At 65.1% G+C, this 46,578-nt stretch carries 38 protein-coding genes, 1 tRNA gene and 2 pseudogenes; 9 read left to right on the forward strand and 32 right to left on the reverse strand.

Annotated elements, in window-relative coordinates; translation table 11 throughout:
* Window positions 1-201: 201 nt before the first annotated feature.
* The 13 genes from D2E22_RS08965 to D2E22_RS09025 all read right to left on the reverse strand — a co-directional run bounded on the left by D2E22_RS08965 (window position 202) and on the right by D2E22_RS09025 (window position 15,534).
* Window positions 202-2,199 carry a tubuliform spidroin gene (locus D2E22_RS08965; RefSeq protein WP_126032771.1) on the reverse strand — a complete coding sequence of 666 codons (1,998 nt, stop codon included), beginning with the start codon at window positions 2,197-2,199 and terminating at the stop codon, window positions 202-204.
* 127 nt (window positions 2,200-2,326) lie between these two features.
* Window positions 2,327-2,734: a chorismate mutase gene (locus D2E22_RS08970; RefSeq protein ID WP_126032772.1), complete on the reverse strand. Its 408-nt coding sequence runs from the start codon at window positions 2,732-2,734 to the stop codon at window positions 2,327-2,329.
* 135 nt (window positions 2,735-2,869) lie between these two features.
* Window positions 2,870-4,714 (reverse strand): transcription termination factor Rho, encoded by a 1,845-nt coding sequence (rho, locus tag D2E22_RS08975; RefSeq protein ID WP_241218360.1) that lies wholly within the window; start codon window positions 4,712-4,714, stop codon window positions 2,870-2,872.
* Between the two features lie 323 nt (window positions 4,715-5,037).
* The gene (locus tag D2E22_RS08980) at window positions 5,038-6,627 is read right to left on the reverse strand and encodes an NAD(P)/FAD-dependent oxidoreductase (RefSeq protein WP_126032774.1); all 1,590 of its coding nucleotides are present in this window, start codon (window positions 6,625-6,627) and stop codon (window positions 5,038-5,040) included.
* Window positions 6,628-6,826: 199 nt separating this feature from the next.
* A complete protein-coding gene (locus D2E22_RS08985) occupies window positions 6,827-7,138 on the reverse strand; it encodes a DUF2469 domain-containing protein (protein ID WP_026645432.1) in 312 nt (103 codons plus the stop codon).
* Window positions 7,139-7,182: 44 nt separating this feature from the next.
* Window positions 7,183-8,247: a GNAT family N-acetyltransferase gene (locus D2E22_RS08990; RefSeq protein WP_126032775.1), complete on the reverse strand. Its 1,065-nt coding sequence runs from the start codon at window positions 8,245-8,247 to the stop codon at window positions 7,183-7,185.
* Between the two features lie 170 nt (window positions 8,248-8,417).
* On the reverse strand, window positions 8,418-9,917 hold the full coding sequence (gene gatB, locus D2E22_RS08995) for an Asp-tRNA(Asn)/Glu-tRNA(Gln) amidotransferase subunit GatB (protein ID WP_126032776.1): 1,500 nt from the start codon (window positions 9,915-9,917) through the stop codon (window positions 8,418-8,420).
* Window positions 9,918-9,938: 21 nt separating this feature from the next.
* Window positions 9,939-11,480, reverse strand: coding sequence for an Asp-tRNA(Asn)/Glu-tRNA(Gln) amidotransferase subunit GatA (gatA, locus tag D2E22_RS09000; protein WP_126032777.1), 1,542 nt, complete (start codon window positions 11,478-11,480; stop codon window positions 9,939-9,941).
* A 1-nt stretch (window position 11,481) separates the two neighbouring features.
* Window positions 11,482-11,778: an Asp-tRNA(Asn)/Glu-tRNA(Gln) amidotransferase subunit GatC gene (gene gatC, locus D2E22_RS09005; RefSeq protein WP_126032778.1), complete on the reverse strand. Its 297-nt coding sequence runs from the start codon at window positions 11,776-11,778 to the stop codon at window positions 11,482-11,484.
* Window positions 11,779-11,918: 140 nt separating this feature from the next.
* Entirely contained in the window at window positions 11,919-12,809 is an 891-nt protein-coding gene (locus D2E22_RS09010) for an ABC transporter permease (protein ID WP_241218362.1), read from the reverse strand.
* Window positions 12,806-13,858 carry an ABC transporter ATP-binding protein gene (locus D2E22_RS09015; protein ID WP_126032779.1) on the reverse strand — a complete coding sequence of 351 codons (1,053 nt, stop codon included), beginning with the start codon at window positions 13,856-13,858 and terminating at the stop codon, window positions 12,806-12,808. The genes D2E22_RS09010 and D2E22_RS09015 overlap by 4 nt, the downstream gene beginning before the upstream one ends.
* A gap of 186 nt (window positions 13,859-14,044) precedes the next feature.
* The gene (locus D2E22_RS09020) at window positions 14,045-14,851 is read right to left on the reverse strand and encodes a TrmH family RNA methyltransferase (RefSeq protein ID WP_126032780.1); all 807 of its coding nucleotides are present in this window, start codon (window positions 14,849-14,851) and stop codon (window positions 14,045-14,047) included.
* A gap of 38 nt (window positions 14,852-14,889) precedes the next feature.
* Complete coding sequence (locus D2E22_RS09025) at window positions 14,890-15,534, reverse strand: type I phosphoribosyltransferase (protein WP_420897256.1); 645 nt, start codon at window positions 15,532-15,534, stop codon at window positions 14,890-14,892.
* Window positions 15,535-15,718: 184 nt separating this feature from the next.
* Between D2E22_RS09025 and D2E22_RS09030 the strand changes: the two genes are divergently transcribed.
* Window positions 15,719-17,119 (forward strand): HAD family hydrolase, encoded by a 1,401-nt coding sequence (locus D2E22_RS09030; protein ID WP_126032782.1) that lies wholly within the window; start codon window positions 15,719-15,721, stop codon window positions 17,117-17,119.
* A gap of 145 nt (window positions 17,120-17,264) precedes the next feature.
* Here the strand turns inward: D2E22_RS09030 and clpB are convergent, their stop codons facing one another.
* The 6 genes from clpB to D2E22_RS09060 form a co-directional block, all read right to left on the reverse strand.
* Window positions 17,265-19,949 (reverse strand): ATP-dependent chaperone ClpB, encoded by a 2,685-nt coding sequence (gene clpB / locus D2E22_RS09035; protein WP_126032783.1) that lies wholly within the window; start codon window positions 19,947-19,949, stop codon window positions 17,265-17,267.
* Window positions 19,950-20,290: 341 nt separating this feature from the next.
* Window positions 20,291-21,109 (reverse strand): fumarylacetoacetate hydrolase family protein, encoded by an 819-nt coding sequence (locus tag D2E22_RS09040; protein ID WP_126032784.1) that lies wholly within the window; start codon window positions 21,107-21,109, stop codon window positions 20,291-20,293.
* 43 nt (window positions 21,110-21,152) lie between these two features.
* Entirely contained in the window at window positions 21,153-21,998 is an 846-nt protein-coding gene (locus D2E22_RS09045) for a YggS family pyridoxal phosphate-dependent enzyme (RefSeq protein WP_126032785.1), read from the reverse strand.
* 145 nt (window positions 21,999-22,143) lie between these two features.
* The gene (gluQRS, locus tag D2E22_RS09050; protein WP_126032786.1) at window positions 22,144-23,151 is read right to left on the reverse strand and encodes a tRNA glutamyl-Q(34) synthetase GluQRS; all 1,008 of its coding nucleotides are present in this window, start codon (window positions 23,149-23,151) and stop codon (window positions 22,144-22,146) included.
* Window positions 23,152-23,208: 57 nt separating this feature from the next.
* Window positions 23,209-24,102 (reverse strand): DUF3152 domain-containing protein, encoded by an 894-nt coding sequence (locus D2E22_RS09055; protein WP_126032787.1) that lies wholly within the window; start codon window positions 24,100-24,102, stop codon window positions 23,209-23,211.
* A 197-nt stretch (window positions 24,103-24,299) separates the two neighbouring features.
* Window positions 24,300-25,034 (reverse strand): MIP/aquaporin family protein, encoded by a 735-nt coding sequence (locus D2E22_RS09060; RefSeq protein WP_126032788.1) that lies wholly within the window; start codon window positions 25,032-25,034, stop codon window positions 24,300-24,302.
* A 1,290-nt stretch (window positions 25,035-26,324) separates the two neighbouring features.
* On the opposite strand from D2E22_RS09060, the gene D2E22_RS09065 reads away from it, so the two are divergent.
* Window positions 26,325-26,630 carry a hypothetical protein gene (locus D2E22_RS09065; RefSeq protein ID WP_126032789.1) on the forward strand — a complete coding sequence of 102 codons (306 nt, stop codon included), beginning with the start codon at window positions 26,325-26,327 and terminating at the stop codon, window positions 26,628-26,630.
* Window positions 26,631-27,228: 598 nt separating this feature from the next.
* Here D2E22_RS09065 and D2E22_RS10925 read toward each other — a convergent pair.
* Together D2E22_RS10925 and D2E22_RS09075 are read right to left on the reverse strand one after the other, a co-directional pair.
* Window positions 27,229-27,476 (reverse strand): annotated as a pseudogene (locus D2E22_RS10925) (Fic family protein); the annotation flags it as partial.
* Window positions 27,477-27,641: 165 nt separating this feature from the next.
* On the reverse strand, window positions 27,642-28,580 hold the full coding sequence (locus D2E22_RS09075) for a Fic family protein (RefSeq protein ID WP_126032790.1): 939 nt from the start codon (window positions 28,578-28,580) through the stop codon (window positions 27,642-27,644).
* A 506-nt stretch (window positions 28,581-29,086) separates the two neighbouring features.
* Here D2E22_RS09075 and D2E22_RS09080 point away from each other — a divergent pair.
* Both D2E22_RS09080 and D2E22_RS09085 read left to right on the forward strand, forming a co-directional pair.
* On the forward strand, window positions 29,087-29,620 hold the full coding sequence (locus D2E22_RS09080; protein ID WP_126032791.1) for a hypothetical protein: 534 nt from the start codon (window positions 29,087-29,089) through the stop codon (window positions 29,618-29,620).
* A complete protein-coding gene (locus tag D2E22_RS09085) occupies window positions 29,617-29,838 on the forward strand; it encodes a hypothetical protein (protein WP_126032792.1) in 222 nt (73 codons plus the stop codon). The genes D2E22_RS09080 and D2E22_RS09085 overlap by 4 nt, the downstream gene beginning before the upstream one ends.
* A 316-nt stretch (window positions 29,839-30,154) precedes the next feature.
* On the opposite strand, the gene D2E22_RS10610 is transcribed toward D2E22_RS09085, so the two are convergent.
* Window positions 30,155-30,571, reverse strand: a complete 417-nt coding sequence (locus D2E22_RS10610; RefSeq protein ID WP_164518493.1) for a hypothetical protein — start codon at window positions 30,569-30,571, stop codon at window positions 30,155-30,157.
* 484 nt (window positions 30,572-31,055) lie between these two features.
* Between D2E22_RS10610 and D2E22_RS09095 the strand changes: the two genes are divergently transcribed.
* Together D2E22_RS09095 and D2E22_RS09100 are read left to right on the forward strand one after the other, a co-directional pair.
* Window positions 31,056-31,637, forward strand: a complete 582-nt coding sequence (locus D2E22_RS09095; RefSeq protein WP_126032794.1) for an NAD(P)H-dependent oxidoreductase — start codon at window positions 31,056-31,058, stop codon at window positions 31,635-31,637.
* A gap of 528 nt (window positions 31,638-32,165) precedes the next feature.
* Entirely contained in the window at window positions 32,166-33,449 is a 1,284-nt protein-coding gene (locus tag D2E22_RS09100) for an IS1249 family transposase (protein ID WP_241218368.1), read from the forward strand.
* Here the strand turns inward: D2E22_RS09100 and D2E22_RS09105 are convergent.
* Window positions 33,415-33,488, reverse strand: a tRNA-Lys gene (locus D2E22_RS09105). The genes D2E22_RS09100 and D2E22_RS09105 overlap by 35 nt on opposite strands.
* A 474-nt stretch (window positions 33,489-33,962) precedes the next feature.
* Complete coding sequence (locus D2E22_RS10810; RefSeq protein ID WP_126032795.1) at window positions 33,963-34,967, reverse strand: flagellar basal body-associated FliL family protein; 1,005 nt, start codon at window positions 34,965-34,967, stop codon at window positions 33,963-33,965.
* A 522-nt stretch (window positions 34,968-35,489) separates the two neighbouring features.
* Between D2E22_RS10810 and D2E22_RS11020 the strand changes: the two are divergent.
* Both D2E22_RS11020 and D2E22_RS09115 read left to right on the forward strand, forming a co-directional pair.
* Window positions 35,490-35,555, forward strand: a pseudogene (locus tag D2E22_RS11020) (zinc-ribbon domain-containing protein); the annotation flags it as partial.
* Window positions 35,556-35,783: 228 nt separating this feature from the next.
* Window positions 35,784-38,258, forward strand: coding sequence for a hypothetical protein (locus D2E22_RS09115; protein WP_241218364.1), 2,475 nt, complete (start codon window positions 35,784-35,786; stop codon window positions 38,256-38,258).
* A 135-nt stretch (window positions 38,259-38,393) separates the two neighbouring features.
* Here the strand turns inward: D2E22_RS09115 and rplI are convergent, their stop codons facing one another.
* From rplI to rpsF, 4 genes are all read right to left on the reverse strand, one after another.
* Window positions 38,394-38,840, reverse strand: a complete 447-nt coding sequence (rplI, locus tag D2E22_RS09120) for a 50S ribosomal protein L9 (RefSeq protein WP_126032797.1) — start codon at window positions 38,838-38,840, stop codon at window positions 38,394-38,396.
* 18 nt (window positions 38,841-38,858) lie between these two features.
* Window positions 38,859-39,107, reverse strand: a complete 249-nt coding sequence (rpsR, locus tag D2E22_RS09125) for a 30S ribosomal protein S18 (protein WP_024540215.1) — start codon at window positions 39,105-39,107, stop codon at window positions 38,859-38,861.
* 76 nt (window positions 39,108-39,183) lie between these two features.
* Window positions 39,184-39,801 (reverse strand): single-stranded DNA-binding protein, encoded by a 618-nt coding sequence (locus D2E22_RS09130; RefSeq protein ID WP_126032798.1) that lies wholly within the window; start codon window positions 39,799-39,801, stop codon window positions 39,184-39,186.
* Between the two features lie 41 nt (window positions 39,802-39,842).
* On the reverse strand, window positions 39,843-40,130 hold the full coding sequence (gene rpsF, locus D2E22_RS09135; protein WP_024540213.1) for a 30S ribosomal protein S6: 288 nt from the start codon (window positions 40,128-40,130) through the stop codon (window positions 39,843-39,845).
* A 305-nt stretch (window positions 40,131-40,435) separates the two neighbouring features.
* On the opposite strand from rpsF, the gene D2E22_RS09140 reads away from it, so the two are divergent.
* Window positions 40,436-41,449 (forward strand): ribose-phosphate diphosphokinase, encoded by a 1,014-nt coding sequence (locus D2E22_RS09140; RefSeq protein ID WP_126032799.1) that lies wholly within the window; start codon window positions 40,436-40,438, stop codon window positions 41,447-41,449.
* 72 nt (window positions 41,450-41,521) lie between these two features.
* On the opposite strand, the gene D2E22_RS09145 is transcribed toward D2E22_RS09140, so the two are convergent.
* The 4 genes from D2E22_RS09145 to D2E22_RS09160 all read right to left on the reverse strand — a co-directional run bounded on the left by D2E22_RS09145 (window position 41,522) and on the right by D2E22_RS09160 (window position 46,320).
* The gene (locus tag D2E22_RS09145) at window positions 41,522-42,505 is read right to left on the reverse strand and encodes a ribokinase (protein WP_126032800.1); all 984 of its coding nucleotides are present in this window, start codon (window positions 42,503-42,505) and stop codon (window positions 41,522-41,524) included.
* A 107-nt stretch (window positions 42,506-42,612) separates the two neighbouring features.
* Window positions 42,613-44,088: an MFS transporter gene (locus tag D2E22_RS09150; RefSeq protein ID WP_126032801.1), complete on the reverse strand. Its 1,476-nt coding sequence runs from the start codon at window positions 44,086-44,088 to the stop codon at window positions 42,613-42,615.
* 49 nt (window positions 44,089-44,137) lie between these two features.
* Window positions 44,138-45,094 carry a nucleoside hydrolase gene (locus D2E22_RS09155; protein WP_126032802.1) on the reverse strand — a complete coding sequence of 319 codons (957 nt, stop codon included), beginning with the start codon at window positions 45,092-45,094 and terminating at the stop codon, window positions 44,138-44,140.
* A gap of 194 nt (window positions 45,095-45,288) precedes the next feature.
* Window positions 45,289-46,320, reverse strand: a complete 1,032-nt coding sequence (locus D2E22_RS09160) for a LacI family DNA-binding transcriptional regulator (RefSeq protein ID WP_241218366.1) — start codon at window positions 46,318-46,320, stop codon at window positions 45,289-45,291.
* Window positions 46,321-46,578 lie beyond the last annotated feature (258 nt).

The raw sequence follows: 46,578 nt of genomic DNA on the forward strand, positions 1-46,578 counted from the left end.
AGCGATCATATGCGCCACGATGTACGACCTGGATGATCGCGGACGGTGCGGTTAGCGATCAGATCCGCCACCGAACGCACCGCAGATGATCGCGACACCGTCCCCTAGCGATCACGTCAGGCACCAACCGCACCGCGGATGTTCGCGGAACCATCCACTGGCGATCAAATCCATCACCGAACGCACCGGAAACATTCGCAATCAGCGCGCCGCGTGGACGATCAGGAAGCGTGTGCCGAGCACATCGCCGGTGCCGGCGCGCATCGGCGCCTTCGCGACCCCGTCGGCGAGCGCGCCGTCGTCCGTGAGCTCACCGGCCGTCACATCAAGCGCCTGCCTGACCGACGCGATGCGCACCGTCTCGTCGATGGACGGCTGCGCATCGGGCGCGATGAACGTGCGTTCCCACGGGTTCGCGTCGACGAGCGCCATCCACTGGTCCTCGGAGATCGTCTTCGACGCCTGCCGCTGCCGACCGCCGTCGCCCGACTTCCCGGCCGCGCCGGCGCCGTCATCGCCGCCCCCGATCGAGGCGGTCACCGATCCGGCGTATTTCGAGATCTCGGCCGCCGCGTCGTCGGACGAAGGCGTCACGAGCGTCGACATGTCCTTCACGCCGTGCGCCGCCTGCTGCCGTTTCTCGGCGTCGGCGATGCGCGCCGCACGCCGCACACGCGCCTGACCGCCGAGCGGGTCGCGCAGCCACTGGTCGTACGCTGCGCGCATCAGCGGCGAATCGCGCAGGACCGGCTGCAGCTGCATGCGCACGTCCCCATCACCACCGGCCGCGCCGCCGTCGGCGAGCTCGTCGGGGAAACGCTGCAGGATCTGCTCGGCCGCGTTCGCCGCGCCGGTGTGCTCGCGCGCCGAGGCGAGCGTCGCCATCGCCGCGTCGACGCCGGCCATGTCGTCGCCGAGCGTCCCGGTGCCATTGCGCGCGTTCGTCGCCTCGATCGCCTCGGCCGAGGCCGCGCCGGCGCGTGCGACGTCGCCGCCGGTCAGGTCGTTGAGCTCGGAGGTGTAGACGTCGGTGTACGCCATCGAATACGGGATCATCGCGCGCGACAGCTGCCCCTGGCCGTCCGAGTACATCTGCGTGCCGATGCGCGCCTGCTCGCCGGCCGTCTGTTTGAGGTCGTCGGCCAGTCCGCCCGTGCCCTGCTGGCGGACGCGTGTGATGATCCGGTCGACCTCGTCGGCGGCTCCGATGTGCTGGTAGGCGTCGGAGACGTCGTTGACGGCCGTCGCCAACGCGGTGACGGCGTGCGCGAGCGGCGTGTCGCCGTTGAGTTCGCCGGCGGTGCCCATCAGTGCCGTCATCTGCGTCTTCGTGCCGATGGAGCCGGACAGATGGGTCGTGTAGGAGCCGACGTAGGCGGCCATGTAGTCGTGGAAGGCCTGCTGATGCGCCTTCTTGAGTTCGGCGATCCGCTGCTCGGCGAGCGCGCGTTCCTGGTCGCGCAGCTGCGTCAGCGTCGCGAGGAACTCGGCGTTCGCGCCGTCGTCCCCCGACCCGCCGCCTTGCTTGTTGACCGCTTGGGTGAGCGTCGCCGATTGCGCGCCGAGCGTGCGCAGCGCATCGCCGTAGGCGGCCGTCGAGTCCGCGGACAATGCGGCCACGGCGATGTCGCCCATCGAGAACTTCGTCGCCTCGACGAAGACGCGCATGTCGAGCGCCTCGCCGGGCGCGGCCGTCGACGAGACGACGATCGCGTCGCCGTGCCTTGCGATTGCGACGCCGTCGCCGGCGCTCACGTCCTTGACGCCCTGCGTCGGCAACGTGAAGGTCGCGAACAGCCGCAGCTGTTGCGCGTAGCGGCGCATGGCCTCGTCGGCGCGCATGTCCGGCGCGACATGCACATGGATCTGCACGGTGCCGCCGGCGTCCCACAGCGCGTCGGCGTCGACGTTCGGGCCGTCGAGCGCGTAGTCGACGCCGATCGTCCACGGTAGCCGTCCGCGCACCGTCACCGACGTCACATCGCCGCCTTCCGGCGTCTCGAGGTAGTAGCGACGGTCGCCGCCGTCGGCGGCCGTCGTGAACACGTCATGCCGTGCGAAGCGCGATGCGGCCGCATCGGCCGAGACGACGGCCGCCGCGGCCTGTCCGCAGGCGCGGGCGACGGCGACGGCGCACGGCGCGGCCGCGCATGCCGCCACCGTCGCCGCCGCGCACAACCGTATCCACGCCCGTCGCATCCCGTGCTCCCTCCGCCGTCCCTGCCATCGCAACGTCAATCGAAGGCGGCCTTTCGGGCCGCCGCCGTCTCCACCCTAGTCGCAGCCGGCGAGGCCTCCTCCTCCGTCGGCGAAGCGGCGCGCGCCGTCAGGCGAAGACGTCGAGGACGCCGGCGTCGCCTCCCGCCTCGGCGATGCGGCGATGCCGGCGCTTCGTCTCGGTCACGACGAATTCACGGTACTGTTCGGCGATCTCGACGTCGAGGCCGGCGCCCTGCGCGACGCGGCGCAGACGCTGCATCTGCTGTTCCTCGCGCGCGTAGTCGGCGGCGGCGAATCCCGCGCGCGCCTTGAGCGCCCCCACCTGCGCGGTCGCCTTGAACCGTTCGGCGAGCAACGCGACGATCGCCGTGTCGATGTTGTCGATCGATGCGCGCAACGTGTCGATATGCTCGACGATGCGCTGCATCTGGGGGTCGTCCGATTGTGCGAAGGCGTCGATGTCGGTCGCCTCCTCGCGCGCGTCGGCGCGCCAGCCATCCTCCGTGGTAGTCATGGGTTCCACCTTAGCGCGCGGTGTGGCTAGCGCGGCGCGCATCGACGGCCGATATACGGACACGGGGACGGATGGCGCATCGCCGTCCGTCCCCGTGTCCGTATATCGGCCGTCCGTATCCGCGAGGATCGCGGATCAGTTGTTGCCGCCGAGCGTGTTGCCGCCCTGCTGCACGAGCGCCGCGAAGAAGTCGTGGTTCGTCATCGTCTTCTTCAGACGCGGCACGAGCGTCTGATAGGCCTGCTCCGGCTCGAGTCCGCCGAGCAGACGGCGCAGACGGTAGATGATCGGCAGCGTCTGCGGATCGGTGATGAGCTCCTCGCGGCGCGTGCCGGACGCGTTGACGTCGACGGCCGGGAACATGCGCTTGTCGGCGAGTTCGCGGCTCAGGCGCAGCTCCATGTTGCCGGTGCCCTTGAACTCCTCGAAGATGACCTCGTCCATCTTCGATCCGGTCTCGACGAGAGCCGACGAGATGATCGTCAGCGAGCCGCCGTTCTCGATGTTGCGCGCCGCGCCGAAGAACTTCTTCGGCGGGTAGAGCGCCTGCGCGTCGACGCCGCCGGACAGGATGCGCCCCGACGCCGGGGCGGCGATGTTGTAGGCGCGCGCCAGGCGCGTCATCGAGTCGAGCAGCACGACGACGTCCTGGCCGAGTTCGACGAGGCGCTTCGCGCGTTCGATCGCGAGTTCGGCGACGGTCGTGTGGTCCGAGGCGGGGCGGTCGAAGGTCGACGAGATGACCTCGCCCTGTACGGTGCGCTCCATGTCGGTGACCTCTTCCGGACGCTCGTCGACGAGCACGACCATCAGATAGACCTCGGGGTTGTTCGTCGCGATCGCGTTCGCGATGTTCTGCAGCGTGATCGTCTTGCCGGCCTTCGGCGGCGAGACGATCAGGCCGCGCTGGCCCTTGCCGATCGGCGAGACGATGTCGATGAGGCGGCCGGTCAGGCGGTTCGCCGTCGTCTCCATCTTGAGCCGTTCGTTCGGGTAGAGCGGCGTGAGCTTGCTGAACTGGGGGCGGCGTGCGGCCTCCTCGACGCTCATGCCGTTGATCGAATCGATCGACTGCAGCGGCACGAACTTCTGGCGCTGGTTGCGGCGGTCGCCCTCGTGCGGCGTGCGGATCGACCCCTTGACGGCGTCGCCCTTGCGCAGGCCGTACTTCTTGACCTGCCCCATGCTCACGTAGACGTCGTTCGGCCCCGGCAGATAGCCGGAAGTGCGGATGAAGGCGTAGGAGTCGAGCACGTCGACGATGCCGGCGACCGGCACGAGGTCGTCGCGCTGCGCGTTGGCGTCGTCGTGGCGGTTCTCGTTGTCGCGGCCGCGGCCGCGGCGGTTGTTGCCGCGATCGTTGCGGTTGTTGTTGCGCTCGTTGCGATCGCCGCGGCCTCGGCGCATCTCGCGCTGGTCGTCGTGGCCGTGCGCCGGCACGCCGGGCAGCGCGTCGAGGATCTCGTCGAGGTTGACGTTCTCGCCGGCGGCCTGCGCCGGCATACGTCGGTGGGCGCCTCGCGCGTCGTCGTGGCCGCGGCGCGGACGGCGCTTCGGCTGGTCGTCGAACTCGAAGGAGGACTGCCGCGGCTCGGACTGTCCGGCGGACGCCTCGTCGCGGCGCTTGCGCACGCGGCGGGCGGTGACATGCATCTCCATGTTGCTTTCTGGCTTCGGTTCGTCGATGACGATCTTCGTCGACGAGGCCGGCTCCTTCGACGTGGCCTGTGCATGCGCGGCGCGCGTCGGCGCCTTCGCGCGCTCATCGGCGCCCGGAACGGCGACGGCGGCCGTCGCCTCCGACGCCGCCGTCTTCCGCTCCTGCCTGACCGGCCTCGGCGCGCGCACGGTGACCCCCGCCGGCGCGGCCTCGCCGTTGCGCGCGGCCTGCAACGTTGCAAGCAATTCTCCCTTGCGCATCGTCGAGACGCCGCGCAGGCCCATCTGCTTGGCGAGCTCCTTGAGCTCGGGAAGCTTCATGTCTTCTAGTTTCGAGGTTGTAACCACTTGGTTGTGCCTTTCTTCGACCATCCGCCCAGATACGGCGCGACGGCTTCACACAGGGTTTGCGAATATATGAACATATACGGAAAGCACATATGTCATACGTCATATGTTCGCGAAAGGAAACGCCCGAATTCATATCGGACAGGACACACCTTAGCCGGAACGCACGACGAAGACGCGCATGCCGCCGTGTCTGCACGGCCGCGGGACGTCCGCCGGCCCCCGCCGGCGCGCATATGCGCTTCCGGGCGGCCCCGCGCGCGTTGGCGCGGGAAACCGCCCGGAAATCGTCGCCGTCACTTGGATTCGTGATAGGACTTGTCGGTGTTGACCGACCAGATGTTCTCCTTCGTCGGCTTGCCGGACCTGATGTTGCCGACGGCCTCGATCGCTGTCGCCATCGAATGGTCCATGTTGTTGTAGCGGTGCTGGCCGTTGCGGCCGACGCAGTACAGGTTGCCGAAGGAGTCGAGGTAGTCGACGACGTCCGGCATCTCGTCATAGGTGTCGAAGTACGCCGGATATGCCTTCTTGACGCGTTCGCGATGGGCGTCGAGCACCTCGTGGGAGCCGTTGATGACGCCCATGCGCGTCAGCTCGCTGATCGCGAAGCGCGTCGCCTCCTCGTCGCTCATGTTCCAGAAGTCGTCGCCCTCCTCGCAGAAGTACTCGAGGCCGATCCAGACGGTGTCGTCGACGTCCTTGACGAGGTAGGGGCTCCAGTTGTTGAAGATCTGTAGACGGCCGACCTTGTAGCCAGGGTCCTGCACGTAGATCCAGCAGTCCGGCACGATCGGCGGGTTGCCGAGCGTCGGGATGTCGGTCGTGTTCCTGAGCTTGAGATGCTTGACGAGCAGTCCGACGGTGACGAAGTCACGGTACGGCAGGCCGTCGGCGATGCGCACGATGTCCTTAGGCGCATGTTCGCCGCCGTCGTCGATCGCGTCGACGAGGTCCTTGATCGGCATCGACGAGATGAACTCGTCGGCCGTCAGCGTCGTGCGCACGCCGTGTTCGTCCTCGTAGACGAGCGACGCGATCCTGCCGTCATGCTGGTCGAGTTCGACGACCTTCGCGCCCTTGACGATCGTGACGCCGGCGTCCTCGGCGTTCTGCGCGACGGTCTCCCACAGCTGGCCCGGACCGAGCTTGGGGTACCAGAATTCCTCGATGAGCGAAGTCTCGACCTCTTCGGAGCCGCGCTTCTTCGGCAGCAGCTTGCGGAACGCGTTCTTGAGCACGCCCATGATGCTCAGGCCCTTGACGCGCTGCGAGCCCCAATCGGCCGAGATGACCGACGGATGACGCCCCCAGAGCTTCTCGGTGTAGCCTTCGAAGAACATCGAGTACAGCTTGCGGCCGAATCGGTTGATGTAGAAGTTCTCGAGATTGTCCTCGGGCAGCTTGTGGAACACCGACTTGAGGTACGAGCAGCCGGCCACGACGGTGAGCTTCGGCCCCATCGCCTTCAACGTGTTCATCGACAGCGAAATCGGGTAGTCGAAGAAATGCTTATTCCAGAAGATGCGCGAGACGCGGTGGCGCTTGAGCATGACCTTGTCGGTCTTCTCCGGATCGGGGCCGCCCGGTTCGAGCTCATGCACGCGGCCGAGCTTCCTGTCGTCATAGGACGGGGCGCCCTGCAGCGGCAGCGTCTCCTCCCACCAGCGCATGATGCGCTCGTCCTTCGAGAAGAAGCGGTGACCGCCGATGTCCATGCGGTTGCCGTCGTGCTTGACGGTGCGGGCGATGCCGCCGAATTCCCGCGATTCCTCGAGGAGGGTGACATCGTACTTGTCCGCGCCGCCGTCCTTGACGAGCTCCCAAGCGGCCGTGAGGCCGGCGGGGCCGCCGCCGATGATCACTACGGTTTCCTTGTCAGACACGTTCACGTTCTCCTTCAACACTGGTTCTTCCGATCGATCGCTGCTGAAAACATTCGCATCGCGCATCCTCGCGCCGGTACCGCGCAAGTTCGCAGATTATGGGATTGTCATGCGCATGGGTAATCGCGCTTCGCAGCAGTCTAATGCCTCCCATGGCCATAGAAGGCCATGGGAGGCACGGATTCGCGGTCTCGGACGCTCAGATGCCGTCGGGGATGTCGATGTCGCTTTTCTGCACCTCTTCGACGTTGACGTCCTTGAAGGTCACGATGCGCACGTTCTTGACGAAGCGGTTCGAACGGTAGACGTCCCACACCCATGCGTCGGAGAGCTGCACGTCGAAGTAGACGTCCTGCCCGGCCGAACGGACGTTGAAGTCCACCTTGTTCGCCAGATAGAACCGGCGCTCCGTCTCGACGACGTAGGTGAACAGTTTGATGACGTCGCGGTATTCCTTGTACAACGCCAGTTCGGCGTCGGTCTCATAGTTGTCGAGGTCTTCGGCGCTCATGGTTGCTCGCTCGTGCTCCTGTCCTTCGTGTCCGTGGTCTTCGTTCACTCGTCGTCGTGCGCGGCCGCGCCGTGGCGGTTGCGGTCGCGCCCCAGCGTGCGCCACCACGCCTTCCTCGACGTGTTGCGTTCCGCGTTGTTGTACGGCCATGCGTTCTCGGCGTCGACGTCGTCGCCGGCGATGCGTTCGGCGTCGCGGTGCAGCGTCTCGCCGAGCGTCGGCGCGTGCTCGGCGTCATGCGCCGTCTGCCGCGCGGCGTCGGCGACGCGCTGGCGTTCGTCGTCGAGGTCCTTGAGCAGCCCGGCCTCGCGCAGCTCCTGCTTCTTGATCGCCATCGAATGCTGGTGGAGCGACAACGCCTTCTCCATCCCCGGGTTCGTGGTGATGACGTGCATGCCGAAGGCGTCCATCGCGCGCACCGGGTCGTATTCGTCGGCGAGCGTGTCGAGCACGTTGAGGTTCTGGTATTTGCCGAGGCGGTTGTCCCACAACGCGTCGCGCGACGTGCCCGACGGCACGAAGCCGAGCGACTGGTAGACGGAGAGCGTGCGCGTGTTCTTCTCGGGCACGGCCACCCAGATGCGGTGCAGCCCGAGGCCTTCCGGCTGCTCGGCGAAGCCGTAGGTCATGACGCGCGGCATCGCGTCGCGTGAATAGCCGCGGCCGCGGAAGTCCTTGCCGAGCACGACCTGGATGCGCGCCGAACGCGCCCAGCCGTCGATGTCGATCAGGAAGATCATGCCGAGGAACTCGGTCGCGTTGTCCGCGTTGACGGCCTCGTCGTTGTCGTCCGGCGTCGTCATCAGCGCCCATGCGATCGTGCGGCGGTGCTCGGGGTCGTCGACGCCGCCGCCGACGCCGGCGCCCTGCGTCCATGCCTCCGAACGGCGCACCCAGGCGTGCACGGCCGCACGCTCCGCCACGCGGTCCTTGCCGGTGATGCCCGAAGCGTTCACATAGGCGTCAAGTCCGTCCATGCGCGGCAGGTCCTGCGATGTGGCCGGCCGCAGATACACCATCTCCCCCAGGATGCCGGGAATCGTGATGCGCGTCGGCAGCGCGCGCGTGCGTTCCCGTTCCTCCTCGCGACGTTCGTCACTGTGCGTCATGTTGATCCTTTTGTTTGGCGACTGGAGCGTTCTCCCTGTTCTCTCCAGTCTTGCCATTGTAGTGTACGCCCACGTCCTTGGCGTCGGCGCGTCCACATACGCATCGGGGCGGCGGATGCGCCTGATGCGCGTCCGCCGCCCCGATGCCCGATATGCAGCCGCGGTCCCGGTCAGCCCTTGATCTTCTCGATGACGATCTTCGTGACGGCCTTCGCGTCGGCCTGGCCCTTCGTCGCGCGCATGACGGCGCCGATGATCGCGCCCATCGGCTTCATGTTGCCGCCCTTGAGCTTTTCGACGACGTCCGGGTTGGCGTCGAGGGCCTCCTGGACGGCCGCCTGCAGCGCGCCGTCGTCGGAGACGACCTTGAAGCCGTGCTTCTCGACGATCTCGGCCGGCGTGCCTTCGCCGGCGAGCACGAGGCTCACCGTCTGCTTGGCGAGCTTGTCGTTGAGCTTGCCGTCGGCGATGAGCTGCTCGACGTCGGCGACCGCCTGCGCGTCGATCGGCAGCTCCTCGAGGCTGACGCCCTTGGCGTTCGCCTCGCGCGAGAGCTCACCGAGCCACCACTTCTTCGCGCCCGACGGCGTCGCGCCGAGCTTGACGGTCTCCTCGATCAGGTCGAGCGCGTCGGCGTTGATGACGTCGCGCATCTCGGTGTCGGAGAACTTCCATTCGCCCTTGAGGCGGTTGCGGCGTTCGCGCGGCATCTCCGGCATGACCTTGCGGATCTCCTCGACGTGCTCCGGCGTGATGTGGAGCATGACGAGGTCCGGGTCCGGGAAGTAGCGGTAATCGTCGGCGTCGGACTTGACGCGGCCGCCGGCCGTCGACTGCGAGGCCTCGTCCCAGTGGCGCGTCTCCTGCAGGATCTCGCCGCCGTCCTCGAGGATCGCGGCCTGACGGCGGATCTCGTACTGGATCGTGCGTTCGATGCCGCGGAACGAATTGACGTTCTTCGTCTCGGATCGCGTGCCGAAGGGGTCGGACGGGTCGCGGCGCAGCGAGACGTTGACGTCGGCGCGCATGTTGCCCTGCTCCATGCGGGCGTGCGAGATGTTGAGCGCGCGCACGATGTCGCGGATCGCGCGCATGTAGGCGCCGGCGATCTCCGGGGCGCGGTCGCCCGCGCCCTCGATCGGCTTCGTCACGATCTCGATGAGCGGCACCCCCGCGCGGTTGTAGTCGACGAGCGAATGGTCGGCGCCCTCGATGCGGCCGTCGGAGCCGCCGACATGCGTGTTCTTCCCGGCGTCGTCCTCGATGTGCGCGCGTTCGATCGGCACGCGGAACACGGTGCCGTCCTCGAGCTCGACGTCGAGGTAGCCTTCACCGTTCGTCGGCTTGTCGTACTGCGAGATCTGGTAGTCGCGCGGCATGTCCGGGTAGAAGTAGTTCTTGCGGGCGAACTGGCTCCACTCGTTGATCTGGCAGTGCAGCGCGAGGCCGAGCTTGATCGCGTAGTCGACGGCGGCCGCGTTGACGACCGGCAGCGAACCCGGCAGGCCGAGGCTCACCGGCGTCAGCTCGGTGTTCGGCTCGGCGCCGAAGGAGATCGGGGCCGGGCAGAACAGCTTCGTGTTCGTGGACAGCTCGACGTGCGTCTCCAGACCGATGACCGGATCGAACTTCTTGACGGCTTCGGAATACTTCATCAATTTTTCAGCCATAATATTCTCTTCCTGTCACCCTTACTTGTTGAGTCCATCGAGCCACGGCGTCCTGAGCGACTGCCAGATCGGACCGTTCCAGCACTCCTCGAGCGCGGCCTCGAGCGCGGCGGCCGGCTTGTACATGACCTCGTCGCGCTGCTGCGGCGCGATGAACTGGAAGCCGACCGGCAGGCCGTCGTCGGACAGGCCGGCCGGGATGCTCATCGCCGGGACGCCGGCGAGGTTCGCCGGGATCGTCGCGATGTCGTTCATGTACATCGCGAGCGGATCGTCCATCTTCTCGCCGAACTTGAACGCCGTCGACGGGCTCGTCGGGGAGACGAGGACGTCGGCCTGCTCGAAGGCCTTGCGGAAGTCGTCGATGATGAGCGTGCGCACCTTCTGCGCCGAGCCGTACCAGGCGTCGTAGTAGCCGGCGGACAGCGCGTAGGTGCCGAGGATGATGCGGCGCTTGACCTCGTCGCCGAAGCCGGCCTCACGGGTGTAGGCCATCATGTTCGCGGCCGTCTGCGGCACGTCCTCGGGCGGCATGACGCGCAGGCCGTAGCGCATGCCGTCGTAGCGGGCGAGGTTCGAGCTGACCTCGGAAGGCATGATGATGTAGTAGGCGCCGAGCGCGTACTTGAAGTGCGGGCACGAGACCTCGACGACTTCGGCGCCCATCGACTCGAGCTTCTTGACGGCCTCATGGAAGCGCGCCTCGACGCCCGGCTGGAAGCCGTCGCCGTTGAGCTCCTTGACGAGGCCGACCTTCATGCCCTTGAGGTCGCGGTTGTTCAGGCCGTCGCGCGCGGCGGCGACCATCGGGCGCGGGCCTTCGGGGATCGACGTCGAATCGCGGCGGTCATGGCCGCCGATGATCTCCTGCAGCAGCGCCGAGTCGAGGACGGTGCGCGAGACCGGGCCGATCTGGTCGAGCGACGACGCCATCGCGATCGCGCCGAAGCGGGAGACGCCGCCGTAGGTCGGCTTGACGCCGACGGTGCCGGTGAGCGCGCCGGGCTGGCGGATCGAGCCGCCGGTGTCGGTGCCGAGCGCGAGAGGCGCCTCGAAGGCGCCGACGGCCGCGGCGGAGCCGCCGCCGGAGCCGCCGGGCACGCGCTCGACGTCCCACGGGTTCGACGTGCGCTGGAAGGCCGAATGCTCGGTCGACGAGCCCTGCGCGAACTCGTCGAGGTTCGTCTTGCCGAGGATCGGCATATGCGCGGCCTTGAGCTTCTCGATGACGGTCGCGTCGTACGGCGGGATCCAGCCTTCGAGGATGCGGGAGGCGGCGGTCGTCTCGATGCCCTTCGTCACGATCATGTCCTTGATCGCGATCGGGACGCCGGCGAGCTCGGGCAGTTCGGCCTTATCGTCGTCGGACAGGTCGTCGAAGGCGTCGGCCTGCTCGAGCGCGGCCTCGCCGGCGACCTTGAGGAAGGCCTTGATGCTCGGCTCGGCGGCGTCGATGACGTCGAGTTCGGCGGCGACGAGGTCGCGGCTCGAGATCTCCTTGGCGCGCAGCTTGGCCGCCATCTCGTATGCGGACAGCTTGACGAGTTCGTTCTGGTCGGTCATCTCACTCCTCCCCCAGGATCTGCGGCGCGACGAACATGCCGTCCTCGGTCGCCGGCGCCGCGGCGAGCACTTCGGACTGGTCGAGCGGCTTGACCGGCACGTCGGGGCGCAGATAGGCCTCGAGCGGCACCGGGTTGGCGGTCGGCGGCACGTCGGCGGTCGCGACCTCCTGCACCGAATTGATCGATTCGGCGATGACGTTGAGCTCGCTCTGCATGCGGGTGATTTCCTCGTCGGTGAGCGCGATTCGGGCGAGATCGCCCAAATGCATGATTTCTTCACGTGTGAATGTAGGCATGCCCCCACTATACGAACCAAATGTGACGAGGCGCATTCGAAGGGCGCGGGACGGGGACGCGACGCCGCGATACGGGGAACGGCGATTCCCGGCCGCCGCCGTCCAGGGAATCGCCGTTCGCCGCTACGCCTGCCGCGCCGTCACTTCACGTCTCGACGGCGCACCATCAGCACGCCGACGGCGTACAGGACGACGCTCCAGGCGACGAAGATCGCACCGGCCGCGCCCCACGACGGCTGGAACGGATGCGCGCCGTCGACGAGCATGATCGACGACGCATCGTTCGCGAAGGAGCTCGCGCCTGTGCTGAGGAAGGCCGACAATGCGTTCGCCGGCAGGCAGTTGTTGACCGACGTGATCCACACGTAGCGGAGTCCGAGCAGCTGCGTCATCTGCAGCACCGAAGGCACGATCGTGCACAGCACGATGACGCACAGCACGCCGCCCACCGTCGAGCGGCAGATCGCGCCGAGCCCCATCGCGAGCACGGCCGCGAAGGCCATCATCACCGGCAGTCCGAGCAATGTGACGACCGGCATCGCCGCCGGCGTCCAGAGCGCGCCGGTCGTCACATGGGAGCCGACCATCGCCGCGGCCACGCCCCACGCGAGCAGCACGCCGACGAGGGACGCCAGGAAGGTGACGGCGGCGACGACGAGCGCCTTCGCATGCATGAACATCGCGCGACGCGGGTTCACGGTGAGTGACGAGACGATCGATGACGAGCTGAACTCGCCCGTCAGCGCCATGACGCCGAGGATGCCGACGATGATGAGCACGTTGCCGGCGCCGGAACTCGCCGTCGACCAGATGTCCTCATGCCCGACCGGAATGTCGTTTGCACCGGCGAGCAGCGAGACCATCCAGCCGAGCATCAGGCTGTTGATCAGCAGGAAGGCGATCGTGAGCACGCCGAGCACATAGGTCGACGTCGCGCTCCAGATCTTGCACCATTCGGCGCGCAGCGCGCCGCCGAAGGTCAGCCGCGCCGTACGCGGCGCGCGCGGCTGGGTCGTTGCGGTCTCGCTCATCGCGCACCTCCGTTCGTCGTCGGGTTGGTCGGATTCGGCATCGCCGGCATGGCGGACGGCGCGGGCGGCGTCATCTGCACGGCCGGGGACGCTGGCATCGCCGGCGGCTGTGCACCGATCGGCGCCGCGACATACTGCGCGTGCGCGTGCGTGAGCTCCATGTACGCCTGCTCGAGCGAGACCTGTTCGCGCGCGAAGCGGTAGGCGACGATCCGGTTGGCGGCGAAGCCCCGGGCGACGGCCTTGAGGTCGGCGCCCTCGATCGTGAACGCGCGCGCGTCATGCGGATAGCCGTCCGCGAGCGCCGTCTCGGCGACATGCACGCCGGGCGAATGCGCGAACATCGCATGCAGCTTGTCGGCGTCCGGCGTGACGACCGAGATCATCGGCCGTGAATGCTCGGCGACGAAATCGGCGACCGTCGTGCATTGCAGGACCCTGCCGTGGCCGATGATGACGAGCGTATCCGCAGTGAGCGCCACCTCGCTCATCAGATGCGAGCTGAGCAGCACGGCGCGCCCGGCGGCGGCGCTGTTGCGGCACAGGTCGCGCACCCATTTGACGCCTTCGGCGTCGAGGCCGTTCACCGGTTCGTCGAGCACGAGGTTCTTCGGGTCGCCGAGCATCGCGGCGGCGATCGCCAGCCGCTGGCCCATGCCCAGCGAGAAGCGGCCGGCCTTCGTCATGCGCGCGCTCGCCAGTCCGGTCAGGTCGAGCACCTCGTCGACGCGCGATTTCGGGATGTTGTTCGTGTATGCGAGCGATTTGAGATACGCGTAGGCCGAGCGGTTCTTCGGCGCGCAGCGCGCGTCGAGCACGGCGCCGACGCTCGCCATGGGCGCGGAGCAGCGCGCGTACGGGACGCCGTCGACGAGCGCGGCGCCCCCGTCGGGCGCGATCAGGCCGAGCAGGATGCGCATCGTCGTCGATTTGCCGGCGCCGTTGGGCCCGACGAAGCCGGTGACGACGCCGTCCGGCGCCGTGAAGCTGACATGGTCGAGTACCGGTTTGGCGCCGAATGATTTGCAGACGCCATCGAGTTCCATCATGTGGCCGCATCATAGCAAGCGCGCGTCCGCCGATGCGGCATGCGACCACGATACGGTCCAGCGGGCACGCGCATCGGGCGCTCGACGACGCGGCGCGCGCCGTTGCACCGCATGCTCACCGATTACGCAGCCGCGTGCCGTGTCCGTCTGATTACACAGCCGCATGCCGTGCGCTGCGCCCACCGATCACACAGCCGCATGCTGTGTGATCCAGGCATGCATCGTCACGGCGGCGGCGGCGCCGGCGTTGATCGAACGCACCGAGCCGAACTGGCTGATATAGACGACGTCGTCGGCGAGTTCGAGCGCCTTGTCGGACAGTCCCGGGCCTTCGGCGCCGAACAGCAGCAGGCACCGTTCGGGGAAACGGTAGGTCTCGATCGGCACGGCGCCGTCGATGATGTCCATCGCGATGACCTTCGCGCCTTCGGCGACACGCAGGTCGCGCCGCGCATACAGCAGTGCGCGCTCCGCGTCCGGTTCGGCGAGGACGCCGGCGTCGCGCGCCTCCACGATCGCGTCGACGCGCGTATGTGCCTCGTCGCGTTCTTCCGCGATGCGACGACGCCAGTCGTCGACGCAGGCCTGGATCGACGGATGGTTGACGACGTGCTGGTACAGCTCGGTCATCAACGCGCCCTTGCGGTTCCATTTGTGCGGGCCGACGATGTGCACGCGGTTCGCCGTGAACGCGTTCGCCGTGCGCACCATCGAACCGATGTTGAAATCGTGCGTCCAGTTCTCGATCGCCACTTCGAACGGATGACGGCCGCGGCGGTCGAGGTCGGCGCGGATCGCCTCGACGCTCCAGTAGCGGTAGCGGTCGAGGACGTTGCGCCGGTCGCCGTCGTCGAGCAGCGCCACGTCGTAGCGCGCATCGTCGGGACGCGGCTCGCCCGGATGCTCCTGCTCCCACGGGCCCACGCCCACCTCGCGGAACGAAGGCTCGCCCGAGGCCTTCGCCGCCACGTCGATCGGATTCGGTTCGTGCATCTACGCCACGCTCACCTTCGCGTCATGCCGCCGGCCGCTCAGTGCAGCTCGGATTCGTGAAAGGCCTCGACGAACGGCACTTCGGTCGCCTCGCCGCTGACCGGGTCGACGACGCGCACCGTCGGGCGCTCCATGTCGACGCCGCCGATCAGCGACGTGATCGCGACGACTTCGGCGCCCTGCGCATCGACGACGCCGAAGTCGAGGCTCAGTTCGTTGCCGTTGCGCAATGTGACGAGCGACGACGTCTGCACATAGGATTTCTCGGACAGCCACGAGTCGACGAGGATGACGCGCCTGCCGCTGATCGACGGGCCCTTCGTGGCCGGATAGACGAAATCCATGACGAAGCCGTCGAGCGCCTCGCCGCGCGAGGCCGCGGCGTGCATCATCGAGCAGACGATCGGCACGGCGGCCGCCGTCAGCGCGCCGACCGCGTCGAAATCGTCGATCGCATAACCCTGTTCCTCGAGCGTGTCGAGCATGATGTGGCCGATCAGCGACGCGCCGCGATGGTCGAAGGTGACCGGCGACAGCTCGGAGAACGGACGGTCGGCCATATGGGCGCGCAGCAACGTCCTGAGCTGGTCGCGCGGCTCCATCAGCGCGAAGGCGGCCTCGTCGGCGGCGGCCGGCGCGGCGCCCTCGCCGTGTCGGGAGGCGGATGCGGTCTTGCGGAACATCGAAGCTTCTTCACTCATGTACGCCAGCGTAGCCGTGCGCCCCGTCAAACCGGGCGTCCGGCGCCGTCGCGCGGGCGGCCGTCGCCATGATGCCGTCGCACATACCATCGCGTACAGTGGTGATGTCGAAACGAGTTGGTGTTGCCGGTCATCGGCAGGGTCACGCAAAGCCCAGGGGGCGATTATGGGATTGAATCTGTTCATCGCGGTGGTATGCGTCGTCGTGGCGCTGCTGCTCACGTTCCTGACGATCCGGTTCTTCTTCGGCGCCGCCGCGCGCGCCGCCGACGCCGCATCCGACGCCTTCCGCGACCAGCCGGAGCAGGAGCCGGTGCATGCCGGCGACACGTTGCGCACACGCCGCTCCGACAACGCCGCGAGCGTGCGTCTGCTCACCGCGCAGGTGATCGTCGCCGACGTGCTGACGCTGCTCGTCGTCGTCCCCGACCTGCTGCACATGATGCGCCCGTCGCTGATCCCCGATTGGCTGATCGCGCCGTGGCTGCAGGCGATCATCATCACGCCGGTCATGTTCTACAGCGGCTACCCGATCCACATCGACGGCTGGTCGGCGATCCGCCGGCGCGTGCCGAACATGAACTCGCTCGCCGCGGTCGGCGCGACCGCCGCCTACGTCTACAGCCTGCTCGTGTGCTTCGCCGAGGACGTGCTGCCCGACTCGATGCATGCCGTCTACTTCCAGGTGACCGGCGTCCTGATCACGCTCGTGCTGTTCGCGCGCCTGATGAGCGACCGCTGGCTGCCGCGCCGCGCCGCGTTCCCGCTGCAGACGAAGGTCGACCGCCTGTCGCGCGTCCTCGTGCCGATCGTCTTCCTGATCGCCGTATGGACCTTCGTCGTCTGGCTGATCTTCGGCCGGCAACCGGCCTTCACGCGCGCGTTGTTGATGGCGATCGGCGTCCTGATCATCGCCTGCCCGGCCGCGCTCGGGTGGGCGGCGCCGCTCGCCGCGACCTTCGCGACCGACCGCGCGCGCCGCGCCGGCATGCGCGTCCTGACGACAAGCGCGCTGCAGCAGGCGAAGGATGTGCGCGCCGTCGTCGTTTCGTCGGCGCTCGCCGACGCTTCACGTGAAACCATCGAAGCGCTGCTCGACCGAGGCATGGGCGTCGACACCGTCGACACCGACGACGCCGACGCCGCGGTGCGCCGCATCGACGAGCGCCGCTCGAAGCTCGACATCGACGGCGGGACGGCCGCACTGATGTTCGTCGGCGACGGCTCCGAGGATGTCGCGATCCGCAACGCCGCCGACATCGCCGTCGTCGTCACGGGGGACGCCGGAGCGACGTTCCGGCATGCCGACGTCGTCACCGACATGGCCGGCTGCTCCTGCGTCCTGCCGCTGATTCGGCTGTCGAAGGCGATGGTGCGCAACATTCAGGAGAACCTGGGCTGGGCCTTCGTCTTCAACCTCATCGGCATCCCGATCGCCGCCGGCGTCCTCTACCCCTTCACCGGCTGGATGCTCGATCCGAGCCTCGCCGGGTTGGCGATGTTCCTCTCGTCGCTCGCCGTGCTGCTCAACGCGCTGCGGCTGCGGCGCGCGCATATCGACCGCTGACGCGCGCCTATCTCGCTTCCGATGCGACGATGCCCCGGTCGGGCGCCTGTTCAGGCGCCCGACCGGGGCATCGCTCATGCATGCGCCGCCACGTTCATCCTACGCGGGAAGGCGCGGGGCCGCGCGCATGCGCGGCCCTTCGCGATCACTTCGACATGTCGTCGGACCGCGCATCGCCGCCGATCTTCACTTCGGTGTCGAGCGGGTTGTCGTCGCCCGCCATCGGGTCGTGCTGATGCACGGACAGCTCGAGATGGTCGCCGCCGGTGTGGTCGACGAGCACCGTCTCGCCGTCGTGGACCTTGCCCGCGAGCAGCATGCGCGCCAGCTGGTCGCCGACCTCGGTCTGCACGAGGCGGCGCAGCGGACGGGCGCCGTAGGCCGGGTCGTAGCCGGTGTCGGCGAGCCATTCGCGGGCCGCCTCGGTCACGTCGAGCGTGATGCGGCGGTCGGTCAGGCGCGACGCGACCTGCTTGACCTGCAGGTCGACGATCTTGCCGAGCTCCTGACGCGTCAGCGGCTGGAAGATCACGAGGTCGTCGAGACGGTTGACGAACTCCGGGCGGAACTGCGCGTGCACGGCGTTCATCACCGCGTCCTTCTTCTCCTGCTCGTTCAGGTCGGGGTTGACGAGGAACTGGGAGCCGAGGTTGGACGTCATGATCAGGATCGTGTTCTTGAAATCGACGGTGCGGCCCTGGCCATCGGTCAGACGACCGTCGTCGAGCACCTGCAGCAGGATGTCGAAGACCTCACGGTTCGCCTTCTCGACCTCGTCGAACAGCACGACCGAGTACGGACGGCGACGCACGGCCTCGGTGAGCTGGCCGCCCTCCTCGTAGCCGACGTAGCCGGGGGCCGCGCCGATGAGGCGGGACACCGACGACTTGTCCATGTACTCGCTCATGTCGATGCGGACCATCGCCTTCTCGTCGTCGAACAGGAACTCGGCGAGCGCCTTCGCGAGCTCGGTCTTGCCGACGCCGGTCGGTCCCATGAACAGGAACGAACCGGTCGGACGGTTCGGGTCCGAGATGCCGGCGCGCGAGCGGCGCACCGCGTCGGAGACCGCCTCGACGGCTTCCGGCTGGCCGATGACGCGCTCGTTGAGGTACTCCTCCATATGCAACAGCTTCTCGTTCTCGCCCTGCATCAGGCGGCCGACCGGGATGCCGGTCCACTCCGAGATGATGCCGGCGATCGAGTCGGCGTCCACATGGTCGGGAACCATCGGGTCGTCCTTGTGCGCGTACTCCGAGGCCTGCTCGTCGGCCGTCTCCGCCGCGGCGAGCTCCTTCTGGATCTGTGGGATCTCGCCGTAGAGAATGCGGCTCGCCTGCGCGAGGTCGCCGGCGCGCGTCGCCTTGTCGGCCTCGACGCGCTTCTCGTCGAGCTTGGCGCGCAGGTCGCCGACCTTGTTGCGGTCCGCCTTCTCGGTGTCCCAACGGGCCTGGAGTCCGTGCAGCCGCTCGCGGCTGTCGGCGAGTTCGGACTGCAGCTTCATCAGCCGTTCCTTCGACGCCGGGTCCTCCGCCTTCTTGAGCTGCATCTCCTCCATCTCGAGGCGCGTGACCTTGCGCTGCAGCTCGTCGATCTCCTCCGGCTGCGAGTCGAGTTCCATGCGCAGGTGCGCCGCGGCCTCGTCGACGAGGTCAATCGCCTTGTCCGGCAGCTGACGGCCGGTGATGTAGCGGTTCGACAGCGTCGCGGCGGCCACGAGCGCGTCGTCGCCGATCGTCACCTTGTGGTGCGCCTCGTAGCGCTGCTTGAGGCCACGCAGGATCGCGATCGTGTCCTCGACCGACGGCTCGCCGACGAAGACCTGCTGGAAGCGGCGTTCGAGCGCCGGGTCCTTCTCGATGTTCTCGCGGTACTCGTCGAGCGTCGTCGCGCCGATCAGGCGCAGTTCGCCGCGCGCGAGCATCGGCTTGAGCATGTTGCCGGCGTCCATCGAGCCTTCGGCCGAACCGGCGCCGACGACGGTGTGGATCTCGTCGATGAACGTGATGATCTGCCCGTCGGACTGCTTGATCTCGTCGAGCACGCTCTTGAGGCGTTCCTCGAATTCGCCGCGGTACTTCGAGCCGGCGACCATCGAGCCCAGATCGAGGCTGATCAGGCGCTTGTTCTGCAGCGTGCTCGGCACGTCGCCCGCCACGATGCGCTCCGCGAGGCCTTCGACGACGGCGGTCTTGCCGACGCCCGGCTCGCCGATGAGCACCGGGTTGTTCTTCGTGCGGCGGCTGAGGATCTGGATGACGCGGCGGATCTCCTGATCGCGGCCGATGACCGGATCGAGCTTGCCTTCCTTCGCGCGCGCCGTCAGATCCGTCGAATACTTCTCGAGCGCCTTGTACGAGGCCTCGGCGTCCGGGCTCGTCACCTTCGCGCCGCCGCGGATGCCGGGGATCTGCTCGCGGATCTTCGCGGCGGTCACGCCGTTGTCGTCCAGAATCTTCGCGGCGTCGTTCGGCGTCGCCTCGGCGATGCCGAGCAGCAGATGCTCGGTGGAGACGTATTCGTCGCCCATCTCCTTCATCGCGGTCTCGGCCTTCGCGATTGCGGCCGTCAGCTGGCGGCTCGCCTGCGCCTGCGTCGTCGACGATCCCGACGCGCTCGGCAGCGCGACGAGCGCGTTGCGCACGGCGGCGCCGATCGTCTGCACGTTGCCGCCGCAGGCCTCGATCAGGCCACGGACGACGCCGTGCTCCTGGCGCAGCAGCGCGTCGAGCAGGTGCAGCGGCTCGACCTGCGGGTTTCCGGCCGCCGAAGCGCTCTGGATCGCGTCGCCGAGCGCCTCCTGGGCCATTGTCGTAAACTTCTGTTCCATATCATCCTCCATTGCTGCACATGGGCGCGCCGGGCCCTCGTGCCGCGCGCCATGCACGGCCGGGGAGCGTGGGCGCGCCCACGGCTTCATTGTCTGATATTGTCAACCGACGCTGCAGATCACTTATTCCCAAAACTTGAGTGAATCTCGCTCAAGTTTTGGAGATTCGATGAAGGCTACCGCTTCGACGGACCATCCTCTGCAATTCTGACGCAGAACATGAAGAAGGCCGCCCGCTTTCAGCGGACAGCCTTCTTCATGTTCCCTTCAGTTTCCTCTCAGCGTGACGCGCTAGGCGACGCCGCGGGGAACGCGCACCAGCACGGGAGCGTGCGCGACGTTCACGCGCGCACGACGACGTTGCGCAGGTCGCCGATGCCCTCGACGTGCACAACCGCCTCGTCGCCCGGCTTGAGGCTGCCGGAGGCGTCCGGCGTGCCGGTGAGGATGACGTCGCCAGGCAGCAGCGTCGAGAAGCTCGAGATGAACGCGATCTGCTCGGGAATCGAATGGATCAGCTTCGCCGTCGTGCCGCTCGCCTTCTCCACGTCCTCGCCGTTGAGCGTGAACGAGATCGCCGCGTCCCGCCAATGGAAGTCGTCACGCGTCACGATCCACGGCCCGAGCGGGCACGACGTGTCGAAGCCCTTTGCGCGCGTCCACATCGGATCGGAGCCCTGCAGGTCGCGCAACGTCACGTCGTTGACGCAGGTGAAGCCGAGGACGTGGTCCATCGCGTCCTCGACGCTCACGTTCTTCGTGATGCGGCCGATGACGACGGCCACCTCGGGCTCGAAGTTCATGTCGTCGGAGCACGCCGGGAACACAATCGGATCGTCCGGCCCGATGACCGACGTCGACGGCTTCATGAAGACGACCATCTCCTCGGGCGCATGCCGCACCGTCGACTGGCCCTGCTCGAACATGTAGTTCGCATGCGCCTCGTAGTTCTTCGCCAAGCCGTACACCTTCGACGGGATGACCGGGGACAGCAGCCGCACGCCGTCCGCGTCGAGCGGGATGCGCTCGCCGGTCGGCCTCACCTGGCCGCCGAACGGGTATCCTTCGAGTACGACGAGATAGTCCTTGTCATCCGCCTCGTCGGTCTGCACGAAGGCATACCGGGGCGTGTCATCCTTGGAAAAACGTGCAAGTCTCATACGGCACAGTGTACAACGGCCGCATCACGGCGCACGCCGCCGCCTATTTGAACGCGCGCTCGCCGAAGATCGCCGTGCCGATGCGCACGATCGTCGCGCCTTCGGCGATCGCGTGCTCCATGTCGCCGCTCATGCCCATCGACAGCTCGACGCAGCGCGCCGTGCCCTCGGCATGCGAATCGCGCACCCGGTCGCGCAGCTCGCGCAGATGCGCGAAGCCGCGGCGTACGACCGCCTCGTCGTCCACATGCGCGCCGACCGTCATCAGCCCCTGCAGTTCGAGCCCGTCGATCTCGGCGATCCGCAGCGCCAGCTCGAAGGCCTCGTCGGGGTCGCAGCCCGACTTCGTCGCCTCGCCCGATTCGTTGACCTCGAGCAGCACGCCGACGTCGGCGCCGCGCGCGGCCGCACGCCGCCCGATCCTGCGCGCCAGCTCGAGCGAATCGACCGACTCGATGACGTCGGCGTCCGGCAGCACCTTGTTGATCTTGTTGCTCTGCAGCTGCCCGATAAGATGCAGCGGCAGACGGTCGAGCGCCTCCGGGTCATCGGTGAGGTCGAGGTTTTCGACCGTCTCCACGTCGCTCGCACCGAGCACGACGCCGCGCTGGGCGCACGCGTACCGCAGTCCGTCGATCTTGACGGCGATCTCCTGCGGCCTGTTCTCGCCGATCATATGCACGCCCGCGTCGATCGCGGCCATGATCTCGCCGACGTCGCGCGTCTTCGTCGCCGCGAGCAGCGTGACCGAACCCTCCTCGCGCCCGCTCAGCATCTCCGCGCGCGCGATGCGGTCGAGCACGCGGTGCACGCCGTCGGCGATCTGTCCGGCGCGGGCGGCGTCGACCGTCTCGTTCGCAAGGTCCTTGTAATCCATATACGCTGTCATGGCGTTCCCATCACTTCACTCATGTCCCGAAGGTCATGCGAAACGCGTTCCTCTCCGTCCCGCACGATTTACCTTACCTCAACTCGCCAGCGGGCGCGTCCCGCATTCGCGGATGCGCGCAACTCATCCTCACGGCACGCGCCGCTCACATCACCTGCAGCCGCTCGCCGACGTCGTCGGGCACCTTGAGGTCGCGGCCGCGCACCGCGCGCACGCGCCGCCAATCGAAGCACGCGAGCGCCTCGCCCGCGTCCATCGCCTCCGGCCGCTCGATGAGCCCGAGCGCCCACGCGCAATAGCCGACGACGGCCTGCGGACGCACGCCCTGCGCACGCAGATGGCCGAGGTCGAGCGAGCGCACGCGTTTCGCGAGCCGCACGCCGGCGGCGTTGTCGAGCAGCGGCAGATGCGCATAGCCGGGCGTTCGCGCCGGCGTCCACCGCGCGTCCACGCCGCAGGCGCCGCAGTCGAGCAATCGTTGGCGCAGCCAGATCTGCAGCGCTGTCGAACGCAGCAGGTCGCGGCCGCGCACGACGTCATCTATGCCCATCAGCAGGTCGTCGAGCGTCACGACGAACTGGTACGCGTACAGGCCGTCCGATCGGCGCAGCACGACGTCGCCGAGCGCGGCGCCGAGGTCGTAGTCCTGCGCGCCGTAGACATGGTCGTCGAAAAGGATGCGGCCGTCGAGCGCGCCGGCATGCGGCGCCGCGAGCCGCCATGCATGGCGCTCTCCTGCGCGTACGCGCGCGGCCGCCTCGTCGGGACGCTCGTCGTGCAATCGTCGGCAGGTGCCCGGGTAGACGATGAACCGGTCGCCCTCCTGCGGGGCCGACGCGGCACGGATCTCAGCGCGCGAGCAGAAGCACGGGTAGAGCAGCCCGGCGTCGCGCAGCGTCGCGAAGGCCTCGTCGTAGAGCGCGGTGCGCCGCGACTGGTGGACGACGTCACCCGACCAGTCCAGTCCGAGCCACATGAGGTCGTCGCGGATCCACTCGTCGGCCCCCGGCATGACGCGCGGCACGTCGATGTCCTCGATGCGCAGCCGCATGTCCTCGCCGCGGGCGTGCGCCGACAGCCACGCCGCGAGCATCGCGTACGCGTTGCCCAGATGCATGCGCCCCGACGGCGTCGGCGCGAATCTACCGCTCATCCGCTTCCCGCCTTTCGATTCCCGTTGCCGTGCATATGCTTCGTGCGCGCCATGGCGTCACGCCGGCGATCCGACGAAGGTCGTCCACAGTTCGCTGTCGAGCGGCCACTGGTTCACCGTGCAGCCGTTGAGGAACATCGACTGCTCCTGCATCAGCGGCGCCTTCTGGCCGTCGCCGCCGCACGTCTGTTCGTTGTCGATGTGCCCGAGCGCGTGGCCGACCTCATGGTTGACGACCATCGTACGGTAGCCCGCGAGCGTGCCGCCCTCCTGGAGCCAATGGTCGACGGCGCCGTCCCAGCGCTTCTTGTTGATGATGACGTCGGCGCCGACGCGGCAGCTGTATTCGCTCGAGCAATACGTCGAATACGTCGGCATCTTCTCCGGTGCGGCGAGCGTCACCGTCACATCGCAGCCGTCGTCCACCTGCTGGAACACGACGCCGGCGCGCGGCCAGCCGCGCGGATCGTTGAGCGCCCGGTCGACGCTGTTCGCGAAGGCCGACTTGTCCCCGACATCGCCGTTCGTCGCGACGCAGTACGTCATCTTCATGACCTGCGCGCCGCTTTGTTCGGCCGTCTGCTTCGCTTTGTCGTAGATCTGCCGTCGCTGTTCGTCGGACATCGGCGCGGCGAGCGCCTCGAGCTCCTGCTGCGCGGCATCCTTGTCGCGGTCCTCGTCGCTTTTCGGCTGCAGCGGTTCCGCTTCCTCGACCTGCCCGTTCGCGAAGGCCATGCGCAGCGCCTTCGTGAAATCGATGCTCGCCGTCGCGTCGCCGCCCTCGTCCGGCGCCGCCGTGACATGTGCCACCGACGCGCGGGCGCTTGCGACGACGCCGACGACAAGCAGCACGAGCGCGACCGCCGCGATGATGCGGCGCAGGATGTAGCGTCGGCGCAGATGCCTGCGGCGGCACCGGCGAGAGGCCCTGTTCATGTTCGCACTACCCATGACTCATCCGTTCCCGTTTGCCTGCACTGCCTTTTGCGTATGACCGTCGCCCGCGTTGCCGCCCGCCTCGCGGACGTGGCCGCGAATCGCTGCCCCCACTATAGCAACGACGGCGAAGCAGGGACGCCACGGCATCACGAAGCGGCCCGCGGGATGCCCCACGGGCCGCTTCACAGGACGGATATCGGGAACGCGAATCAGATCGCGAACAGCACGTTGAACAGCCAGCAGCCGAGCATGCCGCCCAGGATCGGCGCGACGACCGGGATCCACGCTTCGTTCCAACGCGAAGAACCCTTGTGCGGGATCGGCAGGATCTGGTGCAGCAAACGCGGCATCAGGTCGCGGGCCGGGTTGAGGCCCGGGCCCGTCGGGCCGCCGAGCGAGCAGACGAGGCCCCAGACGATGAAGCCGACGACGATCGACGCGGCCGCGTAGTTCGTCTTGCCCCACTGCAGTTCAAGGCAGCACAGCGCGCCGAGGACGAGGATCATCGTGCCGACGAACTCGTTGATGAAGTAGTTGCGGCGCGTCGCGTAGGCGTCGGTCGTGCAGAAGGTGCCGAGGATCGACTCGGCGCTCTCGGTCTCCTTGTAATGCGGGTAATAGCAGATGTAGACGATGAGCTGGCCGACGGCGGCGCCGAGGACCTGCGCGCAGATGTACGGCAGGACCTGGTTCCACGGGAACATGCCGTTGACGGCCTGCGCGAGCGTCATCGCCGGATTGATATGCGCGCCGGAGACGCCGCCGAACATCAGCACCGGGAACATGACGCCGAAGCCGTAGCCCATCGCGATGTTGAGCCAGCCGGCGTTATGCCCCTTCGTGTTCTTCAGTTCGACATTGGCCACTGCGCCATTGCCGAAGATCATCAGCACCGCGGTACCGACGAACTCCGCCGCCAGCCGCGTAAACAACGAGTATTCCACTGCTCCTCAGCCTTCTCTATGCGTATGCAAGATGGTTTGAATAATCTTCTCTGATGGATGGATTGCATGGCTCGCCCCGTATGGGAATGCGTGGGAACCGGTATGAGTGTAGCGCCCGCCATGGGCAACACGGGTATTACGCCACGCAGGGCGAGCCTCGGACATCCTCTGACGACAGCCCGTCCCCCACGCCGGCGCCCTTCCGGCGGTGAGGGCGGAGGAGCGGACCGCGCCTCACGCGACACATGCACGCCCATTCGCCGTCCCGCAAGCGCCGCCTGTCGCCGGCATCGATGCTTCAGCAGACACGGGCGCCATGGCGGCGGACAACGGCATCGCGGATCCCACAAGAATCGGCGTTGCCGTCTCCGACCAGTTGCATGGGCCGGCGGCCGGCGTCTCGTTGGATCTGGGACAGGCGGCTCCGGGCATCGATCCGGCCCGCATCTCCATCAAACCCAAACAGCGGACGGGACATCCCGGTCCCCGTCCCGGCCGCACACGGCGCTGTGCGCGGCGCATAAAAAAACTCGCCGGGACTCCTGCCCGCGAGCTTCGTCTTGGTCGTCGTTCATTGCGACGCGACCGGTCGCTTGCCCTTCGCCTTATTCGCCGTACTGGCGTTCCATCACGGCGACAGTCGATTCGTCATCGCTCTGCGCCATCAGCCTGTCCAAGGCCGCAAAGGTCGATTCCCACTGATGCTGCTGCATCGTCCGCTTTCTCCTTTCTTTGCTGTCCTGCGCTCCCGTCACCGGCGGTGCCGGGCTGTCGGCATGCCGTCGCTTCCGACATGGCATGGCCATCGGAGCAGTCATTGATGTGATTCGTATTCATCCTATGCGTCGTGCCCAACTATGTTCGCCCAGAGCGATGCACACCCCATCCTCACCCACGCGGCCGCATCTCAGCGAGCATTTCCGCCGCAAGACGCACCCCTTAACAACAGTCAAAAACATCGACTACTACGCAGTCGGCGGACAGCTACGCAACACACCATCCGATGCCCGGAGACGGCAACGATGGAAAGACCTATGCTTGCGATGACTGCAACGACGAAGCATGCTGCCGCAACCGTTTCCTGCACATCGGCAATCTGGATTCGACAACGGACGCACGGCCTTGGACATGCAAAGGAGCACATCATGAGCGGCATTGGCACGCGAACAGCAATAGGCCCGATACGCGTCAACTTCGTGCCATCAACGGTCACGATCCGAATCGGCGGCGCACCAACGGCCGGTGCGGAAGCGCCGAGGACATGGGTGAGCTGTTAGAAAGGCCACCATCATGGCAAAGCACAACGGAACCATACACAAGATCATCACCACCAACCGGCGCAGACCATGGAAACACGGTCCAAACGCCCATTGGACGGCGTTGATCATGACGAGCGTCCTGAGCGCACCAACGATCATCAGCACCATATGCGCGCGCGACCTGTACATGCTCGCGGCAACTCTCATTCTGACCGTTATGGTCTTCCTGTTCCTCGAGACGGCCCTGTACCTGACCTTTCCGCCATCCTTGACGGGAAAAGGGCGGACACCCGAGCGAACCGAACCCCAACATGGCGCAACGGACCACAACCAGTAAACCGATACCGGGAGAGAGAAACGCGGCAGCCCATCGTCCAACCCTCGCCATGTCAGTCAGGGAGCGGCCCACCGCATCGCAAGCCATGCTCCACCAGAGCATGGCCGCGCATGCGCGATAGGCATGCACGAAATCTAGCAGCCGGCCCGCGCGATACATCGTGACGCGCTGTCCTCCCGGCCGCGCTCGCAGCGACGATGCGCCACATCTGCGCCTTCTACAACCACAACCACAGCCGCAGCCGGCGGCGCGATCGTCGACACAGTCGCCCACGGCGCGCCGCCCGCGCATCAAACGATGAAGGCCTCGGTCGAATATCGACCGAGGCCTTCTGCGGCGCCCCTCAGGGATTCGAACCCTGGACACGCTGATTCAAGGTTGGTACGCGAATATGATCGTGTGGTTTGTGGTCTTCGCAGCATTCAGCGAGAATGCGCGGGAATCGTGACGCTGATTCGGTTTGTCGGTGTTTGCCGAAATACCGACAAACCAGACTCACTCAAATTATCGACATCCACCAAGACCAGCGAACGGAAACCTGCTGCCCCGCACTCCACGATAAACCAGTCAAGCATATAAGTACACTGCTCGTAGATGTCCACTCCACCTCTCCGATGCGCACGCCGAAAGCGCGCAGCATGCCTGCGTCGCGCACTAAGCCCTCGCCCACGATCCGGTTGTACTCGGCCACGTACTGCCATCCGATCGGATAGTCGACGTTTTACAGCAGGAACTGCCAGGCATGGTTGATGTTGTTCACCGTGACGATCTCATCGACCGTCATATCCGCAGGCGCGCGCCCCTCGACGATCTCCTGTCGGGGAAGGTGATCCCATCTACCTCGATGTTCGCGGTCTTCTAAATGGAATCGACCAGCAGCCGCTTCGCCAACTCGACAGATGCATCACGGTCGGGCTGCAGCTCATATGAATCAATCACCATCCAACCCCACATTCCTTTTCCATTATCCTGTTTCCCGTATCGAGCTTTCTTCCCGTACAGCAATGTCGGTTACAGACGATGACGCCGATGTTTCCGTGCTGAAGGAATATCTGCATCAGCATGGCGCCGTTCGCCACCACGGTGCTCGCCCATATGATCTTTACGCACGAACGGATTCGTGATGCCTCCACCAGAGGCGACCGACTCCACCTGCGCGCGACTCCAATGGTCGTTGTATGTGCATCGAACCTGATTCTGCGTGAACCGGGTCACAAGGGAGCGGTAATGGTCGCGTTCGTAGAGCAACGTATCGATCAGATAACCCGGCTGCGAGGAGAACTCGGACAATCCACGCACATACAGCGCGCGATCCTCATCCCGTACGATCAATGGCATCGCGTTGATGCGCAGCAGCTCCTTGAACATCACCAGACGCCCCACACGTCCATTGCCGTCGGAGAACGGGTGCGTGGTTTCGAACATCCAATGCGCACAGGCGATATCGAACGGGTCATCGTGCAGTTGTGCGTACAAGCCGAACACATGCCCCATCGCATCCGGCACATCGGCGGGAAGCACCGTAGCCGTATCCGACAATCCCGCACCGATCACGTTCGGCAGCGTCTTGTACGCCCCCACATGGTAACGCGGGTCGTTCTCCTGACGTGTGCCGCGTTTGAGCATCGCATGCAGCGTGCATACCAAATGCCCATCCACAGCATCGTCCACATGGTCGAGCATCCAGTCAAACGCGCGGAAATGGTTGACCGCCTCCACAACATCGTCGGCACGCACCGGTTCTCCCGCCTCGGCCAGCAACGTGCCTGTATTGTACAGTTGAGCGGTTTGCTCGGGCGTGAGCGTTGACCCCTCCATATGGTTCGAATTGAATGCGAACCGGATCTGGGTCACCTGGTACAGGCCTCCTGACACATGGGCGTCACGCTCACGACGCAGCCAATCCACCAGCCGTTCACGGCCTTTTTCGTCTGCATCCTCATCCGCCATCCATGTCTCCCTTGAAGCCGGTCCACCCTTTTCAGTCTACCGGTACTTCTGGGTTTTGTACATGGACCATCGCCCCAGTCGACGCTCGGCTTGCCGCTGGTTTTCCCGCTATCGGTAAGTCTGTGGCCGCGAAAGTCGCGGCCACAGCAACAGCCAAGGAGGACATCATGGCAATAAAGCAAACAATCACAACGACGTGTTGCAACAACCACTAGAATCCGCCCCCTCGACAACCGCGAATGCATCTACATGCTCCGCGGCCTCAACCCCTTCAAAAGCCGCAAAAACACCCCCGACCAGCCCGTGAAACGACCACACTCCACCCTCATCAAGGCACGAGGCGCCGCAAGCGCCGCGGAAGTGCCCCTGCTCGACCAAGGCCACCATCATTCCCCGAACACCGATTGGGCGCTATGTTCACCCTTTCATGTTTGCCCCATCTTGCTGACGGTTCAGGATGGTTATGCTGCGGATACTCATTCCCACTCTCGCCAATGAAGGAGATCATGTCAACCGGGCTGAAGAAGAGAAATATGGTCAAAAGCGTCGTCGCCATGCTCGCCACCGTCATGTTGGCCGCAGGCATGGGCAATACGGCATACGCATCCGACATCCAAGACAACCAACTCCCCTGGACACCGGCCGAAGAGCAGGCGTACGAACTGGAGATGAGCACGCGTTCATTGGAGGAGCTGTTCAACTACTACGAGAACATCCCTGATGGAGTGCTCGAACAGGGTGATCCGTCATTGCAGGCATGGCAGGGCATGCGCCCCTATGGCAGATCACCGTTCAGGGCCAATTTCTGGGGCTGCGCGGCCGCTGTGGCCGGAGTGATCGCCTCCACCGCATTCCCAGCCGCAAAAATCCTGAAGGTCAAGAAGCTCATCAAGGCACTTGGCGGCGTCAAATCAGCCATCAAGATCATGGCCGGCGCCTCCTTCAGCTACGAGAAGATGCGCGCTCTCGGAGGCGCGGCCGCGGCCCTCGCGGCCGAATTGACTGGTATCGGGGCGGTGAGGAGCCAATGCTTCGCATGAAACGTCCAGCATGGACCCACTCACGCGCATGGGGATGGTTCATCGCGATCCTGTCTGTCATCATGCCGGTGCTATCCATCGTGTACTGGCTGCGAGGAGGCAATCCGCTGATTGCATGGCTGTTGGCCGCGTCAGGTCCCGGCACATTCCTCTGGTCCGATCCACTGATCCGAAAACTGGAAGAAGAAGCGAAACACCGGGGAACGGACGAAAAGTAACAACCATCTGATTGCACGGCATCGCATAAGACCTGTTCTCAGCGCTGTGCACGATGCCGCGCTTTTCGCCGCGCATGCCATCCTCTCGGCCTCGTAAGAGTGGCCATTCGGCACCAGACGTGGTACGCCACCGTGGTAATTGCCATTGTCAGCAGATCAGAGCAGAGGGAATCGAAAAATGTTGGATATGGCAGCACCTATGCGGCAATCCGCTGGTGGTGCCATGGGCCGGCCGCACCGGCCGAGTCACCGGCCGGTTTTACAAACCGGGATCGCGGTCGGCCAGCGCGCCGTCACCTGTTGGAGCGGGCACGCTTCAGGACGGGGCCGGTTCCTGCACGCTCGGCTGGGGAACCGGTTGGACCGGTGCGGGATACGATGGGGCAACCGGTTGGACCGGTGCGGGATACGATGGGGCAACCGGTTGCACCGGGACGGCCGGTGACGGCATGGCAGCCTGCGGCACGGTTGTCTGGGTCTCGGCCTCACGTTGTGCCTGCTCCTGCGCGTCCTTCCTATCCTCTTCCTGCTTGGCGTGCACGCTCCGATTGACCGCATCCATGGCCTTGTCCAACGCGGCCTTGGCATCCTTGAGCTCCTTCACATCCGTGGCATCCCTGAGTTTGCCCGCAGCATCCAACTGCTGCTGCAGTGCGTAGCGCGTCTTGCCGTCGGCGACCTTGCCCTTGGACGAGTCATAGAGCTTGCCCGCTTCCGCAACCCGCTTGGCCAACGCAGCATGACCGCCAGAGTTTTTGCGTCCCTGGACGCCGCGACCTTGTCCGCCGCTTCCAACACGCCCGTGGCGTGGGACGCATACCAATCCGCCGCCTCGCGCACACTGGCGGCGGCCCGCTCGACCTGTGCGGCGTCCTTCGTGTCCGTGGGGCATGCGACGGGTTCAGGCGCCTCGGCCTTGCGCGCGGCCACCGTCTCCCAGAAACTTACAGGACGAGCGTCTTGGTCGGTTGCGGATTTGGTCAACACCGCGAATTTCCTCGGCGTGAGGCCGGAAGATCTCATGGATGACGCCCTCATTGAGCAGATTGACCGTAAATACAAAAACCCCGGCCGATACTCGGCCGAGGCTTCTTGCGGGTGCCCCCTCAGGGATTCGAACCCTGGACACGCTGATACGGCCTTACCCATCAAGGATCAAGCCATCGGGACATATCCATGACGACAGATGCGTCCGTACCGATTCATACAGTGAACTCATGAATATCGTAGTGCTCTACGCCTATCCCAATGACAACGGATACAACCACGCCATCCTGAACTCCGTCATGCAGGGACTGGAAGACAACCCCGCCAGACATTCGGTGACCGTGGTTGATCTGTACAGGGAGAACTTCGATCCGGTCCTGCGCTTCGATGAAAACCATCTGCGCCGCAACCTGAACATCGACCCGGATACCGAGCGGTACCGTCGGATCATTACCGACGCGGACCTGCTCGTATTCATCTTCCCGATCTGGTGGTCCGGCATGCCCGCCATCCTTAAAGGTTTCATCGATCGTGTCTTCTCCAAAGGGTTCGCCTACGTGTATCGGGGGGTGCTTCCCAAGGGGCTGCTCAAGGGCAAGAAAGCATGGATCATCACCACGAACGATACTCCGGGGTTCTATGCACGCCTATTCGAACCCGACTATGGTAAGGTCCTCCATCACCAGATTCTCAAAACCATGTGCGGCGTCACGACCATCAAACACCACCAGATGTCCTTTTTACGTAGATCAACCCCACGCAAGCGCACACGATTCCTCACCAAGGTACGAAACTACGCAAGCAAATTGTAGCCAAACCGACCACGCCAGAATCGAGGGCCTCGCTTCTCAGGGAGACGATAGCGTCGCATCGCCAGCTCGTTCATCCTGAATCCGAGAGCCGTCTTCCACCTCTCCGAGGTGAGGTGTATCCGCTACGTCGCTGATTGAAGAAGACAGGGACACAGGTGTTTGGCGGGATGGGCAGAAAAGAGTCTCCTCATCCGTTATGGTGCCACACCTGGCGCACTGGATGGCGAACATTTAATTATCCCTTGTTGCTTAATGTCCCTCTGATAATCCTCAGGATTATAATCTATTGACATTACGAACCATGCGGAATCCTTATCTTTACGGTTCAGTCGCAAATAGAGAACACGGCATATAGGTCAAAATGTGTTGATTATGCTGGGGGTTTGCCGTTGCGGCAGTAGGCGTGTCGGGGTGTCTTTTTCGGTTTTCCCGTAAATAACCGCGTTTCGCGCCGGTTCGGGGCCGTTGGATTGTGTCATGAGAACACGATCGAAGCGGGCCCGCAAATGCCCGGTCTGCGGGCTGCCGATGCGCAAGAACGGGCACGACCGAAACGGCCGGCAGCGTTGGCAGTGCGACACCTGCAAGGCGACGACGACCGCCACCATCGAGTCGCGGAGCCGCGTGTCCCTGCTGCGCGCCTTCCTGGACTGGCTGCTTGAAGCCGCGCCCCAGCGGCGGCCGGGATGCGACGCGCATACCTTCCGGCGACGCAGCGCATGGTGCTGGGACCTATCGCCGCGTATCCACCCCGACGGCGTGGTGCACCACGTGGTCATGGCCGACGGCACCTGGGTGAACGGCTGGTGCCTGCTGACGGCGATCGACGGCACGGACGGCGAGGTGCTCGCCTGGCAATGGTGCTCACATGAGAGCACCGCCGCCTACCAGGCCCTGTTCGCGCAACTCACGCCGCCCGACGTGCTCGTATGCGACGGCATGAAAGGCATCCTCAAAGCCTGCCACGAAGCATGGCCGGACACGCGGATCCAACGCTGCCTGGTGCGCGTGCAGCGCGACACGAGAGCCGACCTGACCTCCAAACCCAGATTGCAGGCCGGACGGGAGCTCGAGAGACTCGCCGACATACTCACCCGCGTCCATGACGCCGACGCCGCCGTCAGGTGGGGCGGGGCCCTCAACGCGTGGCACGAACGCCGCAAGCGCATGCTGTCCGAACGCACCTACGCGAAGGACACCCCGGACGACCCCAGGGCGGCCACGAGCAGGGGCGGATGGTGGTGGACCCATTTGCCATTGCGCCGCGCCTACCTGCGGCTCGAGCGCCTCTTCAAGGACGGCACGCTCTTCTGTTTCCTCGACCCGGCACTGAACACGCTCGGCCCTGTGCCGCGTGACAGCAACCGGCTCGAAGGCAGTATCAACGCCGCGCTCAAACGCATGCTCGTCAACCACCGCGGCCTTCCCGAGGCACACATGCGCCGCGCCTGCGAATGGCACTGCTACATGCACAGCGCCAGACCCGACCCAACCCGGCCCGCATCCTCAAACAACACGACCAGGACGCCAAGATCCCCACCGTCAATGATGACAACAACGAACCAACCGTCCAACCCACCCTCGGCACCGGCATCGACTGGAACGAATTCCACAACCACACCCGCTACCCCAACAGCACCGACTAGGAGTCTAAATCAACACAAAATGACCTATATGCCCTATATGCCGAAGATCTCATGGATGACACCCTTGTCAACCAGTTTGACCGTAAATACAAAGAAACCCCGGCCGATACTCGGCCGAGGCTTCTTGCGGGTGCCCCCTCAGGGATTCGAACCCTGGACACGCTGATTAAGAGTCAGCTGCTCTAACCAACTGAGCTAAAGGGGCGTTGGTTCGTGAACCGAGAGATAAATATACTCAGATTTCCCCGTCACGCAACCTTCGGCGTGTCGTTTTTACAAAACCCTTGATTTCCAACGATTCCACCATCCCTCACCCCAATCATCGAACATCGCCTCAGCCCCGCCCATACGCGCTCCATCCCTCCACGGATCAGCACATCTTCACAATTTCTTCACATTTGTCCTCCGCAACCGCCCACCGCAACGCTGCAGACCCCACGCCCCTCGCCATCCATCCCTCGCAGCAGCGCTACACCTCTCCATCGAAACACGCCCACGCACACGCCACATACGCGAAAGGCGGCGCGCAGACGACGAATATCCCTTTTGCTTCGTCGTCGGCGCTCCGCCTTTCACCCAAGCGCAACCGCACATCCAAGCACAGTCGTGCACCCCAAGCGCAACCGCGCGCCGCCTTTCGCCACGCGCGCCCCACGACCGCTACGTCCGGATCATCTGCCTACTTCAGATCCACGGCGATGCAATCCTCGGCCGCGTATCCGTTCGCCGAGCACCATGCCGTCGCGTCATCGGCCCGGGAGAAGCTCTCGCCGGAGAGAATCACGTAGTAGTCGGCAGCATGCCCATTCTTCGTGTAGTTGTAGTAGTCGGCCGCCCAGATGAGGATCGCGTTCGAATGCTTGTAGTGCATCTTGAGGAACTGCTCGTAAATGTCCGTGTATTTCCAGGCTTTCCCGTCGATGTTCATATTGTATTTCTTGCTCGACAGCTGCGTCGTGTAGTCCGAATAGAACGGCGATGCCAGCGACGAGTCGTCGTCGAGCTGCCGCTTGAGCGCAAGCTGCGCGTAGCGTTCGTTGTCGACGGCGGCGATCGACGCACCGCCGAGCGCGGCCGCCACGTCGCCCGACGCGTTGCCTTCGCCCTTCTGGTTGACCTGCCAGACGACCTTCGCGTTCGTCGGCGACGTGATCTCGTCGGCCGGCTGCCAGTGCTGCCGCGAGTTGAACGCGATCTGCGCGCTCGCCTCGCCGTCCTCGAAGTCGATCGGCTTCTTCGAGAAGTCGTAGACGGCCGCCGCGATGACGTCGCCGTCGCCGTTCTTCACGGTGATCTTGACGTTCGGTTCGGCGTAGCTGCCCGTCTCGCATGATTTCGCGGACAACGAGAGCGTCGCGATAAGCGAATTGCCGCTTGCGGTCAGGTCGTCGACGTCGACATCCGGCGTCGCCGTGCACTTCGCGTCCTTCTCCTTGTCATCCTTGTCGTCCTTGTCGTCTGCATCGCCCCCGTCGTCCGATGACGTATCCTCGGTGTCCGCCGGCGCTGTCTGCAACGACGACACCTCCTGCGGCGCCGCATCGTCGTTCGCGCGTGTCGACTGCCAGATCCAGAATCCGATCGCCGCGAGCATGATGACGACGAGCACGATGAGCGTGATGAGCAGTCCCCGGTTCGATTTCGGCTTCTTGCCGCCGGCGCTCGGCGGCGTCGTCGGAGGCATGGACGGCGGCGGGACGGCGGCCGACATCGGCATCGTGGACTCTCCGGCCGAAGGAGCGGCCGGCGACGCGGACAACGGAGCGGCCTTCGGCCCCGCGACCGTTTCCTCATACAGCGACGGATCATACGCAGGCGCAGGGGGCATGGCGCCGCTCGCCGCCGCTCGCGGCGCAGGCGGCGCCACGGACGGCGGAGTTATGCCAGCGACGCGCGTCGCGTCCGGCATCGCCGTTCCCTGTTGCAGCCGTGCGCCGCAGTTCCAGCAGAAGCCTTCCCCGTCCCCGACCTGCTGTTGGCATTGTGGACATTGCATGCTCGGTCACTTCCCTTCCTCAAGGCCGCCGTCGGAGCGGTCGGCATCGTCCGTTCGTTCAAGGAGTCCTTCCGGTTCCTTCCCCTTCCAAATATAATATGGACCTCATATATGGACCATATGCCCCAATTCGCCGTTGTGCGTGGATCTCTGCATTACAATCGGCACTATGGGGACACCCCGTTGAATAAAGAGAGAAGGAGCACCCAGATGTATTGTCCGCAATGCGGCTCAATCGTCCCGGCCGGTTCGCAGTTCTGCCCGTCGTGCGGAACGCCGGTGAACCAGCAGACGCAAACCGCCGTTCCTCCGCAGCCGGCGGCGCCAGCCGCCCCCTCCTACCCCGCTGCGCCTCCACCCGGCCCTCAGCCAGCACCGGCACCGCAAGCCGCTCCCGTCACTCCGGCTATGCCGGCGGCTCCAGCAACCCCGGCCGTGCCACCCGTCCCGGGCGCTCCGATGGGCGCCGCGCCCGCACCCCAACCGGTCACGCCAAAGGCGCCGGTGCAGATCACGCCGCAGCAGCTTGCCGCCTTCGGCACCTCCGCCGGCATCGGCATCGGCGCCGCGATCGTCATGGCGCTGCTCGGCATGCTCATTTCGTGGAGCATGCTGCAGAATCTGATCGACTCGGCCGATCTGAGCGAACCGTTGACCAATCTCAACTTCTTCCATCGTCTGGGCGTCTATCTCGCGCTTGGAGCCTCCGGCTCAATCACCGCGAAAATGGGGATGGGCGGTAGCGTGGTGGGTTCCGCCTCCGCCTCCGTGCCGCTGTCATGGATCGGCTATGCGCTCGCCATCGGATGCGCGTTCGGCGCGTTCCTGATGGCGCGCAGGGCGGCGATCCGCTTCCGCTGGGTCGGTGTCGTCAGCGCCTTCGCCGTCGGCATCGTCTCCGGTCTCGTCATGCTGCTGCTCACCGCGATCATGCGCTACTCCTATACCGAGGATACGAACTTCATCACCGTGTCCGGAGCGACGTTCCGCACCTTCGCGATGGTGTTCGTCCTTGCGACCGTCGGCGCGCTCATCGGCTATTTCCTCGCCGACACGACCGCCGACGAGTCGAACGTCTTCACCGCCGCATGGACCTGGTCACATCGCGTCCGCGGCTTCCGGCGCACCGTCGTCGAAACGGCGGCCTGCTACGTCGTCGTGTCGACCGTCGTCGCGCTCATCGTCATGATCGTCGCATCGTCGAAGATGAGCGGCCTCACATCAGGTGCGGGACCGCTGTGGGCCTTCCTTCCGCTCGTGCTGCCGGCGCTCGGCGCCTGGAGCGTCGTCATCGGCTCCTTCGGCGCCATCGAGTTCGGTTCCACCGGCGCGAGTCCGATATCGATCTCGCTGTTCGGCTCCGATGCGATGGCGACCTTCGATTACACCTGGGCCCTGTGGCTGATGTTCGTCCTCTATCTGCTGTGCGGCTTCTATGTCGCGTTGCGCGCCGCCGCACGCAACGCCTACGACCCGTATTACGCCGACTGGAGGTTCTGCTGGCAGGCGCCGGCGTGCTGGCTGGCGTTCTGGCTCATCACACCGTATCTGTTCATGGCGGTACAGGGCGGCGGCGGTGGCATCTCGAGCTCCTCCGGCATGACCTACCAGATCGTGCCGGCGCTGTGGTTCTGCCTGATCGCGGCGCTGTGGTCCTTCATCATCGAAGTCGTCGCCCGTCTGCTTGGGCCGACCGTCATCCAGTCGCTGACCGGCATCTGGCCGGTTCTCGTCGGCGGCACCGTGCGTCCGGGGCTGCGTTCGACGCGCCACGACCCGCACGAGGTCGTCTTCGCCGAATCGGTGACGATGGCAGCGCAGGCCGGCGTCGCGAGCGCGACCGAAGCCTTCGCGACGCCCGTTCCCGGCGCCCCGCAGGCGCCTGTTCGCGGCGGCATATCTGCGATGCCCAGGTCGGGCGACTCCCTGATCGCGCCCGCCGTGCCTGGCGCCGCGACGGTCGCCGCGACACGCAAGCCGATGTCGCCGAAGACGAAGATGTGGCTCATCATCGGCGGCGTCGCCGTCGGTCTGGTCATCATCCTGTCGATCGTCTTCTCGGCGCTCAATTCGTCGACCTTCAGCGCGTCGGCCACGGCGAAGCAGTACATCGCGGCGATCGAATCGGGCGATTTCAACGGCGCGAACGGCATCGCCAAACCGCAGGTCAAGAACGACCAGATGAAGCTGCTGTCCAATGACGCCGTGCCGAAGGAGGGCCGCATCTCCAACGCGCAGGTCATCAGGGAGAAGGCGAACGGCAATTCGAAGATCGTCACCGTCTCGTACACGCTCGACGGCAAGGAGGTCACCCATGACCTCAAGATGATCAAGCGCGGCAGCAAGGCGCTGTTCTTCACCGACTGGGGCGTCGCCGAGCCGATGACGACGACGATCTTCGTCTCGAAGCCCGAGGCGATCTCGGCGCTCGCCGTCAACGGCGTCGAGGTCACCGAGAAGAACGCGAAGGGCACGGACAACGGCATCTGGTCGTTCACCGTGTACCCGGGCACCTACAGCGTGTCGGCCGGCAAGTCGAAGTATCTGACGTCGGAGGCCTCGCAGATCGTCGCGAGCGGCGATGAATCGTCGTCGGATTCGCGCACGGTCCTCTCCGTCGAGGCCACCGACGCGTTGACCGAGGCGATCCAGCAGAAGGTGAACGAGAAGATCGACGAATGCGAGAAATCCACCGATCTCGAGCCGAAAGGCTGTCCGTTCAGCGCGTACTCCTATGGCGACGATAAGAACATGCGCAACTTCACATGGTCGGTCACCGACTACCCGCAGGTGGAGGTGGACACCGACTACGGCACGTTCCAGACCGACTACGGCATCAAGGTCAAGTACACCTACGAATACAGGAGCTCGGACGGCTGGGAACCGAACGACGGCAGCACGACGCTGTCGGCGATGTCCGGCATCTTCAGCGTGGACGGCGACAAGCTCACGATCGAGCTCGACGACAGCGACGACTGAGCGTGCGCGCAATACAAGGAAGCCCCTCGCAGCGAATCGGCTGCGAGGGGCTTCCTCATTGCTTAAGCTCAGACGGTATCAGGTCTGTGGATGGCCGCATGGCACGGATCGGACGCCGTCCATGCGGCCGGCGCATCACTCGGCGACGACCTTCACGAAGAAGTTCGCGGTGATCTCCGGGTGCAGGGCGACGGTGGCCGGGAATTCGCCGGTCGTCTTGATCGACTCGACGGTGATCGCCTTCGAATCGACCGCGACCTTGTCGGCGAGCGCCTTGGCGATCTGCTCGTTCGAAATGCCGCCGAAGAGCTTGCCGGATTCGGAAACCTTCGCCGGGATCTCGACGGCGATGCCCTCGATGATGCCCTTGGCCTCGACGGCGCCCTCACGGGTCGCGACGGCCTTGGCGAGGCGGGCGCGCTTCATGGCCTCGGCCTGAGCGGCGGCGCCCTTCGACCAGGCAAGGGCGTAGCCCTGCGGGATCAGGTAGTTGCGGGCGTAGCCGAGCTTGACCTCGACGATGTCGCCGGCATGGCCCAGATTGTTGACGGACTGCTTGAGAATAACCTTGGTGGTTGCCATCTTCAACTCCTCCTAGAATCAGCGGCCGTTGGTGGCGTACGGCAGCAGGGCCATCTCGCGGGCGTTCTTGATTGCCTTCGAGATCTCGCGCTGCTCCTGCACGGTGACGCCGGTGATGCGACGGGAACGGATCTTGCCGCGATCGGAGATGAACTTGCGCAGCAGCGCGACGTCCTTGTAATCGATCTCGGTAACCTTGGCAGCCTTGAGCGGGTTCGGCTTCTTCTTGAACGGCTTCACCGGCGGCTGCGGCCTCTTGCGTGACATCTATGGTCTCCTTACAAATGAAATGATGTGGTGCTGTGGTATTGCGGATGTTGGGTTCGGTGTGCGACCCGGGGCTTTAGAAATCGTCCTCGTCGCCGTTGCCGCCGAATTCGCTCGTCCCGAAGCTGCCGAAGCTCGAGCCCGAGGACTGCGAGGACTCGCCCCACGGATCGGTGGCCGGAGCCTGCTGCTGCGGAGCGCCATAGCTGCTCGCGCCGCCGTTGTAGGCGGCTCCGCCCTGATATCCTCCACGGCTCGCATTGCCGGCGGGGGCGTTGTTGTAGCCACCCTGCTGGTTGCCGACGAAGCCGGAGCTCGCGGACTGGCGCTGGACCTGCGCGGTCGCGCGGCGCAGCGAAGGACCGATGTCCTCGACGCGCAGCTCGACGACGGTGCGCTGCGAGCCGTCCTGCGCCTGATACGAGCGCTGCGTCAGACGGCCCTGAGCGATGACGGACATGCCCTTGGACAGTGTGTTCGCGATGTTCGACGCAAGCGAGGTGCGTGCCGAATCCCACGCCGAGCAGTTCATGAACAGCGTGTCGCCGTCCTCCCACTGGTTGGTGTTCCGGTTGAACGTACGCGTGGACGAAGCGATGGTGAAGTTGACGACCGTCGAGCCGCTGCCCACGGTGCGCAGTTCCGGATCGCGGGTCAGATTGCCCGTGATCGTGATGATGGTTTCACCTGCCATGTCTTGCCTGCCTATCCTTGTGCAAAAACCCTACAGCGGAATTACTTACGGATGATCTTCGTGCGAACGATCGCTTCGTTCAGATTCATGACGCGGTCAAGCTCGTCGCTGACCTGCGGTTCGCAGCTGTACGTCACGACGACGTAGTTGCCTTCGTTCTTGCCATCGATCTCGTAAGCGAGCTTGCGGCGTCCCCAGATATCGATGTTCTCGACGGAACCGCCTTCCTTGGTGACGATCTCCATGTGCTGATCAGTCAGCTTCTTCAGACCGTTATCATCCAGTTCAGGATCGGCAATGAACATCATTTCGTACTTATGCGCAGACATCACCCACCTCCTTCGGACTTTCGGCCACGGACGTTCCGTGACAGGAGTGTGTATGCGTTGTGCCGTGTCCCGGGGCGCCGTTGCGGCACGCCCGATTCAGAGCAACTTTCATAGCATAGCCGCAAAGGAGGACACCTCCGGCCGGCGCATGCGCCTCCGCTTCCGCGCGTTTCGCCGCGCAAGACCTCGCGCAGCGCCCTTCGCACCGCGCCATGGGCCGAACGGCGGCCGCCGCACATACAGCCACATTGTTATATTGGTGTTGCTTGAACCACGGGTACTCCCACGCATTTGAAAGGCGAACCATGTCTGCAGTTCTCGAAGGCACACCCGATAAACGACTCGCACTCGTCACCGGACGCGCCTATCCGGAACAAGCTGAGGAAACCGCGCACTATCTGGGCACCGAGGTCCTGCCAACGACGGCCTACGACTTCGCGAACGGCGAGATGTACGTGCGGTTCACCGAGCCCGTCCGCGGCGCCGACGTGTTCATCATGCAGGCGCATACGCAGCCAATCAACAAATGGATCATGGAGCAGCTCATCATGATCGACGCCGCCAAACGCGCATCGGCGCGTTCGATCACCGTCGTGGCGCCGTTCTTCGGCTATTCGCGTCAGGACAAGAAGCATCTGGGCCGCGAACCGATCACGGCGAAGCTGATGTTCTCGCTGCTGCAGGCGGCCGGCGCCGACCGCGTCATGACCGTCGACCTGCACGCCGCGCAGGAGCAGGGCTTCTTCAGCGGCCCGGTCGACCATCTGACGGCGATGCCGGTGCTGCTCGGCTACATGCGCAACCGTCTGCCGCTCGACAACACGACGATCGTCTCCCCCGACGCCGGCCGCATCAAGGTCTCGGAGCAGTGGGCGGCGAAGCTCGGCGGCCTGCCGCTCGCCTTCATCCACAAGACCCGCGACACGACGCGTCCGAACCATGCGGTCGCCCACGGCATCATCGGCGATGTCAAGGGCCGCGACTGCGTCGTCGTCGACGACATGATCGACACGGCGGGCACGATCTGCGAGGCCGTCCGCACGCTCCACGAGCACGGCGCGAAGTCGGTCACGCTCGTCGCGACGCACGGCCTGCTGTCCGGACCGGCCGTCGAGCGTCTGCGCGACAGCGGCGCGAAGGAGATCGTGCTGATGGACACGGTGCCGATCCCCGAGGAGAAGCGACTGCCGAACATGACGGTGCTTTCGACGGCGCCGCTGCTCGCCGCCGGCATCCGTTCGGTCTTCGAATCGCGTTCCGTCTCGAATCTGCTCAACGGACTGCCCGAGGACATGCGCACACGCAACATCTACGCGTGACAAACGGTCGTATGGATGAGGGCGGCCCGTCCCAATTGGGACGGGCCGCCCTCATCCATACGACCGTTTGTCTCAGCGCTTCAACGCGAACATGTCGCGAATCTGCACGCTCGTGCCGTAGGACGCCTGCGCCCCGTAGCCGGTCGCCGCATAGGCGGATACGTACGAGGCGAGCCGCGCGGCCTCCCGCAGCGTCATGCCGGAGGCGAGCGCCGCAAGCACGGTGCCCATGAAGGAGTCGCCGCAACCGGTGGTGTCCACGGCGGCCACACGCACCGGCGGGATGCGGACGATGGGTTCCTGCGCGTCCTCATCGAGCACGACCGAGCCGTCGCCGCCCAGCGTGACGATCGCCTGCCGGAATCCGAAGTCGTGCAGCCTGCCCTGTGCGTAGGTCCAATCGAAGCCGTCCCAGTCGTCGTCCTCGGGTTCTTCGATGTGCAGCAGCTGTGCGAGCTCATGCTCATTGACGAGCAGGATGTCGGCGTTGGCGATGAGCTCGGCGGGCAGCTGCGGCAGGAAGGGCGAATCGTTGACGAGCACCTTGACACCGGCCTCATGGCACATCCTGGCGCATGCGGTCACCGTCTCCAACGGGCTTTCCAGACACAGGCCGAGCACCGAGGACGCGGTGAGCAGATCCCGCTGCGATTCCACGTATTCCACGCTGACGTTGGCGTTGGACCCCGGCGAGTAGACGATCGTGTTCTCTCCCGTCGAGTCCACGGTGATCACGGTGGTGCCGCTGGGGCCCAGCACCTTGCGTATGCCGTTGGTGTTCACACCGGCGTCGGCGAGGCTGCCGAGCAGGAAATCGGCGTTGGCGTCGGAACCGACGGCCCCGAACATGCGGACCGTGGCGCCGAGCTTCGCCGCCGCGGCGGCCTGATTGCCCGATTTGCCGCCGGGCAGCACCTGCAACGGCCCTCCGGTGACCGTCTCGCCCGGCCCGGGAAGACGTTCGGTGGTGACGGTGTAATCCGCGTTCATCGATCCGACGACCGATACCGAACCATGGATGCGGTCAAGCAGATCGAGTGTCTGTGCGGTGTTCATGAGCTCTCCTTTTTCCTGTGCGTTCATTGTGCCGTGCTCTCGGCCGGGCGTTGCATCGGAGGACAGGGCGTCCGCTCGTCATATCGGCGGGGACGCCCCAGACCACGTCACTTGACGGGGTCGAGCACCTCCAGGACCTCCTGCGGCTGGTCGACGGTCTTCTGTTCCTGTGCGCTCTCACCGGCGTAGATCCTCTTGTGGAACACGATGAACCAGATGAGGCCGAGGGCGACGACGCCGGCGGCGATGAGCAGCAGGTTCGAATAGACGGCGGCCGGGCCGGTCGCGCCGATGAGCGATCCGCCGCCGAGCGTGGTCGCGCCCAGCTGCGCGCCGAAGACGGCGATGCCGATCGAGGCGGTCACGTTCATCACGAGATCGTTCATGCCGACGCCGCGTCCGGACTCATCGACCGGCAGCGTGTCCAGCACGGTGGAGACGACAGGCGAGTACATCAGGCCGCAGCCGGCGTAGAACACGCAGGCGAAGACCGTGAGCAGCGTGAAGTTCGTGTTCACGCACAGCGCCGAACCGACGAATCCGCACATCATGAACAGCGATGCGAGCACGATGGCCGGCGTGCGGCCGATCTTGCCGACAATCCAGCCCGAGGTGGTGCCGAAGACGGCGGCCACGATGAAGGCCCACACGATGTACTGGGAGACCTGCGTCACGTCCATGTCGTACAGCGCGCCGCCCATGCTGTTGAAGATCGGCGAGACGCAGTAGTTGGTGAAGTAGAACAGCACGATGAGCATGATGCCCGCGAGCCAGCGCGTGTTCTTGAAGAACGCCGGTGTGATGAACGGATCGTCGGCCTTGTTGATGTACACCGCGAAGATCACGAACAGCGCGGCGCACACGCCAAGCATCCACCACTTGTTGTACGAGAAGAACAGCGAGAGGAAGGCCGAGGCGAGGCCGAAGATGACGAATCCGACCCAGTCCACATGCTGCGAGCCGCCGCGGTGGTTCGGCAGCAGGTGCAGCAGGAACGGCAGGAACACGATGGTGACGGCCGGGATGAGGAACAGGTACTGCCATGCGATCGAGGTGAGCAGGCCGGCGGCGAAGACGCCGATGGCCGCGGAGATCTGGTAGCCGGCCGTGAACAGGCCGAAGAAGATCACCTTGAGTTCCTTCTTCAGGTACTTCGTGGCGATGACCAGATAGACGGAGCCCGAGACCTGCTCGCCCGCGGTCTGCAGCATACGGGCGATGATCACCGTCCACAGGTTCTTCGTGAAGAAGAAGTTCGCGATGAACCCGAACAACGATCCCACGAACAGCGTGACCAGGCCGAATACGATCAGTTTCTTGAGCGAGACGAAATCGCCGAGCGAACCGTAGATGAAGCAGACGATGCCGAGCACGATGCTCGGCAGGCTCGTGATCAGCGCCGCCTGTTCCGGCGCTCCGACGTCGTTGCCGATGTTGGTGAACACCAGGTTGAAGCCCTGCAGGCACAGCGTGCCGAGGATGAAGGTGATGAGCAGCAGGATGAGGGCGTGCACGGCCATCTTGTTCTGCGCTTCGAGATCCGGCGCGTCCTGCTTGACGGCATTGTCAATTGTGGCACTCATGATTGGTCCTTGTGTGATACGGGAATGATTGCGGTTGGAGGCGCGGGGCTCAGACGGCCTGACGCGCGACGTTCGTGATGCGGGTCATGAATTCATCGAGGAACCTCGGCACATCGACGCCGAGCGCGACGCCCATCGTCTTGTGTGAATCGTTGAGACGCTCCTCGTCGCCGATCGTGCGGCCGCGGGTCGGACCCTCGACGTCGACCTTCATGTTGATCGGATGGAGGGTGACAAGCGTGGGATCGACGGCGACGCCGACGGCGAGCGGATCGTGCAGCCCGCAGCCGCCGAGGTGCGGCGCCGTGGTCTCATAGGCCTTGATGTAGAAATCGGTCATGTCGGCGAGGAACGTGCCCGCCGCATTGCCCAGATCGCGCCAGGTCCGCGTCTCCTTGTAGGTGAGCAGCGTCTGCAGCGTCACGTCGAGGCCGACCATCGTCGCATTCTTCGTGTGGCGGAATACGTAGTCCGCGGCATCCGGATCCTGCGAGATGTTGGCTTCAGTCCACGCGTTCACGTTGCCCGGCACCGTCAGCGCACCGCCCATGAACACGATTGAGCCGAGCTGGTCGGCGATCTCCGGCGCCTTCTTGAACGCGGCGGCGATGTTCGTCTGCGGACCCGTCGGCACATAGACGAGGTCGTCGCCGTAGGTCTTCGCCGCGTCGATGATGAAATCGACGGCCGGCTCGCTTTCGGCCTCACGGTCCGAATCCGGGATGGCGACGTCGCCGATGCCGTTGTCCCCGTGGATGAACGAGGAGACCGGGAGCACTTCGAACGAATCCTTCGTGCTCGCATGGGGCAGACCCTTGTATACCGGGACCTCGGGATGTCCGAGCAGGTCGGTTATCGCGAGTGCATTGCGCACGCCCTGCTCCATGAGCACATTGCCGTAGGTGCCGGTGATGCCGATGAGTTCGATTTCCGGGCTGCCCAACGCGTAGGAGATGGCAAGCGTGTCATCGACACCGGTGTCCAGATCCAAAATGAGCTTCTTCATCGCTTCGTCCTTCCTTCTTCCTTGAAATACCACGTCGTCGTCGACGAAGTTGAACTGTTGGCTGCCGCTCTTTGATAAAACGTTTTATCAAAGGACTACGTTCATCATAGACCATCGTGCGAGGTTCTGCCAAAAGAAGAATGGAAGCGGCGTGTCCCCTTCCGGCGTCGATGCCGCCGGGCATGACGCGCCGCCTATGCGACTGTCTCGCCGGCGACGAGCTGCGGGGTGAGTAGCGACGTCCGCGTCGCCGTGACGCAATCCTTCCCGGTGTCATGCCGCCGGATATGGCGGTACAGGCACTCCCAGCTGCTCACAGCGAGCTTGTGCACATCCTGCTCGATCGTCGTGAGCCTGGACGCCATGCCGAAGCGCCGCAGGATGTTGTCGTATCCGATGATCGACAACGCCTCCGGCACATGCAGGCCGAGCTCGGCGAGTCGCTGCATGACGCCCATCGCCATCAGGTCGTTGCAGCAGAACAGCGCGGTCGCGCCGAAATCAAGCACACGGTCCGCAAGTGCATAGCCGCTGCCGAAACGGTAGTTGCCGTTGAGCACCAGGATGTCATCGTCGGTGATGTGATGGCCGTGCAGGACATCGACGAATCCGCGCATGCGATTGCCCGCGTTGACGTCATCGGCCTGCCCGCTGATGCACGCGAAGCGACGATGGCGCGCCTCGAGCAGCCGTTGCGCCGCGAGCCTGCCGCCCTGCGTGTTGTCGAAGGCGACGCCGTCGCAGATGCGCGCCGTGACGAGACGGTCGATGAGCGTGACGGGGCAATGCGCGTCCGCGATCTGCCGCTGCAGCTGCCGTGTGTGGCGGTACGACTCCAGTGACGGGATGAGCAGCATCCCGTCGATGTCGCGAGCGAGGTAGTTCGACATCAGCGCGCTTTCGTTCGCGCGCAGATCGTTCGAATTGGACAGGAACAGCGCATAGCCGGCTTCGTGGCACGCCTCCTCGAGATGCCGCGCGAGCGACGCGAAGAACATGTTCTCGATGTCCGGGACGATGAGCGCGATCAGATGCGTCTCGCTCGTGACGAGGCTGCGCGCGTTCTCATTGACGACATAGTTGAGCCGCGCGGCGATGTCCCGGATGCGTTGCTGCGTCTCCTTGGCGATGCGCGACGGCTTGTTGTTGAGTACGAGCGAGACCGCCGCCGGCGACACTTCGGCCTCCTTGGCGATCTCCTTGAGCGTCACACGTTTACGCATCATTCCCCGATTCGATGGCTGCCGTGATCCGTCCACGACAGGACAATGGCTGTCGTATTCCATTGTAGGGCCATACGATGCATCATGCCTTCGCGAAAAGGCGAAGGCATATATGGGTGTTTTGTTTTTGGGTTGGATATGGGAAGAGCCCGCCGTGGTGGTGGGCTCTTCGTGTGAAGTGTGGGTGCGGCGGCGTGCTACTCTCCCACACCCTGTCGGGTGCAGTACCATCGCCGTGCCAGGTCTTAGCTTCCGGGTTCG

The organism is Bifidobacterium castoris (assembly GCF_003952025.1).
GTDB lineage: Bacteria > Actinomycetota > Actinomycetes > Actinomycetales > Bifidobacteriaceae > Bifidobacterium > Bifidobacterium castoris.

Excerpts from the sequence above, each read along its gene's own strand:
- D2E22_RS09015 (WP_126032779.1), bottom strand. The coding sequence starts at position 13,858 with ATGATGGAACTCGATGGCGTCTGCAAATCATTCGGCGCCAAACCGGTA.
- D2E22_RS08990 (WP_126032775.1), bottom strand. The coding sequence starts at position 8,247 with ATGACGCACAGTGACGAACGTCGCGAGGAGGAACGGGAACGCACGCGC.
- D2E22_RS09100 (WP_241218368.1), top strand. The coding sequence starts at position 32,166 with ATGCGCAAGAACGGGCACGACCGAAACGGCCGGCAGCGTTGGCAGTGC.
- D2E22_RS09140 (WP_126032799.1), top strand. The coding sequence starts at position 40,436 with ATGTCTGCAGTTCTCGAAGGCACACCCGATAAACGACTCGCACTCGTC.
- rho (WP_241218360.1), bottom strand. The coding sequence starts at position 4,714 with ATGAAGCTTCCCGAGCTCAAGGAGCTCGCCAAGCAGATGGGCCTGCGC.
- D2E22_RS08985 (WP_026645432.1), bottom strand. The coding sequence starts at position 7,138 with ATGAGCGCCGAAGACCTCGACAACTATGAGACCGACGCCGAACTGGCG.
- D2E22_RS09095 (WP_126032794.1), top strand. The coding sequence starts at position 31,056 with ATGAATATCGTAGTGCTCTACGCCTATCCCAATGACAACGGATACAAC.
- D2E22_RS08965 (WP_126032771.1), bottom strand. The coding sequence starts at position 2,199 with ATGCGACGGGCGTGGATACGGTTGTGCGCGGCGGCGACGGTGGCGGCA.
- gluQRS (WP_126032786.1), bottom strand. The coding sequence starts at position 23,151 with ATGAGCGGTAGATTCGCGCCGACGCCGTCGGGGCGCATGCATCTGGGC.
- D2E22_RS09025 (WP_420897256.1), bottom strand. The coding sequence starts at position 15,534 with ATGTTCCGCAAGACCGCATCCGCCTCCCGACACGGCGAGGGCGCCGCG.
- D2E22_RS09040 (WP_126032784.1), bottom strand. The coding sequence starts at position 21,109 with ATGAGACTTGCACGTTTTTCCAAGGATGACACGCCCCGGTATGCCTTC.
- D2E22_RS09020 (WP_126032780.1), bottom strand. The coding sequence starts at position 14,851 with ATGCACGAACCGAATCCGATCGACGTGGCGGCGAAGGCCTCGGGCGAG.
- clpB (WP_126032783.1), bottom strand. The coding sequence starts at position 19,949 with ATGGAACAGAAGTTTACGACAATGGCCCAGGAGGCGCTCGGCGACGCG.
- rpsR (WP_024540215.1), bottom strand. The coding sequence starts at position 39,107 with ATGTCACGCAAGAGGCCGCAGCCGCCGGTGAAGCCGTTCAAGAAGAAG.
- D2E22_RS09075 (WP_126032790.1), bottom strand. The coding sequence starts at position 28,580 with ATGGCGGATGAGGATGCAGACGAAAAAGGCCGTGAACGGCTGGTGGAT.
- D2E22_RS09045 (WP_126032785.1), bottom strand. The coding sequence starts at position 21,998 with ATGACAGCGTATATGGATTACAAGGACCTTGCGAACGAGACGGTCGAC.
- D2E22_RS09160 (WP_241218366.1), bottom strand. The coding sequence starts at position 46,320 with ATGATGCGTAAACGTGTGACGCTCAAGGAGATCGCCAAGGAGGCCGAA.
- D2E22_RS09150 (WP_126032801.1), bottom strand. The coding sequence starts at position 44,088 with ATGAGTGCCACAATTGACAATGCCGTCAAGCAGGACGCGCCGGATCTC.
- D2E22_RS09145 (WP_126032800.1), bottom strand. The coding sequence starts at position 42,505 with ATGAACACCGCACAGACACTCGATCTGCTTGACCGCATCCATGGTTCG.
- gatA (WP_126032777.1), bottom strand. The coding sequence starts at position 11,480 with ATGACCGACCAGAACGAACTCGTCAAGCTGTCCGCATACGAGATGGCG.
- gatB (WP_126032776.1), bottom strand. The coding sequence starts at position 9,917 with ATGGCTGAAAAATTGATGAAGTATTCCGAAGCCGTCAAGAAGTTCGAT.
- rpsF (WP_024540213.1), bottom strand. The coding sequence starts at position 40,130 with ATGTCTGCGCATAAGTACGAAATGATGTTCATTGCCGATCCTGAACTG.
- gatC (WP_126032778.1), bottom strand. The coding sequence starts at position 11,778 with ATGCCTACATTCACACGTGAAGAAATCATGCATTTGGGCGATCTCGCC.
- D2E22_RS09130 (WP_126032798.1), bottom strand. The coding sequence starts at position 39,801 with ATGGCAGGTGAAACCATCATCACGATCACGGGCAATCTGACCCGCGAT.
- D2E22_RS09030 (WP_126032782.1), top strand. The coding sequence starts at position 15,719 with ATGGGATTGAATCTGTTCATCGCGGTGGTATGCGTCGTCGTGGCGCTG.
- rplI (WP_126032797.1), bottom strand. The coding sequence starts at position 38,840 with ATGGCAACCACCAAGGTTATTCTCAAGCAGTCCGTCAACAATCTGGGC.
- D2E22_RS08970 (WP_126032772.1), bottom strand. The coding sequence starts at position 2,734 with ATGACTACCACGGAGGATGGCTGGCGCGCCGACGCGCGCGAGGAGGCG.
- D2E22_RS09080 (WP_126032791.1), top strand. The coding sequence starts at position 29,087 with ATGTCAACCGGGCTGAAGAAGAGAAATATGGTCAAAAGCGTCGTCGCC.
- D2E22_RS09055 (WP_126032787.1), bottom strand. The coding sequence starts at position 24,102 with ATGGGTAGTGCGAACATGAACAGGGCCTCTCGCCGGTGCCGCCGCAGG.
- D2E22_RS10810 (WP_126032795.1), bottom strand. The coding sequence starts at position 34,967 with ATGCCTCCGACGACGCCGCCGAGCGCCGGCGGCAAGAAGCCGAAATCG.
- D2E22_RS09155 (WP_126032802.1), bottom strand. The coding sequence starts at position 45,094 with ATGAAGAAGCTCATTTTGGATCTGGACACCGGTGTCGATGACACGCTT.
- D2E22_RS09065 (WP_126032789.1), top strand. The coding sequence starts at position 26,325 with ATGGCAAAGCACAACGGAACCATACACAAGATCATCACCACCAACCGG.
- D2E22_RS09010 (WP_241218362.1), bottom strand. The coding sequence starts at position 12,809 with ATGAGCGAGACCGCAACGACCCAGCCGCGCGCGCCGCGTACGGCGCGG.
- D2E22_RS09085 (WP_126032792.1), top strand. The coding sequence starts at position 29,617 with ATGAAACGTCCAGCATGGACCCACTCACGCGCATGGGGATGGTTCATC.